This is a genomic window from Pseudomonas sp. efr-133-TYG-5 (assembly GCF_030209175.1).
Lineage (GTDB): Bacteria > Pseudomonadota > Gammaproteobacteria > Pseudomonadales > Pseudomonadaceae > Aquipseudomonas.
The window spans coordinates 1,657,558-1,712,545 of the sequence record NZ_JARVSM010000001.1 but is presented as its reverse complement, the minus strand read 5'-3'; the positions used below and the strand labels follow the sequence as shown (position 1 = coordinate 1,712,545).

Below are 54,988 nucleotides of genomic sequence, written 5' to 3'. Positions count from 1 at the left end.
CGGATCGATGCGAGCATCGAGACGCGCGTCAGCCAGGTCATGGCCAAGCTGTTCGACCAGCTCCACGAACAGGCGCTGCACCCGGCCGCGCCGGATCTGAGCCTGGACCTGCCAGAAACGCCGAAACCGGCCCCAGCCACCGACGAGCCGCTCGCGGACGCCCCCGATGCGCCTTGAACGCACCAGTTTCGCCAAGCGCCTGAGCACCTACGCCGAGGCCACTGAAATTGCCGGTGCGCCGATTCTCGAAGGACGCCTGCTGCGCATGGTCGGCCTGACGCTGGAGGCCGAAGGCCTGCGCGCCGCGATGGGCACCCGCTGCATGGTGATCAACGACGACACCTATCACCCCTCGCAGGTCGAAGCCGAAGTCATGGGCTTCTCCGGCAGCAAGGTGTTCCTGATGCCGGTCGGCAGTGTCGCCGGCATCGCTCCGGGCGCCCGCGTGGTGCCGCTGGCCGACACCGGTCGCCTGCCGATGGGCATGAGCATGCTCGGTCGGGTCCTGGACGGCGCCGGACGTGCACTGGACGGCAAGGGCGGGATGAAGGCCGAAGACTGGGTGCCGATGGACGGCCCGACCATCAACCCGCTCAACCGCGACCCGATCCACGCGCCGCTGGATGTCGGCATCCGCAGCATCAACGGTTTGTTGACGGTCGGTCGCGGTCAGCGTCTGGGCCTGTTCGCCGGTACCGGTGTCGGCAAGTCGGTGTTGCTCGGCATGATGACCCGCTTCACCGAAGCCGACATCATCGTCGTCGGCCTGATCGGCGAGCGGGGGCGGGAAGTTAAAGAATTCATCGAGCACATCCTCGGGGAAGAAGGCCTCAAGCGTTCGGTGGTCGTTGCCTCCCCGGCGGACGATGCACCGCTGATGCGTCTGCGTGCGGCCATGTACTGCACGCGGATTGCCGAATATTTTCGCGACAAGGGCAAGAACGTCCTGTTGCTGATGGACTCGCTGACCCGTTTCGCCCAGGCCCAGCGGGAAATCGCCCTGGCCATCGGCGAGCCGCCGGCGACCAAGGGTTACCCGCCATCGGTCTTCGCCAAGCTGCCGAAACTGGTGGAGCGTGCCGGTAATGCGGAGAAGGGCGGTGGTTCGATCACCGCGTTCTACACCGTGTTGTCCGAGGGCGACGACCAGCAGGACCCGATTGCCGACTCCGCGCGAGGTGTGCTCGACGGCCACATCGTGCTGTCGCGGCGGCTGGCCGAGGAAGGCCATTACCCGGCCATCGATATCGAAGCCTCGATCAGCCGGGTGATGCCGGCGGTGGTCTCGCCGGAACACATGACCCGCGCGCAGTACTTCAAGCAACTGTGGTCGCGCTACCAGCAGAGCCGTGATCTGATCAGCGTCGGTGCCTACGTCGCCGGTGGCGACCGTGAGACCGACCTGGCGATTTCCTTGCAGCCGCAGTTGGTCAGGTACTTGCGCCAGGGCCTCAACGACAGCATCAGCCTGGGCGAAAGCGAGGCTTTCCTGGAAACCATTTTCGCCCCTGCGGCCGGCGGGTAACCGCCCATGGCCCTGAGCCGAGCCGCGCGTCTGGCGCCGGTGGTGGAAATGGCCGAGAAGGCCGAGAAAACCGCCGTGCAGCGCCTGGGTTATTTCCAGGGGCAGGTGAAGGTTGCCGAAAGCAAGCTCGCCGACCTTCAGGCGTTTCGCCTGGATTATTCCGAACAATGGATCGTGCGCGGCAGCACCGGCGTTACCGGGCAGTGGCTGCTCGGTTTCCAGGGCTTCCTGGCGCAACTCGACACCGCCGTCGATCAGCAGCGGCAAAGCCTCAACTGGCACCAGAACAACCTGAACAAGGCGCGCGAAGCCTGGCAGCAGGCGTTTGCCCGCGTCGAAGGCTTGCGCAAACTGGTCCAACGCTACCGCGAAGAAGCGCAGCGGCTCGAGGACAAGCGCGAGCAGAAGCTGCTCGATGAGTTGTCCCAGCGCCTGCCACGTCACGATCCATTCTGACCAGGCCCCGCAACCGGTTCTGCATTGCACCTTGCCCCTGCGCCTACCAGGTGCTAAACCTTGTACACGTTCGTCAATGACAAGGAAGCCAGTCATGTCAGTCGTTACAGAAGTCTCTTCGGATGGTCAAAAACTGACGATTTCGGTCAAGGGGCGCTTCGATTTCGGGCGCCATCAGGAGTTTCGCGAAGCTTACGAGCGACTTGATCAGCGGCCCGATTCCATCGTGGTCGATCTGAAAGAAGCCACTTACCTGGATAGCTCGGCGCTGGGCATGCTGCTCCTGCTGCGCGATCACGCCGGGGGCGACGACTCGGACGTGCGCGTGGTCAACAGCAACTCCGACGTGCGCAAGATCCTCGCCATCTCCAATTTCGACAAACTGTTCGATATCAGTTGACGGCCATGCAGCCGCAAGAGCCCCTGACCATCCTGATCGCCGAAGACAGCGCCGCTGACCGGCTGCTGTTGTCGACCATCGTTCGCCGCCAGGGGCATGCCGTGCTGACGGCCGCCAATGGTGCCGAAGCAGTGGAGGTGTTTCGCCGCCAACAACCGCATCTGGTGCTGATGGACGCGATGATGCCGGTGATGGATGGCTTCGAGGCCGCGCGGCAGATCAAGGTGCTGGCGGGGGAGAGCCTGGTGCCGATCATCTTCCTCACCTCGCTGACCGAGAGCGAGGCCCTGGCCCGTTGCCTGGACGCCGGTGGCGACGACTTTCTGGCGAAGCCCTACAACCAGGTGATCCTCGCCGCCAAAATAAAGGCGATGGATCGTCTGCGGCGCCTGCAGGCCACGGTACTGCAGCAGCGCGACCTGATCGCCAAGCATCACGATTACCTGCTCAACGAACAGCGCGTGGCCAAGGCGGTGTTCGACAAAGTCGCGCATTCCGGCTGCCTCAGTGCGCCGAACATCCGCTATCTGCAATCGCCGTATGCGCTGTTCAACGGCGACCTGCTGCTGGCGGCCTACACCCCGGCGGGCGACATGCACGTGCTGCTCGGCGACTTCACCGGCCATGGCCTGCCAGCGGCGGTCGGCGCGATGCCACTGGCCGAAGTGTTCTACGGCATGACCGCCAAGGGCTACGGCCTGGCGGAAACCCTGCGGGAAATGAATGCCAAGCTCAAGCGCATCCTGCCGGTCGACATGTTCTGCTGCGCGACGCTGTTGAGCCTGAGTTTCCAGCGGCGCTCGGTGGAGGTATGGAACGGTGGCATGCCCGACGGCTATCTGCATCGCATCGCCACGGGCGAGCGAACGCCCCTGGCAGCGCGGCATTTGCCGCTGGGCGTGCTCAGTCCGCAAGCGTTCAATGACCGCACCGAAGTGCATTCGATGGCCGTCGGCGATCGGGTGTTTCTGCTGTCCGACGGGGTGATCGACACCTGCAATGCCGAGGAGCAGTTGTTCGGTGTCGAGCGTCTGCAGCGGCTGTTTGCTGCCAATCGTGAGCCGGATCGGCTGTTTACCGAGATCGAGCAGGCCCTGCACGATTTCGGTGGCGAGGCCCGCGACGACGTGAGCATGGTCGAGGTCAGCCTGCTCGAGGCGGCGCAGGTCAATCCGACGGCGCCGGTGTATTCCGACAGTGGCCAGTCCAGTCCGTTGGATTGGTCGGTGAGCTTTGAATTTCGCGGTGCCACGCTCAAGCGCTTCAACCCGTTGCCCTACCTGCTGCAACTGCTGCTGGAGGTGCACGGCCTGCGTTCACAGGGCGGTGCGCTGTACAGCGTGCTCGCCGAGCTGTATTCCAATGCCCTGGAGCATGGGGTGCTGGGGCTCGACTCCAGCCTCAAGCGCGATGCCGTAGGGTTCGCGCGCTATTATGAGCAACGCAATGCACGTCTCGAAGCCTTGCAGGACGGTTATGTGCGCGTGCATTTGCGGGTCACGCCGCAGGGCGAGGGCGGTTGCCTGGCCATTCGGGTCGAAGACAGTGGCAAGGGCTTCGACGTGGCGCGGGTGATGCAGCGACCGCTCGACGATGTCCGTCTGTCGGGGCGTGGTGTCAGCCTGGTCCGGCAATTGGGGCGAAATGCCGGTTGGTCAGACGATGGTCGCAGTGCCCACGTGGAGTTTATCTGGGACGCTCTGGCATAATCCGCGCATTCTTGATCAAGGAGTGAACAAGTGGCTGACATCCAAGTTGATCGCGACGTGCTGAGCGCGTTGCACGAAGTCATGGAGGACAATTATCCGGAATTGCTGGATACCTTCCTGACGGATTCGGAGACGCGCCTGCGCGAGTTGCAGAAGACCGCCGATGCCGAAGTGCTGGCGTACGTCGCCCACAGTTTCAAGGGCAGCAGCAGCAACATGGGCGCGACCCGGCTGGCCGAGCTGTGCCATGAGCTCGAGCTGCACGCCCGTGACAAGAGCCCTTCGGAAATCATCAAACTGGTCGCCGACATTCATGACGAGTTCGCCGATGTGCGCCCCGTCTATGAAGCCGAGCGGCAGCGTTCGCTGACCCACTGAGTCAACCGCCGGGCAGTTTCGTCAGGTCTTTGACGAAAGTGGCCCGGCACTTGCAGTCATCTCTCGCAACTGTACCTACGATCCCCGTGCAGCGGAGACCCTGTCATGCCTGCGACCCCCAACATTCTTCTTCAGAGCGCCGCCCAGGCCAAGGCGCAAGCCGCCTCCGCGAAAGCCTCGACAGCGCCCGCAGAGCCCATGGACAAGGCCTCAAGCTTCGCTCAGGTGTTCGCTGACCAGGGGCAGAAAAAGACTTCGCCGGTCGCCGACAGTCTGGTCAAACCGGTGCGGGACAAGGCCGCGGACAGCAGCGCGAAAAAGGAGGTCGGCAAGGATCAGTCTGCCGCCCCTGACAAGACCGTTGCCGATAGCGGCAATGCCTTGCCTGACGACAACACGGTCGCTTCCACCCGCGACACCGACAGCGCCGCCGACAACGACAGTGCCGACCCCGCGCAGCAAGCGCCAGTGGCCGATGCCGCGCCAGTCGACCCGGCGCTGGACCCGGCCATGCTTCAGGCGGCGCAGCCGGTCGTTGCCCCGGTAGTGCAGACGCCGGCCGTCGATCCGGCGGCGCAGGCCAAGACTGACGCGCCGGTGCTGGCCGTGCTGCCGGGGGCCGTCAAGGACCCCGCGGCCAGCACCGACAGCGATTTCGACCCCGAAGCCGATCCGCTCGATGCCCTGCCGGCCGTGCGCATGGCGATGGAGCAGAGCGGGCACATCTCCGCGTCCAGCCAGTCGCCGGCCAAGGCCACACCGGCTCAGGCCCAGGCCGACGGTGAATTGACCTCGGCGCAGAACTTTGCCGCCGGCATGGCCAGCATGCTCGATGTGCAGGCCGACAAGGACAGCACCCGCCAGGACGGGGAGAAGGCTTTCAGTGGCCTGATCGACGATGGCCTGAAGGACCTGAAAAGCGCCACCAGCGATACCCGCGTCGATGATTTCGCCAACCGCCTGGCCGCGCTGACCCAGGCTGCCACGCCGAAAACCGCCAATGCCTTGCCGGTGAACCAGCCGATCGCCATGCATCAGAGCGGCTGGACCGAGGAAGTGGTCAACCGGGTCATGTACCTGTCGAGCACCAACCTGAAAGCGGCCGACATTCAGTTGCAGCCTGCCGAACTCGGTCGCCTCGACATCCGCGTGAACATGGTGCCGGACCAGCAGACCCAGGTGACGTTCATGAGCGCGCATCCGAGCGTGCGTGAAGCCCTCGACAGCCAGATGCACCGACTGCGCGAGATGTTCACCCAGCAGGGCATGGGCCAGGTCGACGTCAATGTGTCCGACCAGAACCGTGGCTGGCAGGGGCAGGGCCAGGAACAGGCGCAACAGGGCCAGAGTGGGCGCACCAGCGCTGCCGGCGGTCGCCTCGATTCGGCGGAAGAAGAGTTGACGCCGGCCGCGGTGGCTGAAGCGGCGGCGCAAACCACCAGCGTGATCGGCAGCAGCGCGGTCGACTACTACGCCTGATTCAAAGTCTCCACAAAAACCTGTGGGAGCTGGCAAGCCAGTTCCCACAGGGCTTGCATCGATTCATCCATCCCGCGCCTCCAACGCTCCGATACTTCTGGCATAACACTTGCTCTTGCCTTGCCGTGCGACTGTGAAAACCCGATTAGTGACGGATTATTGGCATGGCGAAGAGCGAAGCTGCAGCAGTAAAAGACCCCGCAACCAAAGGCAAACTCAAGCTGATCATTGTGATCGTGCTGGCCCTGCTGCTGGCCATTGGCGCGTCCGTGGGGGCGACCTGGTACTTCATGCACAGCGCCCAGAGCAAGCCTGCCGTTGCTGCTGAGACCGCCCCGGTCGGCAAGCAGCCGGCGATCTTCGAGCCCATGGCCCCGGCGTTCGTTGCCAACTACAACCAGAACGGCCGTCAACGCTACATGCAGGTGAGCATCACCATGCTGGCGCGCAACCAGGCTGATCTGGAAGCGCTCAAGGTGCACATGCCGGTGATCCGCAACAACCTGGTGATGCTCTTTTCCGGTCAGGATTTCGCCACGCTGGCGACCCCGGTCGGTCAGGAGATGCTGCGCCAGAAAGCCACGGCCAGCGTCCAGGAAGTGGCGCAGAAAGAGCTGGGCAAAGTGGTGATCGAACAGTTGCTTTTCACTAATTTCGTATTGCAGTAGGAACACGACATGGCCGTGCAGGATCTGCTGTCCCAGGATGAAATCGACGCGCTGTTGCATGGCGTCGACGATGGTCTGGTACAGACCGATAACGCTGCCGAACCCGGCAGTGTCAAAAGCTATGACCTGACCAGTCAGGATCGCATCGTCCGTGGACGCATGCCGACCCTGGAGATGATCAACGAGCGTTTTGCCCGCTACACCCGCATCAGCATGTTCAACATGCTGCGCCGTTCGGCGGACGTTGCCGTCGGTGGCGTGCAGGTGATGAAGTTCGGCGAATACGTGCACTCGCTGTACGTACCGACCAGCCTCAACCTGGTCAAGATCAAGCCCCTGCGCGGCACCGCGCTGTTCATCCTCGACGCCAAGCTGGTGTTCAAGCTGGTGGACAACTTCTTCGGCGGCGACGGCCGTCACGCCAAGATCGAAGGGCGTGAATTCACCCCGACCGAGCTGCGCGTGGTGCGCATGGTGCTGGAACAGGCCTTCATCGATCTGAAGGAAGCCTGGCAGGCGATCATGGAAGTCAATTTCGAGTACATCAACTCGGAAGTGAACCCGGCCATGGCCAACATCGTCGGCCCGAGCGAAGCCATTGTGGTGTCGACGTTCCACATCGAGCTCGATGGCGGTGGCGGCGACCTGCACGTGACCATGCCGTACTCGATGATCGAGCCGGTGCGGGAAATGCTCGACGCCGGTTTCCAGTCCGACCTCGACGACCAGGACGAGCGCTGGGTCAATGCGCTGCGCCAGGACGTGCTCGATGTCGACGTACCGATCGGTGCCACCGTGGCCCGTCGTCAGTTGAAACTGCGCGACATCCTGCACATGCAGCCGGGCGACGTGATCCCGGTCGAGATGCCGGAAGACATGATCATGCGCGCCAACGGCGTGCCGGCCTTCAAGGTCAAGATGGGCTCGCACAAAGGCAACCTCGCGTTGCAAGTGATCGAGCCGATCGAGCGCCGCTGAAGCGGCGCCGCACAACTCCCCTGAATTTCTACCGGTTTTTTTGCCCGCCGAGGACAAATGATGAACGACGATATGAACACCCAGGACGATCAGGCTCTGGCCGATGAGTGGGCTGCGGCCCTGGAAGAAACCGGCGACGCCGGGCAGGCCGATATCGACGCGCTGCTGGCCGCCGATGCCGGTGCCGCCAGCGGCAACCGCCTGCCGATGGAAGAGTTCGGCAGCGTGCCGAAGAACAACGACCCGGTGACCCTCGACGGGCCGAACCTGGACGTGATTCTCGACATCCCGGTATCGATTTCGATGGAAGTCGGCAGCACCGACATCAACATCCGCAACCTGCTGCAACTCAACCAGGGTTCGGTGATCGAGCTCGATCGCCTGGCCGGCGAGCCGCTGGATGTGCTGGTCAACGGCACCCTGATTGCTCACGGTGAAGTGGTGGTGGTCAACGAAAAGTTCGGCATCCGCCTGACCGACGTGATCAGCCCAAGCGAACGCATCAAGAAGCTGCGCTGAGTGAAAAGGTTCCTCTGGGCTGTGCTGGCGCTGCCGTTCAGCGTCATGGCCGCCGAGCCGGCGGCGAATCCTGCGGCGGCGGTGGCGCCAGCGGTCGGCAGCGGCGTTGCCGGGCAACTGACGCAACTGGTCTTCGGCCTGCTGCTGGTGCTGGGCCTGATCTTCTTTCTCGCCTGGCTGTTGCGCCGGGTGCAGCAGGTCGGTCCGGCAGGCAAGGGTCAGGTGATCGAGCTGATCGGTTCCCGCGCGCTCGGTCCGCGTGACCGGCTGATGCTGGTGCAGGTCGGCAACGAGCAGATCCTGCTCGGTCTGAGCCCCGGCACGATCACCGCGCTGCACGTACTCAAGGAGCCGATCGAACTGCCGGCCTCCAGCGAAAAAGCGACCCCGGAGTTTGCCCAGCATCTGTTGAAGATGCTCGGCAAGGATCAGAAGGATAAGAAGTAATGGGTGCGTTGCGCATCGTCTTGACCCTGGCCCTGCTGCTGGCCGCGCCACTGGCGTTCGCCGCCGATCCGTTGTCGATTCCGGCGATCACGCTGGGCACCAACGCCGACGGCGCGCAGGAATATTCGGTCAGCCTGCAGATCCTGCTGATCATGACGGCGCTGAGCTTCATTCCGGCGTTCGTCATTCTGATGACCAGCTTCACCCGGATCATCATCGTCTTTTCGATCCTGCGTCAGGCCCTGGGCCTGCAACAGACGCCGTCGAACCAGATTCTCACCGGCATGGCGATGTTCCTCACCCTGTTCATCATGGCGCCGGTGTTCGACCGCGTGAACAACGACGCCCTGCAGCCGTACCTGGCGGAGAAGCTCACCGCCCAGCAGGCGGTGGAAAAGGCTCAGGTGCCGATCAAGGACTTCATGCTCGCGCAGACCCGCTCCAGCGATCTGGAGCTGTTCATGCGCCTGTCCAAGCGCACCGACATCGCCACTCCGGATCAGGCGCCGCTGACCATCCTGGTGCCGGCGTTCGTCACGTCTGAACTGAAGACCGCGTTCCAGATCGGCTTCATGATCTTCATTCCGTTCCTGATCATCGACCTGGTCGTGGCCAGTGTGCTGATGGCGATGGGTATGATGATGCTCTCGCCGCTGATTATCTCCCTGCCGTTCAAGATCATGCTGTTCGTGCTGGTGGATGGCTGGGCGCTGATTATCGGCACCCTGGCCAGCAGTTTCGGAGGTGTTTCGCCATGACGCCAGAAGTTGCGGTCGACATCTTTCGCGAGGCCCTGTGGCTGACCACCATGATGGTCGCCATTCTCGTGGTGCCGAGCCTGCTGGTGGGGCTGCTGGTGTCGATGTTCCAGGCGGCCACCCAGATCAACGAACAGACCCTGAGCTTCCTGCCGCGCCTGCTGGTGATGCTGGTGACCCTGATCGTTGCCGGCCCGTGGCTGGTACAGACGTTCATGGAATACATCATCGCGCTGTACAAAAACATCCCGCTGGTCATCGGCTGAGCCATGCAATCGCTGCTGCAGTTGACCGATACGCAGATCAGCACCTGGGTGGCGACGTTCATGCTGCCGCTGTTTCGCATCGGTTCGATGCTGATGGTGATGCCGGTCTTCGGTACCACGCTGGTGCCCAAGCGCGTGCGCTTGTACCTGGCGCTGGCGATCACGGTGGTCATCGCGCCGAACCTGCCACCGATGCCGGCGGTGCATGCGCTGGATCTGAGCGGCCTGTTGCTGATTGCCGAGCAGATCCTGGTCGGCGCGGTGCTCGGGTTCTCCCTGCAGCTGTTCTTCCAGGCCTTCGTGGTGGCCGGGCAGATCGTCGCGATTCAGATGGGCATGGGCTTCGCCTCGATGATCGACCCCACCAACGGCGTGTCGGTGGCGGTGATCGGGCAGTTTTTCACCATGCTGGTGACCCTGCTGTTCCTGGCCATGAACGGGCATCTGGTGGTTTTCGAAGTGCTCACCGAAAGCTTCACCACGTTGCCGGTCGGCGGCGGCCTGATGACGGCGCATTACTGGGAGCTGGCCGGCAAGCTCGGCTGGGTGCTCGGCGCGGCGCTGATGCTGGTGTTGCCGGCGATCACCGCGCTGCTGGTGGTCAACATCGCTTTCGGTGTGATGACGCGCGCGGCGCCGCAACTGAATATTTTCTCGATCGGCTTCCCGCTGACCCTGGTGCTCGGCCTGTTCATCGTCTGGGTCGGCCTGGCGGACATCCTCAATCAGTATCAACCGCTGGCCGCCCAGGCCCTGCAGTTTTTACGCGAACTGGCACAGGCGCGCTGAGTCATGGCCGAGAGCGAAAGCGGTCAGGATAAAACAGAAGACCCCACGGAGAAGCGCAAGAAGGACTCTCGGGAAAAGGGCGAGATTGCGCGCTCCAAGGAGCTCAACACGCTGGCGATCATGCTCGCCGGTTCCGGCGCGTTGCTGGTCTTTGGCGGCATGCTGGCGCAGGACCTGATGGAGCTGATGCGGGTGAACTTCACCCTGACCCGCGAAGTGATCATGGACGAACGCTCGATGGCGACGTTCCTGATGAATTCCGGGCTGACAGCGCTGCTGGCGATCCAGCCGATCATGATCACCTTGCTCCTGGCGGCGCTGGTGGGGCCCATCGCCCTCGGTGGCTGGTTGTTCGCCGCCGGTTCCATGGCGCCCAAGTTCAGCCGGATGAACCCCGGCGCCGGGCTCAAGCGCATGTTCTCGATGAAGTCGGTGGTCGAACTGCTCAAGGCGCTGGCCAAGTTTCTGATCATTCTGGCGGTGGCGCTGGTGGTGTTGTCCGGTGACGTCGACGACCTCCTGCGTATTGCCCATGAGCCGCTGGAACAGGCGATCATTCACAGCGTGGTGCTGGTTGGCTGGAGTTCGCTGTGGATGGCCTGCGGGCTGATCATCATCGCCGCCGTCGACGTGCCGGTGCAGCTCTGGGAAAGCCACAAGAAGCTGCTGATGACCAAGCAGGAAGTGCGCGACGAACACAAGGACCAGGAGGGGCGGCCGGAGGTCAAGCAGCGCATTCGCCAGACCCAGCGCGAGATGTCGCAGCGGCGCATGATGGCGGCGATTCCCGACGCCGACGTGGTCATCACCAACCCGACGCACTACGCCGTGGCGCTCAAGTACGACTCGGAGAAGGGCGGGGCGCCAGTGCTGCTGGCCAAGGGCAGCGATTTCCTCGCGCTGAAGATCCGCGAAATCGCCGTGGCCAACAACGTCATGCTCCTCGAATCGCCGGGGCTGGCGCGTTCGATCTATTACTCCACCGAACTCGAACAAGAAATTCCCGGTGGCTTGTACCTCGCGGTGGCGCAGGTATTGGCCTACGTCTACCAGATCCGCCAGTACCGCGCGGGCAAGGGCAAGCGTCCGGATCCGCTCAAGGACGACCTGCCGATCCCGCCGGATCTGCGCCGCGATTCCTGAGGTGGCGGCTGAGCCGTTTGTCCGGGCCCCCCTTTTACTGTCAACTCTGACAGGTGCAGGCGCCGTGATTTTGCAGTTTGATGCAAGGTGCGGCGCGTACTCGCGCGGTCAGGCAGGCGAGGCCAAGGGAGCGGGCAATGAAAGGTATTTTCAGCAGCTACGATGAAAAAACCGGAACAGGCACCATCACGCCGAAGCAGTCGGGACGATCCCTTTCCTTTGCCGAAGCCACGGGTTTTAGTCTGACCGCCAAAGAATACCCCTTCAGCATTCCATTGCCCGATGGCCCTCACGCGCATGTCAGAGTGGGCGGCGAGGTCGAGTTCGAATTGCCCAGGCACAAGAATGGCAAGGTGAAGATCCTCCGGTACTGAGCAACCGATCGCAAAGCCGTTGAAACGAAAAAAAACCGCCGCCCCGATTCAACGAGGCGGCAGGTTTGGCGTGTAAACACAGGTTTGTAATCGACACCATTGCCTGTGGGAGCGGGCTTGCCCGCGAAGACGTCAGCAGCCACAACGCCGCACAAGGCTTGTCACAGATCCGTGCTAGTGCGGCAACTGCAGATTATCCATCACCCGATTCACCGTCAGCTCGCCGAGCATGATCAGCTGCGCGATACCCAGCAGTGTCCTGCGCTGCGACGCCGGTATGAGATGGGCGAAGTCATTGCTGATGGCTCGGGCGGAAGCGAGCGTTTCGCAGGCATCGGCCAGCAGGTCCTCGTTTTTGAAGTCCGCGTTCACCGCGTACATCCTGCGGGTGGGACGGGACGGTGCAGTGGAGCCGGGTGCGCAGAGGTAGTGATCGAGGGCGCGGTCGGCGGCTTCGTGAAGCTTTCTGGAATCGAGGGATTCGTAGGGCGAGGCGGGGTCGGTTTCCGGTGGATTGGGTGTGGGTTTGATCATGGTGAAGCTCCTTTGGGGTGGAGCCGCCGAATCCTGTCGCTAAACAGTAAGGTGGCGGCTGTACGCGGGTTAGCGAACCGGTCAAAGGCACCCGGTAGACCGCAAGGGTCTCCCGCATACAGCCACCATAACGAAATTGCAGACATACAGATCCACAACCAAGCCTGGAACGCTGGTGCACCTTTAATCTGAGCGAGTCGCTAAACCCGATCGCTGATTCGTCAGCGACCGATCCACGATAGAACCCGACCCTAAAGCGCACAAGCCGGCGGATTCTGGCGTGGCTGTAGGCAATGACGCAAGGATTCGTAGCCTCGAAGGCGTGTCTGGAGGTGTCTTTTCGGTGCCGGCGTTCATAAGGGTTTTTTTGCTGACTGTTCGGTCCCCTTCGCGAGCAGGCTCGCTCCCACATTTGGAATGCATTTCCCTGTGGGAGCGAGCTTGCTCGCGAAAGCGGTATCCCGAACAGCAGAAAACCTTCGCTTGATCCGCTCTGTTTCGATCATTGGCAAAAGTTGGAAAGCTTCTTGCAGTAGCCGCCGTGCGCCCGCTCCGGGCGTCAAAAGTTTGCTTTAAAGGAACGGGGAAAACCGGTGGATCGCTCTCAGTTAATCAACAGCGCACGCTCGAACATTGCCGACCTCAGTCGAGGCAATCTGGGCGTGCCGTTGTTGCTGCTGGTCATGCTGGCGATGATGATGCTGCCGGTGCCGCCGTTCCTGCTCGACGTGTTCTTCACCTTCAACATCGCCCTGTCCATCGTCGTCCTGCTGGTCTGCGTGTACGCGCTGCGGCCGCTGGATTTCGCGGTATTCCCGACGATCCTGCTGGTGGCGACGCTGCTGCGGCTGGCGTTGAACGTGGCGTCGACGCGGGTGGTGATGCTCCACGGTCAGGACGGCCACGCCGCTGCGGGCAAGGTGATCCAGGCCTTCGGTGAAGTGGTGATCGGCGGCAACTACGTGGTTGGTATCGTGGTGTTCGCGATCCTGATGATCATCAACTTCGTCGTGGTGACCAAGGGTGCCGGACGGATTTCCGAGGTGAGCGCGCGCTTCACCCTCGACGCGATGCCCGGCAAGCAGATGGCAATCGACGCCGACCTCAACGCTGGCCTGATCGACCAGAGCCAGGCCAAGGCGCGCCGTCAGGAAGTCGCCCAGGAAGCCGAGTTCTACGGTTCGATGGACGGTGCCAGCAAGTTCGTCCGCGGTGACGCCATCGCCGGCCTGCTGATCCTGTTCATCAACCTGATCGGCGGCATGGCTGTCGGTATCTTCCAGCACAACATGAGTTTCGCCGATGCGGGCAAGGTATACGCCTTGCTGACCATCGGTGACGGTTTGGTGGCGCAATTGCCATCACTGCTGCTGTCCACCGCTGCCGCGATCATGGTGACCCGTGCCTCCGGTTCGGAAGACATGGGCAAGCAGATCAACCGGCAGATGTTCGCCTCGCCCAAGGCCCTGGCGGTGGCCGCCGGCCTGATGGCGGTCATGGGACTGGTGCCGGGCATGCCGCATTTCTCGTTCCTGAGCATGGCCGCGCTGGCCGCCGGCGGTGCGTACCTGTTCTGGAAAAAGCAGAACGCCGCCAAGGTGCAGGCGTTGCAGGAAGTCAAACGCCAGCAGGAACTGCTGCCATCGCCGGCACGCGCCATGGAAACCAAGGAGCTGGGCTGGGACGACGTGACCCCGATCGACATGATCGGCCTGGAAGTCGGCTATCGCCTGATTCCGCTGGTGGATCGCAACCAGGGCGGGCAATTGCTGGCGCGGATCAAGGGCGTGCGCAAGAAGCTGTCGCAGGACCTGGGCTTCCTAATGCCGACCGTGCACATCCGCGACAACCTCGATCTGGCGCCGAGCGCCTATCGCCTGACCCTGATGGGGGTGATCCTGGCCGAGGCCGAGATCTACCCCGATCGCGAACTGGCGATCAATCCGGGCCAGGTCTACGGCGCGCTCAACGGCATCAACGCCAAAGATCCGGCTTTCGGCCTGGAGGCGGTGTGGATCGAAATCAGTCAGCGCGCCCAGGCGCAATCGCTCGGCTACACCGTGGTCGACGCCAGTACCGTGGTCGCGACCCACTTGAACCAGATTCTGTACAAGCACTCCAGTGAGCTGATCGGCCACGAAGAAGTGCAGCAACTCATGCAATTGCTGGCCAAAAGCTCGCCGAAGCTGGCCGAAGAGCTGGTGCCGGGCGTGGTTTCGCTGTCGCAACTGCTCAAGGTTCTGCAGGCGCTGCTGGCCGAGCATGTGCCGGTGCGTGACATCCGCAGCATCGCCGAAGCCATCGCCAACAACGCCGCCAAGAGTCAAGATACCGCCGCCTTGGTGGCCGCGGTGCGCGTCGGCGTATCTCGCGCGATCGTGCAAAGCATTGTAGGGACTGAGTCCGAGCTGCCAGTTATCACTCTGGAGCCAAGGTTGGAACAAATATTGCTCAATAGTCTGCAGAAGGCAGGACAAGGCTCGGAAGAGGGCGTTCTGCTGGAGCCAAGCATGGCCGAGAAGCTGCAACGCTCGCTCATCGAAGCGGCGCAGCGTCAGGAGATGCAAGGTCAGCCGGTGATCCTGTTGGTAGCAGGCCCGGTGCGCGCGATGCTCTCGCGCTTTGGCCGCCTGGCAGTCCCCGGACTGCATGTGCTGGCCTACCAGGAAATTCCGGACAACAAGCAAGTGACCATCGTTGCGACAGTAGGGCCCAACGGCTGAGGTAGTGGTTTATGCAAGTTAAGCGTTTTTTCGCCGCCGATATGCGTCAGGCCATGAAGCTGGTTCGTGATGAGCTGGGCGCTGATGCCGCCATCATTGGCAACCGCCGCATTGCCGGCGGCGTCGAGCTGACGGCGGCGCTGGATTACAAACTGTCCGCGCTGGCCCCGCGGGTTCCGAACATGGAACTCGAGGACGAGCTGCGCAAGACCCAGTCGCGCATCGTCACTGCCCAGGCCGAACTGAGCCTGCGTGGCGAGGCCGACGGCAACACCAATCGCCAGTTGTTCTCCGGGCTGCCGCTGACGGCCGGCCTGCCGCTGACCGCTGCCGAACCACTGACCGAACCGACTTACGCTGCGCCGAATCGTCCGGCACCGGCGCCTGCACCGGCCGCGGCCGGCGTTGACCCACGGGCACTGGATTCGATGCGTTTCGAACTCAACAGCCTGCGCGAACTGATGGAAGTGCAACTCGGCACCCTGGCCTGGAATCAGCTGCAAGGCAGCCGCCCGGCCCAGGCCAATCTGTATCGTCGCCTGCAGCGCATCGGCCTGTCCGGGCCGTTGTCGCGCGATCTGCTGGCGCTGATCAGCGATATCGACGAGCCTCGCCAGGCCTGGCGCATGCTCCTGGCGCACCTGGCGCGGATGATCTCGGTGCCGGACGTCGAGCCACTGGAAGAGGGCGGTGTGATTGCCATGGTCGGCCCGGCCGGCATGGGCAAGACCACCACCCTGGCCAAACTGGCCGCACGCTACGTGCTCAAGTACGGCGCGCAGAACATCGCGCTGGTGAGCATGGACAGTTTCCGTATCGGCGCGCAGGAGCAGCTCAAGACCCTGGGCCGCATCCTCAATGTCTCGGTGACCCACGTCGACCCGGGCCAGTCCCTGGTGCAGGCGCTGGATCCACTGCTGCGCAAGCGCGTGGTGCTGATCGATACCGCCGGCCTGCAGGCCAGCGATCCGGCCCTGCGCATGCAGCTGGAAAGTCTGGCCGGGCGTGGCATCCGTTCAAAAAATTATCTGGTATTGGCAACCACCAGCCAGAAACAGGTTCTAACCGCCGCTTACCACAGTTACAAGCGTTGCGGGCTTGCCGGCTGCATCCTGACTAAACTGGATGAGACGGCCAGCCTTGGCGAAGTGCTGAGTCTGGCGATCAGTCATGAACTGCCGGTCGCCTACCTGACCGACGGCCCACGGATTCCGGATGATCTGCATCTGCCGCGCCGTCACCAGTTGGTCAGCCGCGCCGTCAGCGTGCAAATGCAGGAAGAACCCAGCGAAGAAGCCATGGCTGACATGTTCGCTGATATCTACCACAGCCCGACCAAGCAGGTTGGCTGAGGTAATGAACAGTTTTTGTACCTACATCGATGGTCTGCCATGCATTGTTCCGGTTGTGAACGCGCAGCCAGTAATGTGGCCTCCGTCTATGCAAGACAAGGTAAAGAAATAACATGGGCAGCATGCATCCCGTACAGGTGATCGCGGTGACCGGCGGCAAAGGTGGCGTCGGCAAGACTAACGTGTCAGTGAACTTGTCCCTGGCGCTGGCAGAACTTGGCCGTCGGGTCATGCTGCTGGACGCCGACCTGGGTCTGGCGAACGTCGACGTTCTGCTGGGACTCACGCCGAAACGCACCCTGGCCGACGTCATCGAAGGCCGCTGCGAGCTGCGCGACGTACTGTTGCAGGGGCCCGGCGGGATCCGCATCGTGCCGGCCGCTTCCGGTACCCAGAGCATGGTGCACCTGAGCCCGGCGCAGCATGCCGGTCTGATCCAGGCGTTCAGCGACATCGGCGACAATCTCGACGTCCTGGTGATCGACACCGCTGCGGGTATCGGTGACTCGGTAGTCAGTTTTGTCCGCGCCGCGCAGGAAGTGCTGCTGGTGGTCTGCGACGAGCCGACGTCGATCACGGACGCCTACGCACTGATCAAACTGCTCAACCGCGACTACGGCATGAACCGCTTCCGCGTCCTCGCCAACATGGCCCAGAGCCCGCAGGAAGGACGCAATCTGTTCGCCAAGTTGACCAAGGTCACGGATCGCTTCCTCGACGTCGCCCTACAATACGTCGGCGCGGTGCCGTACGACGAAAGCGTGCGCAAGGCGGTGCAGAAGCAGCGTGCGGTCTATGAAGCCTTCCCGCGTTCCAAGTGCGCGCTGGCGTTCAAGGCCATCGCCCAGAAGGTCGACACCTGGCCGTTGCCCGCCAACCCGCGTGGGCACCTCGAGTTCTTCGTCGAGCGTCTCGTGCAGCAAACGGCAGGGCCTGTGCTATGACCGCCAGCGGTATGAATTACTACAAGAAGTCGGCACGTGACGCGCAGTACGAGTTGATCGAGCGTTACGCGCCACTGGTCAAGCGCATCGCCTACCACTTGCTGGCGCGGTTGCCGGCCAGTGTGCAGGTCGAGGATCTGATCCAGGCCGGGATGATCGGCCTGCTCGAAGTCTCGACCAAATACGACGCCAGCAAGGGCGCCAGTTTCGAGACGTACGCGGGCATCCGGATCCGCGGCGCCATGCTCGATGAAGTGCGCAAGGGCGACTGGGCCCCGCGCTCGGTTCACCGCAACACCCGGATGGTCAGCGACGCGATTCGCGCAATTGAAGCTAAAACCGGCCGTGACGCTAAAGATCACGAAGTTGCGGCCGAACTCCAATTGAGTCTCGACGATTACTACGGGATTCTGAATGACACGCTGGGCAGCCGGCTGTTCAGTTTCGACGACCTGTTGCAGGACGGCGAACACGAAGGGCTGCACGAGGATGGCGCCAGTGCTCATCTTGAGCCGTCGCGCGATCTGGAAGACGAGCGCTTCCAGGCCGCGCTGGCGGACGCGATTGCCAATTTGCCGGAGCGTGAGCGACTGGTGTTGGCGCTGTACTACGACGAAGAGCTGAACCTCAAGGAGATCGGTGAAGTCCTTGGCGTCAGTGAATCGCGGGTCAGCCAGTTACACAGCCAGTGCGCGGCCCGCTTGCGGGGGCGTTTGGGGGAGTGGCGAGCGCGCTGAAGGCAGTGTGGGGACACTGCGAACGAGGCTGGTGCGGTGGTGAACGGCACCGGTCTCGATCTGTTGTGCTCCAGACAGTCATCGAGTGCTTTGCCGGATTGATTGAAATGGCGCGTCCAGGTGCTGGGCGCGTTTAAGACTGCTTGGAGGTCGAATTGAACAAAGACATGAAAATCCTCATCGTTGATGACTTCTCAACGATGCGGCGGATCATCAAGAACCTGCTGCGTGACCTTGGGTTCACCAACACTGTCGAGGCGGATGACGGCACCACAGCCATTCCGGTGCTCAACAGCGGAAGCATCGACTTTCTGGTGACTGACTGGAACATGCCCGGCATGACCGGCATCGACCTGTTGCGTCACGTGCGTGCCGACGAAAAGCTCAAGCACCTGCCGGTGCTGATGGTGACCGCCGAAGCCAAGCGCGAGCAGATCATCGAGGCGGCCCAGGCCGGCGTGAACGGCTACGTGGTCAAACCTTTCACAGCCCAGGCGCTGAAAGAAAAAATCGAGAAGATTTTCGAACGCATCGGCTGATGTACGCGCCCCGGGGGAGCTATGGAGCATAAAGAATCTTCACAGGGCGACTTCGAGTCGACTCTGAAAAAACACGCGGTCGAACTGGTCGAGAGCCTTGAAAAAGGCAGGTTCGGCGACGCCGTGCAACTGATCCATGAGCTCAATCAGACCCGTGACCGCGGCCTGTACCAGGAAGTGGGCAAGCTCACGCGCGAACTGCACAGTGCGATCGTCAATTTCCAGATCGACCCGCACATGCCGCAGGCCGAGGAAGTGTCGCAGATCACCGATGCGACCGAGCGTCTGGGTTACGTTGTCAAGCTGACCGAGGCCGCCGCCAACCGCACCATGGATCTGGTCGAGAGCGCCACACCGGTGGTCAATGGCCTGGCCGATGAAGCCCAGGCCCTGAGTGCCGACTGGGGCCGCTTCATGCGCCGCGAAGTCGGGGCTGAAGAGTTCCGCGAACTGGCACGCCGGGTCGACGGTTTTCTGGCACGCAGCAGCGCGGACAACCGCGCGGTGTCGAGCAATCTCAACGACATCCTGCTGGCCCAGGATTACCAGGACCTCACCGGTCAGGTGATCAAGCGCGTGACCCAGTTGGTCACCGAAGTCGAAAGCAACCTGCTCAAGCTCGTGCTCATGGCCAGCCAGGTGGACCGCTTTGCGGGCATCGAACACGACCGCGCGGCGATGCTTGCAGAAAAAGATCCACAAAAACATCTCTCGCAGGGTGAAGGTCCGCAGATTCATGCCGATAAACGAGAAGACGTTGTGTCCGGTCAGGACGATGTGGACGATTTGCTATCCAGCCTTGGATTTTAGGTTTTTTTGGGTTTTTAGACCTGTAGGAGCACCCCATTAATGAGCTTCGGCGCCGATGAAGAGATCCTTCAGGATTTCCTGGTTGAGGCCGGCGAGATTCTTGAGCAACTGTCCGAACAACTGGTCGAGCTGGAAAGCCGCCCGGATGATGCAGATCTGCTCAACGCAATTTTTCGCGGTTTTCACACTGTAAAAGGGGGCGCCGGCTTCCTTCAGCTCAACGAGCTGGTGGAGTGCTGTCACATCGCCGAAAACGTGTTCGACATCCTGCGCAAGGGTGAGCGACGCGTGGATGCAGAACTGATGGACGTGGTGCTCGAAGCGCTGGACGCGGTGAACAGCATGTTCAGCGAAGTCCGCGATCGCAGCCCGATCACCGCCGCCACCCCGGAACTGCTGGCCGCCCTGGCGCGCCTGGCCGAACCGCAATCGGCGGACGAGGCCGTGGCTTCGCCGGTGGCCGAGATGATCGAAGAACTGGTCGTCGAAGGCGATTCGGGCGACATCACCGATAACGAATTCGAACAGTTGCTGGACTCGCTGCAAGCGGTCAAGGCCGAGGCCGAAGCTCCGGCTGCGGTCGCTGCACCGGCGCAGACGGCCGCCGAGGCCGCCAGCGATGAAATCACCGATGCCGAGTTCGAGTCGTTGCTCGACCAGTTGCACGGCAAGGGTCAGTTCGCCGCCGACGCGGTGGCGCCTGCTGCGGCTGCCCCGGCAGCCCCGGCGGCCGGCGACAGCTCGGACATCACCGACGACGAATTCGAAGCACTGCTCGATCAACTGCACGGCAAGGGCAACTTTGCCGTCGAAGCGCTGGAATCGGCCATTGCGGCAGCGCCGACGCCTGCTGCGCCAGCCGCTGCCGCGGCAGGCAGTGACCTGATCAGCGACCACGAATTCGAATCGCTGCTCGACGAACTGCACGGCAAAGGCAAGTTCACCGACGTCGCCACCGGCGCCGTGGTAACCGCCGGTAGCGCTTCGACCGTTGCCACGTCTGCCGCCAAGGCGCCGGCCGCAGCGGCTGCCAAGCCTGCCGCCAAGCCCGAGCCGAAAGCCGAAGCGCCGAAACCGGCCGCCGCCGCTGCACCGGCTCCGGCCCGTGCCGCTGCCGCACCGCCTGCGGAAAAACCGGCCAGCGAAGCCGAGACCACTGTGCGGGTCGATACCGCGCGTCTCGACGAAATCATGAACATGGTCGGCGAGCTGGTGCTGGTGCGTAACCGCCTGGTGCGCCTGGGGCTCAACAGCGGCGACGAAGCCATGTCCAAGGCCGTGTCGAACCTCGACGTGGTCACGGCCGACTTGCAGACTGCGGTGATGAAGACCCGCATGCAGCCGATCAAGAAGGTCTTCGGGCGCTTCCCGCGCCTGGTTCGCGACCTGGCGCGTCAGCTCAAGAAAGAGATCAACCTGGAGCTGGTCGGCGAAGAAACCGACCTCGACAAGAACCTCGTCGAGGCCCTGGCCGACCCGCTGGTCCACTTGGTGCGCAACGCCGTCGACCACGGTATCGAGTCGCCGGAAGAGCGCGAAGCGTCGGGCAAGGCCCGTGGCGGTCGCGTGGTGCTGGCGGCCGAGCAGGAAGGCGACCACATCCTGCTGTCGATCTCCGATGACGGCAAGGGCATGGACCCGAACGTGCTGCGTTCGATCGCGGTGAAACGCGGGGTGATGGACAAGGATGCCGCCGATCGTCTGAGCGACACCGAGTGCTACAACCTGATTTTCGCCCCGGGTTTCTCGACCAAGACCGAGATCTCCGACGTGTCCGGCCGCGGTGTCGGCATGGACGTGGTGAAGACCAAGATTTCCCAGCTCAACGGTTCGATCAACATCTATTCGACCAAGGGCCAGGGTTCGAAGATCGTCATCAAGGTGCCGCTGACCCTGGCGATCATGCCGACGCTGATGGTCATGCTCGGCAATCAGGCGTTCGCGTTCCCGCTGGTCAACGTCAACGAAATCTTCCACCTCGACCTGTCGACCACCAACGTCGTCGACGGCCAGGAAGTGGTGATCGTGCGGGACAAGGCGCTGCCATTGTTCTACCTCAAGCGCTGGCTGGTCAGCTCCGCCGCTCACGAAGAGCAGCGCGAAGGCCATGTGGTGATCCTTTCGGTGGGCACCCAGCGGATCGGCTTCGTCGTCGATCAACTGGTCGGCCAGGAAGAAGTGGTCATCAAGCCGTTGGGCAAGATGCTCCAGGGAACTCCGGGCATGTCCGGCGCCACCATCACCGGTGACGGCCGCATTGCACTGATTCTCGATGTTCCAAGCATGCTCAAGCGTTACGCCGCACGGCGTATTTGAATCCGGGGCGGCGGGGCGCCAACGCCCCGCCGCACCTAATGGAGTGTTTATGGCAGTCAAAGTCCTGGTGGTGGACGATTCGGGTTTTTTCCGCCGCCGCGTCTCGGAAATTCTTTCGGCGGATCCGAGCATCCAGGTGGTCGGCACGGCCACCAACGGTAAAGAGGCGATCGATCAGGCCCTGGCGCTCAAGCCGGACGTGATCACCATGGACTACGAGATGCCGATGATGGACGGCATCACGGCAGTGCGGCACATCATGCAGCGCTGCCCGACCCCGGTGTTGATGTTCTCCTCGCTGACCCATGAAGGCGCCCGGGTGACCCTGGATGCGCTGGATGCCGGCGCGGTGGATTTCCTGCCGAAGAATTTCGAAGACATCTCGCGCAACCCCGAGAAGGTCAAGCAACTGCTGTGCGAGAAGGTCCACAGTATCTCGCGCAGTAATCGTCGGTTCAGTGCCTACAGTGCGCCGGCTCCGGCCGCAGCGCCGACGCCTGCGCCTGCTCCGGCGCCGTCGAGTTTCGGCAGCCACGGCAGCAGTCACAGCACCAGCGCGCCGGCACGTCCGGCGCCGGCTCCAGTACCTGCGCGCGCTCCGGCCGCCAGCGCTTCGTCGCCGGCACCGAAACGCAAGGCCTACAAACTGGTGGCCATCGGTACATCGACCGGCGGCCCGGTGGCGCTGCAACGGGTGCTGACTCAGTTGCCGGCCAACTTCCCGGCCCCGATCGTGCTGATCCAGCACATGCCGGCGGCGTTCACCAAGGCCTTCGCCGAGCGCCTGGACAAGCTGTGCCGCATCAGCGTCAAGGAAGCCGAGGATGGCGACATCCTGCGTCCGGGCCTGGCGCTGCTGGCCCCGGGTGGCAAGCAGATGATGATCGACGGCCGCGGCGCGGTGAAAATCCTCCCCGGCGACGAGCGTCTGAACTACAAGCCGTGCGTGGACATCACCTTCGGTTCGGCGGCGAAATCCTACGGCGACAAAGTTCTGGCGGTGGTACTCACCGGCATGGGCGCCGACGGCCGTGAAGGCGCGCGCCTGCTCAAGCAGGGCGGCAGTTCGGTCTGGGCCCAGGACGAAGCCAGTTGCGTGATCTACGGCATGCCTATGGCCATCGTCAAAGCCGATCTGGCTGACGCGGTCTATGGTCTGGACGACATCGGCAAGCACATCGTCGAGGCGTGTATCTGATGGATGTTCTAAGCCTTATCGGGATCATCATGGCGTTCGTCGCCATCATCGGCGGCAACTACCTCGAAGGCGGCCACCTCGGTGCGCTGGCCAACGGCCCGGCGGCGCTGATCGTGCTCGGTGGCACCATCGGTGCGGCGCTGCTGCAATCGCCGATGAGCGCCTTCAAGCGCGCCATGCAGATTCTTGCCTGGATCTTCTTTCCGCCACGCGTGGACCTGGCCGGCGGCATCGACCGCGTGGTCAACTGGAGCCTCACCGCCCGCAAGGAAGGCCTGCTGGGTCTGGAAGGGGTGGCCGATGCCGAACCCGACAGCTACTCGCGCAAGGGCCTGCAACTGCTGGTCGACGGCGCCGAGCCGGAAGCGATCCGCAGCATCCTCGAAGTGGATTTCTACACCCAGGAAGCGCGCGACGTCGAAGCTGCCAAAGTCTTCGAAAGCATGGGCGGCTACGCGCCGACCATCGGCATCATCGGTGCGGTGATGGGCCTGATCCACGTGATGGGCAACCTCGCCGATCCGTCGCAACTGGGCAACGGCATCGCCGTGGCATTCGTCGCCACCATCTACGGTGTGGCCAGCGCCAACCTGATCCTGCTGCCGGTGGCCGCCAAGCTCAAGTCAATCGCGTTGCGGCAGTCGCGTTATCGCGAAATGTTGTTGGAAGGCATTCTGTCGATCGCCGAAGGTGAAAACCCACGCTCCATCGAGTTGAAGCTGCAAGGCTTCATGGATTAAGGGACTGACCTCATGGCACGTCGTCGCCAGCATGAAGAGCACGTAAACCATGAACGTTGGCTGGTTTCCTACGCCGACTTCATCACTTTGCTCTTCGCCTTTTTCGTGGTGATGTATTCCATCTCGTCGATCAACGAAGGCAAGTACAAGATCATTTCCGAAGCGCTGATCGGCGTCTTCACCGACTCCGACCGCGCGCTCAAGCCGATCCCGATCGGTGAAGAGCGGCCGAAGACCGTGACCCCGGCCAAGCCGCTGGTCAAGGATGCCGAGCAGGTCGACGCCGGCATCGCCGGTGCCAGCGATCCGCTGAAAAGCATTGCCGACGACATCAGCGCCGCGTTCGGTGACCTGATCGCCTCCAACCAGATGACCGTGCGCGGCAACGAGTTGTGGGTCGAGATCGAACTCAATTCCAGCCTGCTGTTCGGCAGCGGCGACGCCATGCCGAGCGATATCGCCTTCAACATCATCGACAAGGTCGCGGCGATCCTCAAACCGTTCGATAACCCGATCCACGTCGAAGGCTTCACCGACGACCAGCCGATCCGAACTGCGCAGTACCCGACCAACTGGGAACTGTCCTCGGCGCGTTCGGCGAGCATCGTGCGCATGCTGGCGATGCAGGGCGTGAACCCCGGTCGCCTGGCTTCGGTGGGCTACGGTGAGTTCCAGCCGGTGGCCAACAACGCCACCGCCGAAGGCCGGGCGCGCAACCGGCGCGTGGTGCTGGTGGTGTCGCGTAACCTCGATGTACGCCGCAGCCTCACCGGTACCGGGACCGCCAATGCGCAACCGGATGCCGCGCTGAAGCGCGCTGGCACACAAACTGCACCGACCCCGGTCAAGACGCCGGGACGCGAGAGTGCCGTCAATTCTCCGTCGCCCGCATTAATACGCTGAGCTATGTCTCGGCCGAGCATCTCGGCCGGGAGGAATGATCCGAATGAGAGTCTGGGCAGTTGCCAATCAAAAGGGTGGTGTCGGTAAAACCACTTCCTCCATCGCTTTAGCCGGGTTGCTGGCCGAGGCGGGCAAGCGCGTGGTTGTGGTCGATCTCGACCCGCACGGCTCGATGACCAGTTATTTCGGTTACGACCCCGATAGCCTGGAACACAGCAACTACGACCTGTTCCTGCACAAGGGCGGCGTGCCGCAGGGCCTGCCCGGGCAATTGCTGCTGTCGACCAGCGACGAACGCATTTCCCTGTTGCCGTCAAGCACCGCGCTGGCCACCCTCGAGCGCCAGTCGCCGGGGCAGAGTGGTCTGGGCCTGGTGATCGCCAAGAGTCTGGCGCAGCTGTGGCAGGATTTCGATTACGCGATCATCGACAGCCCGCCATTGCTCGGCGTGCTGATGGTCAATGCCCTGGCCGCGAGCCAGCAACTGGTGATCCCGGTGCAGACCGAGCACCTGGCCGTCAAAGGCCTGGAGCGCATGGTCAACACCCTGGCGATGATCAACCGCTCGCGCAAACAGGCGCTGCCGTTCAGCATCGTGCCGACCCTGTTCGACCGCCGCACCCAGGCGTCGATGGGCACCCTGCGCGTGTTGCGCGACAAGTTTCCCGACGAGATCTGGCAGGGTTATATCCCGGTCGATACCCGTCTGCGCGACGCCAGCCGGGCCGGTGTCACGCCTTCGCAATTCGACGGCAAGAGCCGCGGCGTGCTGGCCTACCGCGCGTTGCTCAAGCATCTGCTGGCGCAGCAACTCGTTGCGCAGGTGGCCTGAAATGACCGTGACCCGATCGCGCCGGTTCGAGCTGCACACATCCTGTGGGAGCGAGCCTGCTCGCGAAACAGACGACGCTGTTTCCCTGCTTGGTGCTGTTGACCGATGAACCGTCCAGTCAAGCTCACCTCGCGTCCACAGTTGGCGCTGCAGTCTTATCTGGATGGTTTGCTGCAGGAAATTCCCGAGGAGCTGCCGCCGACAATCGAGGCGCAGCCTGACGTTGTGCAAAGTGCGGCAGCGCTGGACGAGTTCCAGGCGGCGGTGCTGGAAGAACAGGCGCGTGATGCGCACACAGCGCTGAAACCGGTCGTTGCACCTGCTGCTGCACCTGCTGCTGCACCTGCTGCTGCACCTGCTGCCGCACCTGCCGCCGCGCCGGTCGCCAAGGCGCCGGTTGCGTTGATCGAAGAGCCGCAGCCCGTTCGCGCGCCGGTCTCGACACTCGCACCGCTGCTGCAGACCCAATTGCTGAAAACCGCGCCGGAACCGGTCGTGGCCGAACCTGCGCCGGTTGCGCCGGCACCCGTCGAACAGACGCGGGTGCCGCCACTGGTGGAGGTGCACCTGCCGCCGAGCAACACGCCGCCACCGGTGGAAACCGATGGGCGTCCGGCGTGGGCCGCCGAAGCCTTCGAATGCCTGCTGTTCGATGTCGCCGGGCTGACCCTGGCGGTACCGCTGGTGTGCCTGGGCTCGATCTATTCACTGGCCGGCCACGAGCTGACTCCGCTGTTCGGTCAGCCGGAGTGGTTCCTCGGCATTCTGCCGAGCCAGGCCGGCAACCTGAAGGTGCTGGACACCGCTCGCTGGGTCATGCCGGATCGCTATCGCGACGATTTCCGCCAGGGCCTGCAGTACGTGATTTCGGTACAGGGTTACGAGTGGGGCCTGGCGGTGCATCAGGTCAGCCGCTCGTTGCGCCTGGATCCGAATGAAATCAAATGGAGAAGTCACCGGGGGCAGCGGCCATGGCTCGCCGGCACGGTGATTGAACACATGTGCGCCTTGCTCGATGTCGCCGCACTGGCCGAGTTGATCGCCAGCGGCGGGGCAAAGCACATGTCCGGCAGTAAGCCGAACCACAAACCGACATAAAAACACGCGCCGGCAGGCAACTGCCGGCGCACGGAATACACACCGCCAGGAGCGGTTTTTCGAGGGGCTAGGGTATGAACGACAAGGCGACGGCGGCAAAGGGTTCCGAAGATCCGATCCTGCAATGGGTAACCTTCAAGCTGGACAATGAAACCTACGGCATCAACGTGATGCGCGTTCAGGAAGTCCTGCGCTACACCGAGATCGCACCGGTTCCGGGGGCGCCAAGCTACGTGCTGGGCATCATCAACCTGCGTGGCAACGTGGTCACCGTGATCGACACCCGCCAGCGCTTCGGCCTGATGAGCGGCGAGATCAGCGACAACACCCGTATCGTCATCATCGAAGCCGACAAGCAAGTGGTCGGGATCATGGTCGACAGCGTGGCCGAAGTGGTTTATCTGCGTCAGTCGGAAATCGAGACCGCGCCAAACGTCGGTAACGAAGAGTCGGCCAAGTTCATCCAGGGCGTGTGCAACAAGAACAACGAGTTGCTGATCCTGGTCGAGCTGGACAAGATGATGAGCGAAGAAGAATGGTCGGAACTGGAGAACATCTGATTGATTCTCGAGGTCGCGGTGATTGTCCTGTTCCTCTTCTGGGCAGGCACGCTGGCAATGTTTCTGGCGTACATCAAGGCGCAGCGCGTAATCGCTGCGCAACAGGCTCAGGGCGATGCGTTGCGTGACCAGCGCATCAAGGACCTGGCCAAGCGTGTCGACGATTACCAGAACGGCAACGTGCGCATGGGCGAAGCCCTGCACGAGCTGCGGGCGGTGGTCAGTCCGATTCCTGACAAACTGGCCCAGCTCGAGCAGCGCGATCCGTCGAGCCTGTCCTTCGCCCAGGCGGCGAAACTGGTCGGCATGGGCGCCAGTGTCGACGAACTCACCCAGTCCTGCGGCCTGACCCAGGCCGAGGCGGAGTTGATGCGCAAGCTGCACAGGAACTAGTCGTCACCCCCGGAGCGTTGCCACGCCGAGTGTGGCACCCTCTGAACAGCCATTCGCGAGCAGGCTCGCTCCCACATCCGATCACGGTCTGATGGGGGAGCGAGCCTGCTCGCGAATGCGTCTTTGCAGTCTCAGTAATCGTCGCCGCGCTCGGTGACGTCCTTCTCGACCATCGGCGCATCCGGATCGTGTCCTGCCGGGAACTTGCCCTTCAGGTTCCAGGCAAACGCGATGATCTCGGCAATCGTCAGGTACAGCTCCGGCGGGATGCTGTCGCCCAGTTCCATCCGTGCCAGCAGGCGCACCAGTTCGGCGTTCTCATAGATCGGCACCTCGCAGTCGCGGGCGATGCGCAGGATTTCCTCGGCCAGTTCTTCGTCGCCCTTGGCGGTGAGGGTCGGGGCGTGGCTGCCGTCGTACTTGAGGGCAATGGCCTGGCGTGGAGCAGTGGAATCGTTCATGCGGTTTCGTCGACCCAGCGGTGTTCGAGGCGGGTTTGGTTGCCTTGCGGCGGGGTGCCGAGGTGGCAGTCGAGATCGCCGACGTTGAGCCCGGAATCCACCAGGCGCTGGCGCAGCGCGGCCAGGTTACTGTCGATCAGGCTCGCGGTGTACGGCCGTTCGGCCCACAACTGACTGGACAGGCTGCCGCTGATCAATTGCGCCTGGATCTGCAGCGGCCCCAGCGGTTCCATGTCGAACGCCAGATCGACCCGCCACAGTTGTTGTTTCGGTTCCCGCTCATCGCGGCGCTGCTCGTTCGCTTGCTGTTTCTCCGGCGCATCTTCGCGCTGGAACTTGACCTGCAGCGGCACGATGTCCTGCAGGTTGCGCATGGGGATTTCCAGCTGCCAGGTGCTGAGCAGGCGGCCGTCGTCGGTGACCCCGGTCTGTTCCAGGCTCGACAGCTGATGGCTTTGCAGGCGCGACACCGCGGCGGCGGCGAGGCGCAGCAGATGTTCCAGGTCACCTTCGTCATCGAGGCTTTGCAGCAGGCGGTCGGGCAGGGGAAAGCTGCTCGGCACGGGTTTGGCGCTGACCTGGCCGAGCGTGCCGAGCGCGTTGCGCACGAAGTTCGGCAAGGCCTGGGCCAGGGTGTTGGCAGCGATGATCGCGTTGAAACTGCTGCTGTTGGGCAGCCCCGGGGTGAGTTGCGCGATCAGTTTGAGCAGATCGGCTTTGATGTCCGGGGTCAGCGTCGGGTTTTGCCCGCCAAGCAATTTCGCTTCGAGGAACACGCCGCTGTTGGCCAGGGCCTGGGCCAGGCCGCGCGGCGTGCTCAGCTGTTGCGCGTCCGGCAGGCTGGCGAGCAGTTTGTCGACCACGGCGCGCAGATCCTGCGAGGTCTGATCGCTGGCCGGCGGCAGGTTTTGCAGGGCCTTGAGCAAGCCGTCGAGCGAGCCCTGGCGGCTTTGCTGGGCGAGCAGTTGCTGGCTCACCGCCAGTTGTTCCTGGCGGCTGCTCAAGGGCAGGAATTTCAGCGTCTGGGCATCCTCCACCAGCGCCGACAACAAGGTGCCGATGCGCAGTGGCTGCGGGCTGTCGATGCTCAGCGTCGTGCCGCTCAACGCCGTGTTGAGCAGGCTCACCAGCGAACGGAACACGGTCGGTTGTCCCGGCGCCTGCGGCAAGGCCTGGGCGGTCAGCACCTTGCCTTGCAGCAGGGTGCCCACCGGCAGCTGAGACGTATCGATGCGGGTGAGGGTGGCGACGCTGCTGGCAATCGCCTGCTGCACGGTCACCGCGAGGTTGCCCGCCGACGGTTGGGTGATCGCCAGGCTGGTGCCCTGCGGCAGCGGCTGGGAGCTGGTGGCTTGCACGGTGGTCTGGCGGCCGCTGTCCAGCGTCACTTTCAGCAACAATTCAAAGGTCTGATCCGCCTGCTTGAGCGACAACACCTCGGCCCGGGCGCTTTGCCCGGCGGCGATCAGCCCCTCGACCGGGGTCAGCAGCTTCAGCACGTCACCGCTGACCACCAGCGGACGCGCGGGCGCCGCGGTGGTTGGCGGGAGCGGGAGGATGTTCATTTCGCCTGTCATACACGGACACAACCTGAGGAAATTGCACTCTTGAGAGTAAGGCACGCCATGTATAATGCCGGCCGTCTTGCGCTTCGTTCAAAAAACATAGCAATTGTTTGACGCAGCTCTCTAGATCGAGCCGTCTTTGCATCTATGCTGCATCTCTTTAACGGCCGCACCAGAGCCGACTTGAACCGTATAAGGCCCGTGATCCCTTGACCAGTCCTGTCCTGCAAACCGTTGCCCTCGCGTGTGAGCGTGATCTGAGGCTGCTCTTCGAACATCTCGAGTTGCGCCTGGGCAGTGGCGACATGGTGCAGATCAGCGGCCCCAACGGCAGCGGCAAGACCAGCCTGTTGCGCCTGCTCGCCGGGTTGATGCAGCCGACCAGCGGCGAGGTCCTGCTCAACGGCCGGCCACTCGCCGAACAGCGCAGCGAACTGGCGCGCAACCTGTTGTGGATCGGGCATGCCGCCGGCATCAAGGATCTGCTCACCCCGGAAGAAAACCTCGCCTGGCTCTGCGCCCTGCATCATCCGGCTGGCCGCGACGCCATCTGGCAGGCGCTGGCGGCGGTCGGCCTGCGCGGTTTCGAAGATGTTCCCTGTCACAGCCTGTCCGCCGGCCAGCAGCGCCGCGTGGCGTTGGCGCGGCTGTATCTGGACAGCCCGCCGCTGTGGATCCTCGACGAACCGTTCACGGCGCTCGACAAACAGGGCGTGGCGCAACTCGAAGCCCACCTGGCCGGGCACTGTGAGCGCGGCGGCATGGTGGTGCTGACCACCCACCACACATTGAGCCGCCTGCCGGCCGGTTATCGTGACATCGATCTGGGGAATTGGGCGGTATGAGTGTGTTCGGCCTGCTGGTTGCCCGTGAATCCCGCCTGCTGTTCCGGCGTCCCGCCGAACTGGCCAATCCGCTGATTTTCTTTGCCATCGTCATCGCTTTGTTCCCGCTGGCCGTCGGCCCGGAAACTCAAGTGTTGCAAAACCTGTCCCCGGGGTTAGTCTGGGTGGCCGCGGTGTTATCGGTGCTGCTCTCGCTGGACGGGCTGTTCCGCAGTGATTTCGAAGATGGCTCCCTCGAACAGTGGGTCCTTTCGCCGCACCCGCTGCCACTTCTGGTGTTGGCCAAGGTGCTGGCACACTGGCTGTTCTCGGGGTTGGCACTGGTGTTGCTCTCGCCCTTGCTGGCATTGATGCTCGGTTTGCCGGCCGCTTGCCTGCCGGTGTTGCTGCTGTCGTTGCTGCTGGGCACACCGGTGCTGAGCCTGCTCGGCGCGGTGGGCGCGGCGCTGACGGTCGGTCTGAAGCGCGGCGGCCTGTTGCTGGCGCTGCTGATTCTGCCGTTGTACATCCCGGTGCTGATCCTCGGCAGTGGCGCCTTGCAGGCGGCCTTGCAGGGCATGCCGGCGACCGGTTATCTGCTGTGGCTTGGAAGCCTGACCGCCCTGGCGATAACCCTGACACCCTTTGCAATAGCGGCTGGCCTGAAGATCAGCGTCGGCGAATAATAATGAGGTCTGGTCAAAAATTGACCGCTTTTTCTGAAAAGGCCTGACCCACTGCCAGCTCACACCGATGAGCAGCACCCGTGATGGAAACAGTATGAACTGGACCTGGTTTCACAAGCTCGGCTCGCCCAAGTGGTTCTACGGCATCAGCAGCAAGTTGCTGCCGTGGTTGAGCATTGCAGCGTTGCTGCTGATCACCGTCGGCGTCATTTGGGGCCTGGCCTTCGCGCCGCCGGACTATCAGCAAGGCAACAGCTTCCGCATCATCTATATCCACGTGCCGGCAGCGATGCTCGCCCAGTCGATCTACGTGATGCTGGCGGTGTGCGGCGTGGTGGGCCTGGTGTGGAAGATGAAACTGGCCGATGTCGCCCTGCAATGCGCCGCGCCGATCGGTGCGTGGATGACCGCCGTGGCGCTGGCCACCGGAGCCATCTGGGGCAAGCCGACCTGGGGTTCGTGGTGGGTGTGGGATGCGCGCCTGACGTCGATGCTGATTCTGCTGTTCCTGTATTTCGGTGTGATCGTCCTGGGTAACGCCATCAGCAACCGCGACAGCGCCGCCAAGGCCTGCGCGGTGCTGGCCATCGTCGGTGTGATCAACATCCCGATCATCAAGTACTCGGTGGAGTGGTGGAACACCCTGCACCAGGGCGCGACGTTCACCCTCACGGAAAAACCGGCGATGCCGGCAGAAATGTGGCTGCCGCTGTTGCTGACGGCGCTGGGTTTCTACTGTTTCTTCGGCGCCGTGCTGTTGCTGCGCATGCGCCTGGAAGTGCTCAAGCGCGAGGCTCGCGCCAGTTGGGTCAAGCAAGAAGTGCAGCACAGCCTGGAGGCCGTTCGATGAGTTTCGCGTCATTCGGCGACTTCCTCGCCATGGGCCATCACGGCCTGTATGTCTGGTCGGCCTATGGCATCTGCCTGGCGGTACTGATCCTCAACGTGGCGGCGCCGATTGCGGCGCGCAAGCGTTATCTGCAACAAGAGGCGCGTCGTCTGCGCCGGGAGAACGGCAAGTGAATCCGCTGCGCAAAAAACGTCTGATCATCATTCTGGCGGTTCTGGTCGGGGTCGGCGCTGCCGTCGGCCTGGCCCTGAGCGCCCTGCAGCAGAACATCAACCTGTTCTACACCCCGACCCAGATCGCCAACGGCGAAGCGCCGCACGACACGCGCATCCGCGCCGGTGGCATGGTCGAGAAGGGTTCCCTGCAACGTTCGCCGGACTCGCTGGACGTCAAATTCGTTGTCACCGACTTCAACAAAGCCGTGACCATTACCTACCGCGGGATCCTCCCGGACCTGTTCCGCGAAGGGCAGGGCATTGTCGCCCTCGGCAAGCTCAACGCCGACGGCGTGGTGGTCGCCGACGAGGTGCTGGCCAAGCACGACGAAAAATACATGCCGCCGGAAGTGACCAAGGCGTTGAAGGACAGCGGCCAATCCGCTCCGACCCCGGCGAAGGAGGGTTGATCGATGACTTCGGCAATTTTTATCCCTGAGCTGGGCCACCTGGCGATGATTCTGGCGCTGTGTTTCGCCCTGGTGCAGGCCGTGGTGCCGTTGTTCGGCGCCTGGCGCGGCGACCGGCTGTGGATGGGCCTGGCGCAACCGGCGGCGTGGGGCCAGTTCGCGTTCCTGCTGTTTGCCTTCGGTTGCCTGACGTACGCGTTCATGACCGATGATTTTTCGGTCGGCTACGTGGCGATGAACTCCAACAGCGCACTGCCGTGGTACTACAAGTTCAGTGCGGTGTGGGGCGCCCACGAAGGGTCGCTGCTGCTCTGGGCGCTGATCCTCGGTGGCTGGACCTTCGCCGTGTCGGTGTTCTCCCGGCAGTTGCCGCAGGTCATGCTCGCTCGCGTCCTGGCGGTGATGGGCATGATCAGCAGCGGTTTCCTGCTGTTCCTGATCCTCACCTCCAACCCGTTCTCGCGGATCTTGCCGCAGATTCCGGCCGACGGTCGTGACCTCAATCCGCTGCTGCAGGATATCGGCCTGATTGTCCATCCGCCGATGCTGTACATGGGTTACGTCGGCTTCTCAGTGGCGTTCGCTTTCGCCATCGCCGCCTTGCTTGGCGGTCGTCTCGATGCCGCGTGGGCACGTTGGTCGCGGCCATGGACGATTGTCGCGTGGGCCTTCCTCGGCATCGGCATCACCCTCGGTTCGTGGTGGGCCTACTACGAACTCGGCTGGGGCGGCTGGTGGTTCTGGGACCCGGTGGAAAACGCCTCGTTCATGCCGTGGCTGGTGGGCACCGCGCTGATTCACTCGCTGGCGGTCACCGAGAAACGTGGCGTGTTCAAGAGCTGGACGGTGTTGCTGGCCATCGCCGCCTTCTCGTTGAGCCTGCTCGGGACGTTCCTGGTGCGTTCCGGCGTGCTGACGTCGGTGCACGCGTTTGCGTCGGACCCTGAGCGTGGCGTGTTCATCCTGATTTTCCTGCTGTTCGTGGTCGGTGGTTCGTTGACCCTGTTCGCCTTGCGCGCGCCGGTGGTCAAGAGTCAGGTCGGTTTCAACCTGTGGTCGCGGGAAACCCTGCTGCTGGGCAACAACCTGGTGCTGGTGGTGGCCGCGTCGATGATCCTGCTCGGCACCCTGTATCCGCTGATTCTCGATGCCCTCAGCGGCGCCAAGCTGTCGGTCGGCCCGCCGTACTTCAACGCGTTGTTCATTCCGTTGATGGCGTTGCTGATGGTGGTCATGGCGGTCGGCGTGATCGTGCGCTGGAAGGACACCCCGGTGAAATGGCTGGCCAGCATGCTCACGCCGGTGCTGCTCGGCAGCGTCGCGCTGGCGGTGGTGGCCGGTGTTGCCTACGGCGATTTCAACTGGGCGGTGATCGCCACGTTCCTGCTGGCCGCGTGGGTGCTGCTGGCCGGTGTGCGCGACATTTTCGACAAGACCCGCCACAAGGGCCTGGTCAAAGGCCTGCCGGCCCTGACCCGCAGCTACTGGGGCATGCAGCTTGCGCACCTGGGCATCGCGGTCTGCGCGCTGGGCGTGGTGTTGTCCAGCCAGAACAGTGCCGAGCGCGACCTGCGCCTGGCACCGGGCGAGTCGATGGACCTGGCCGGTTACCAGTTCGTGTTCGAGGGCGCCAGGCACTTCGAAGGGCCGAACTTCACCTCCGACAAGGGCACCATTCGCGTGATCCGCAACGGCCAGGAAGTCAGTGTGCTGCACCCGGAAAAACGTCTGTACACCGTACAGAACTCGGTGATGACCGAGGCCGGGATCGACGCCGGTTTCACCCGCGATCTGTATGTGGCCCTCGGCGAACCGCTGGGCGATGGCGCGTGGGCGGTGCGGGTGCACGTCAAGCCGTTCGTGCGCTGGATCTGGTTCGGCGGCCTGCTGACCGGCCTCGGCGGCCTGCTGGCAGCGCTGGATCGACGGTATCGGGTCAAGGTGAAAAGCCGCGTGCGTGAAGCACTGGGCATGACGGGAGCGGCTGCATGAGACGTTGGTTGATGTTGGTGCCACTGGCGATATTCCTGCTGGTGGCGGTATTCCTCTATCGCGGGCTGTACCTGGATCCGGCGGAGCTGCCGTCGGCGATGATCAACAAGCCGTTCCCGGAGTTTTCGTTGCCGGCGGTGCAGGGCGACAAAGTCCTGACCAAGGCTGACATTCTCGGCAAACCGGCGCTGGTTAACGTCTGGGGCACCTGGTGCATCTCCTGCCGGGTCGAGCACCCGGTGCTGAACAAACTGGCCGAGCGCGGCGTGGTGATCTACGGCATCAACTACAAGGACACCAACGCCGACGCACTGAAGTGGCTGGCCGAGTTCCACAACCCGTATCAGCTGGACATCCGTGACGACGAGGGCTCGCTGGGCCTCAACCTGGGTGTGTATGGCGCGCCGGAAACCTTCTTCATCGACGCCAAGGGCATCATCCGCGACAAGTACGTCGGGGTGATCGACGAGCAGGTCTGGCGCGAGAAACTGGCAGCCAAGTATCAGGCGCTGGTCGATGAGGCCAAGCCATGAAGCGTTTTCTTGCCGCCGTGCTGCTGGGCTTGAGCCTGGCCGGCGTGGCCCATGCGGCCATCGACACCTACGAGTTCGCCAAAGAAGGCGATCGCGAGCGTTTTCGCGAGCTGACCAAGGAACTGCGCTGCCCCAAATGCCAGAACCAGGACATCGCCGACTCCAACGCACCGATTGCCGCCGACCTGCGCAAGGAGATTTTCCGCATGCTCGGCGAGGGCAAGGACAATCAGCAGATCATCGACTTCATGGTCGACCGCTACGGTGATTTCGTCCGCTACAAACCGGCGCTCAACGCCAAGACCGCGCTGCTGTGGTTCGGCCCGGCCGGCCTGTTGCTCGGCGGTTTCGTGGTGATCGCGGTGATTGTCCGCCGCCGTCGCGCCCAGCGTACCGAGACCCCGCAAGCGCTGTCCGCCGACGAGCGTCAGCGCCTCGACCAACTGTTGGAAAAAAACCAAGAATGATTGATTTCTGGCTCGCCGCAGGGCTGTTGCTTCTGGTCGCCCTGAGTTTTCTGCTGATCCCGGTTCTGCGTGAACGTCGCGCCCAGCGCGAGGAGGATCGCACGGCCCTCAACGTTGCGCTGTATCAGGAACGTGTCGCCGAGCTGCAAGTGCAGCAGGCCGAGGGCGTTCTCGACGCGGCGCAGATGGACAGCGGCCGCGCCGAAGCGGCGCGCGAGCTGCTCGCCGATACCGAAGGCGCGACGCCGGCGCGGGTGTCCCGTCTGGGCAAGCCGTTGCCGCTGCTGGCGGCGCTGCTGGTACCGGTGCTGGGCCTTGGCTTGTATCTGCACTTCGGTGCCAGCGACAAAGTCGAACTGACCCGCGAATTCGCTCAGGCGCCGCAGTCGATGGAAGAGATGACCCGGCGCCTGGAGCGGGCGGTCGCGGCGCAACCGGATTCGGCCGAGGGCGTGTATTTCCTCGGACGCACCTACATGGCCCAGGATCGTCCGGCCGACGCGGCGAAGATGTTCGAGCGCACCGTCAACCTCGCCGGGCGCCAGCCGGAGCTGCTGGGCCAGTGGGCGCAGGCGCAGTATTTCGCCGATGGCAAGAAGTGGTCGGACAAGGTGCAGGCCCTGACCGACGAAGCGCTCAAGGCGGACCCGAAGGAAGTCACCAGCCTGGGTCTGCTGGGGATCGCCGCGTTCGAAGGCGCGCGTTATCAGGAGGCCATCGATTACTGGAATCGCCTGCTGGCGCAACTGCCCGCAGAAGACAAATCCCGCGAAGCGTTGCAGGGCGGCATCGCCCGCGCTACCGAGAAGCTGCAAGCTAGTGGCGGCAAGGTCGCCCAGGCGCCGGTGGCGAAAGCCGCTGTGCTCAAGGTCAGCGTGAACCTGGCCGATGAGTTGAAGGGCAAGGTGCAACCGGGCGACAGCGTCTTCATCTTCGCGCGCGCCACCTCCGGGCCTCCGGCGCCGTTGGCAGCCAAACGCCTGACCGTTGCCGATCTGCCGGTGACCGTCGAACTGGGCGATGCCGATGCAATGATGCCGCAGTTGAAACTGTCGAACTTCCCTGAAGTCCAACTGGTTGCGCGCGTGTCCCGGGCCGGGCAGCCGACTGCCGGTGAGTGGGTCGGCCGCAGCGGGCCGCTGGCCAGCAGCACCACCGCGCCGCAGACACTGACCATCGACAGCCCGGACCAATAGCCGGAACCAACAGGAAAGCACCGCCATGAACGCCATCGCTCGAATCACAGTCCTCACCCTGGCCCTGGGCTTGAGTGCCTGTGCGGTGCAGCGCCCGGAACCGACGACCAACCTGCCGCCGATCCCGCCCTCGCAACCGGCCCCGACCCCGTCCACCAGCCCGAGCCCTGGCAAACCGGGGATTCCGGCCAAACCGGCGAAACCGCAGCCACGCACCTCCGCCAGCTTCGCGCCGCCCCCGGGCGGCAACAGCCACTGGGATCAGAAACTGGGCGTGTACGTCCTCGACGACCAGCCCAACACCTTCTACCGCCAGCGCACCTACTACCGCTGGAACAACGGCTGGAGCCGCGCGATCAGCCCCAACGGCCCGTGGGAAGACACCAACATCCACGGCGTTCCGGCGGGCCTGGGCAAGCAGTTCGGGCAGTAACGAAAAACGGCGATCTTCGGATCGCCGTTTTGCTGTCTGGGGTAGTGAGCTTTCAAACCATCGCGTGATAGCTGCCGAGTGCCTGGATCGACTTGACCAGGCCTAGGCGGCGGACGCATGCATCGTATGCCGCGATGAAAGAGCAATGCCTCACTCGCGTCCTGTTCTTGACGCCTGAGCCGGACCGATATGGGCTGGGGGATGCGTGAGCTGGATATTTCGCCGTACATGGGCAAAACCGAGAAGGTCAATGTGACGTTGCCCGGCTATGTCATCCAGCGGATCGACCGCTACGTGCGTGAGCACAACGTCAAAAGCCGCTCCTCTTTCTTGGCCGATGCCGCCATGGAAAAACTGGTCCGGCATTGAGCATCGCGCACTGGCGGATCAGTGATCCGACAGTGCCTTTGCGATTCTAGGCCGTGGCCAGAGCAGGCTTCTGCGCAGCACTCAAAAACCGCAGTAGCGCCAGCAACGGAAACGCGCTGCCGACGATCACGATCCACAACCAGCCGCCGTGTTCATACACCACGCTGGCCACCGAGGAGCCGAAGGCGCCGCCGAGGAAGATGCTGGTCATGTACAGCGCGTTGAGGCGGCCGCGGCTCTTGGCGTCGAGGGAGTACACCGCCCGCTGGCCCAGCACCATGTTCATCTGCACGCAGAAGTCGAGCACCACGCCGGTGACGGCCAGGCCGATCACGCTGTAGGCCGGGTGAATGAAGGCCGGCAGGAAGCTCAGGCTGGCGAACAGCATGGCCAGCAGCGAGGCGATACGGGTGTGGCCGGCATCGGCCAGGCGGCCGCTGATCGGCGCGGCGATGGCACCGATGGCGCCGACCAGGGCGAAGATCGCGATCTGGCTCTGCGACAGGCCATGGTTGCGCGCCAGCTCCAGCGGCACGGCGGTCCAGAACAGGCTGAACGTGGCAAACATGCAGGCCTGGTAAAACGCCCGCTGACGCAACACCGGTTGCTTGCGCAGCAGCGTCCACAACGAACCCAGCAACTGGCCGTAGGAAGCGCTGTGATCCGGCTGGCGCTTGGGCACGGTCAACGCCAGCACCACGCTGATCGCTGCCATCAAGGCTGCTGCGATCATGAACATCGCCCGCCAGCCGAGATGGTCCGCCACCACGCTCGACACCGGACGCGCCAACAGAATCCCCAGCAGCAAACCGCCCATGATCCCGCCGACCACGCGGCCACGGGATTCTTCCGGCGCCAAGTGCGCCGCCAGTGGAATCAGCACCTGCACCGACACCGAGCTGAAACCCACCAGCAACGAAATCAGCAGGAACACGTTCGGCTGATCGGTGAACGCGGCGCCGAGCAGGCTGGCGATCGCCACCACGGTGGTGATGATCATCAGGCGCCGGTTTTCCACAAGGTCAGCCAGCGGCACCAGGAAGAACAGGCCCAGCGCGTAGCCGATCTGGGTCAGCGAGACGATGAAACTGGCCATGGTGTCGGTCAGGCCGATGTCCGGTGCGATCAGGCCGATGATGGGCTGCGCGTAGTAGATGTTGGCAACGATGGCGCCGCAGCAAAAAGCGAACAGCAGCACCATGCCTCGGGTCATTGCGTGAGTTGTGGCGGTCATAGGAGTTTCTCGATCCAGCGAAAAGGAATGCGGTGAGGCTAAGGGGCGAACCCGGCGCGCGGTAGAAGCCAGCGCTCGATAGTGGCTATTGCATTGCGCAATACCTGGCTTGCAGTCGGGTGTCCGCCAGCGGCGAACCTTGCGTCCGGCCGTTGCGCACTGATGATACATTCACTTACATCTTCTTCGATAGCGTGCTTATGTTGTCGACCCATACCCGCGTTCGTCACCGGAGGATTGCGATGTTTGCTCAGTTACTGCGGCACACCACCACGATTGCCCTGATCGCCCTGCTTGGCGTGACCGCTGTGCAGGCGGGCGAAGCGCCGGGCATGCGCATCGGCGTTCGCGGCGAGATTACCGGCGTCAGTGCCGACACGCTCAAGGTCCACGTCAACAGCGGCGAAAACGTGGTGATCCAGTTGACCAAGGACACCAAGGTCCGCGCCGTGACCCTGGCCAATATCGAAGACATCAAGCCCGGCAGTTACATCGGCTCGGCGGCCATTCCCCAGGAGGATGGCACGCTCAAGGCACTGGAAGTCCACGTGTTTGCCCCGGAACTGGCCGGCAGCGGCGACGGCCATCGGCCGTTCGACCTGGCCAAGGGCAGCAGCATGACCAATGGCAGTGTCGGCGATCTGCTGGTCAGCAACGGGCGGGTGCTGACGGTGAACTACAAGGACGGCCAACAGAAGATCCTGGTGCCTGAAGACGTGCCGATCGTCAATCTGGTGCCGGCGGATCGGAGTTTGCTCAAGGCCGGGGTGAAGATCGTCACCTTCGTCACCCAGAGCGCGGACGGCACATTGACCGCGCAATCGATTTCCGCTGGCAAGGATGGCGTCACGCCGCCGATGTAAAAGCCCCTCGCCCTAACCCTCTCCCGGAGGGCGAGGGGACTGATTGGGGGACGCTGAAACAATACGCCAAGCTGAAACTGCGTTGCCGAGTCCATGATCCATAAGGTCTTTCAGGTCGATTTCACTCGCCAGACACCTCGGTCGGCCGGCTTTCCCTCCGGGAGAGGACTGCGGTGAGGGTAAACCTGCCACAAAAAAGGCGACCACTGAGGGTCGCCTTTTTCATGTCCGCCAAATCTTACTGGCTGTAGATCTGATCGAAGATCCCGCCATCGTTGAAGTGGGTCTTCTGCACGGTGCGCCAGTCACCGAAGGTCTTCTCCACGGAGAGGAAGTCGACTTTCGGGAAACGGTCGGTGTACTTGGCCAGTACCGCCGGATCACGCGGACGCAGGTAGTTGGCGGCGGCAATTTCCTGGCCTTCCGGCGACCACAGGTACTTCAGGTAGTCCTCGGCAGCCGCGCGCGAGCCTTTCTTCTCGACCACTTTGTCGACCACCGACACGGGTGGCTCGGCTTCGGCGGACACGCTCGGGTAGATCACTTCGAACTGGTCGCGACCGAACTCGCGGGCGATCATTTCCGCTTCGTTTTCGAAGGTCACCAGCACGTCGCCGATCTGGTTGGTCATGAACGTGGTGGTGGCGGCACGGCCACCGGTGTCGAGCACCGGGGCCTGTTTGAACAGCTTGCCGACGAAGTCCTTGGCCTTGTTCTCGTCACCGCCGTTCTTCAGCACGTAGCCCCAGGCCGAAAGGTAGGTGTAGCGGCCGTTGCCCGAGGTTTTCGGGTTCGGCACGATCACTTGCACGCCGTCCTTGAGCAGGTCCGGCCAGTCTTTCAGTGCTTTCGGGTTGCCCTTGCGGACGATGAACACGGTGGCCGAAGTGAACGGTGCGCTGTTGTTCGGCAGGCGGGTGACCCAGTCCTTCGGCACCAGTTGACCGTTGTCCGCGAGGGCATTGATGTCGGTCGCCATGTTCATGGTGATGACGTCAGCCGGCAGGCCATCGATCACCGAGCGCGCCTGCTTGCTCGAACCGCCGAAAGACATCTGCACGGTAATCGTTTCGTTGTGTTCGGCCTGCCAGTGTTTCTGGAACGCAGTGTTGTAGTCCTTGTAGAAATCGCGCATCACGTCGTAGGAAACGTTGAGCAGAGTCGGGGCGGCGTGAGCCACGCTGCCGAAGGCAAGACCGGCGGCGAGAAGTGAGGCGCCAAAGAGTTTTTTCACTGCGCATTCCTTGTTGTTTGGATACAGGGGGTGGCGGTAGGGGTGATGCTGTTTTGCCAGCGACTATAGCCGGGGCCGCATAGTCGCTTAAAGATTTAAAAGCTCTTTGCTTATTCCACTTTCCTGAACAGTGCGTTGCCACAACGAGAACAGAACGCGGCATTCGGTTCATGGCTCTGTTTGCGGCAGACCGGGCAGTCGTGCTGCAGCTGTTCGCCGCGCATGGCACTGGCCAGTTCGGCGGTGAAAATCCCGGTCGGGACGGCGATGATCGAGTAACCGGTGATCATCACCAGCGAGGAAATCACCTGGCCCAGCGGGGTCTTCGGTACGATGTCGCCGAAGCCGACGGTGGTCAGGGTGACGATAGCCCAGTAAATGCCCTTGGGAATGCTGGTGAAGCCGTGCTCCGGGCCTTCGATCACGTACATCAGCGTGCCGAACACCGTGACCAGCGTGCAGACGCTGACGAGGAACACCACGATCTTCTGCTTGCTGCCGCGCAGCGCCGACATCAGATAGTTGGCCTGCTTGAGGTACGGGCTGAGCTTGAGCACGCGGAAGATGCGCAGCATGCGAATGATGCGGATGATCAGCAGGTACTGCGCGTCGCTGTAATACAAGGCGAGGATGCCGGGCACGATGGCCAGCAGGTCCACCAGGCCGTAGAAGCTGAACGCATAGCGCAGCGGCTTGGGCGAGCAGTACAGGCGCAACAGGTATTCACCGGCGAAGATCACCGTGAAGCCCCATTCGATGTAGGCCAGCACATCGGCATAGTTGCGGTGGATGCTGTCGATGCTGTCGAGCATCACGATCACCAGGCTGGCGAGGATGATCAACAGCAGAATGCCGTCGAAGCGCCGCCCGGCGCGGGTGTCACTCTGGAAAATCATGACGTAAAGCTGTTCACGCCAGGGCTTGCTGCTGTCCATGGATAACGCCTGAATCGAAGATCAGCGCAGCCTAGGTTGATTCTCCCCGCGAGCGCAAGACGTGCCGCTCACCGGCGCCCGGCGCAGTACCTGGACAGCGCTGCGCAGCAACCAGCAGGCGAGGATGAACGGTGCGGTCAGGGTGGGCAGGCCGGCGGCGGCAAACATCGGCGTCAGCAGCAGCGCCAGCACGATGCCAAGCAACGGCAGCCACGGTTGCCGGCGCTGCGCACTGAAGGCGAGGGCGGCGAGCACGGCGTTATAACCCCCCAGGCCGAGCAGGGCGGTGTAGAAATCGGCATTGAGCAGGCTCCAGCCCATGCCGGCCACAGACGCCAGCAACGCCCAGCAGAACGCGCGGCGATCGGCGATCCACAACCCGGCAGCGATCATCGCACCGGCCAGCGGATGGCCGAGGAACATCACCTGGCCCAGGCCCTTGAGGGGAGCGGCCAGCATGTTCAGTGCGCTGACTTCAATCAGCTGTGCCTGGGTCGAAGGCGTGGCGAAGCACAGCAGCACCCAGCTCAACAAAACGAAAGGCGCGGTGCAGGCGGGCAGGTAGTGGCTCAGCCGCACGCGTTTGAGCCATTGCTGAGTGAGCATCGCACTCAAGCCGCCGGCGGCCAGGATCAGCAGCGGCATCATTGCCGACCAGGGGAAATACAGGCTCAGCAACAGCCCGAGCAACACGCCGTTGTAGCTGAACAGGCCGGCCTGGCGATCGGCCTTGGCATAACCGCGACGCTGCGCGGTGAGCAGCCCGGCGACGCCGCCGAGCAAGGCACCGCCGAGCAGGGCCGGTGCGGTGAACAGAATCGCCAGCAGGCACAGCAGGCCGCACAGCGGATGGCGCTGGAGGAATATCTGACTGAAGCCGTTGAGCAAAGCCTCGGCCCAGTCGGGGCAGTGGGTGTTGAAATGATTGGCAGGCATGGCAGGTCATTCGGTACTGATCGCTCCCACGTCGAACCGTCTGCGTGGGAATGCCTCAAAGGACGCTCTGCGTCTGCTCTGGGGACGCAGAGCGCCCCGGGCCGCATTCCCACGCGAGCGGTGCGCCGTCTCGACGTGGGAACGATCTGGGTCAGTGGTCAGATCAATGTTTCGATCCGCAGCGAATTAGTCGACCCCGGCTGCCCAAACGGCACACCCGCGGTGATCAGCAACGTGTCGCCGCGTTCGGCCATGCCTTGCGCCTGGGCGATTTCCAGCGCTGTCGAACACACTTCATCGACCTGGCGCAGACGATCGTTGACCACCGAATGAATGCCCCACGCCACGCTCAGGCGCCGTGCGGTCTGCAGGTTCGGGGTCAGGTTGAGGATCGGCGCCTTCGGCCGCTCGCGCGCGGCGCGCAGGCTCGAGGTGCCGGATTCGCTGTAGTTGACCAGCACCGCCACTGGCAGCACGTTGCTGATGCGGCGGATCGCGCAGCTGATGGCATCGGAAACCGTGGCTTCGGCTTTCGGTCGGCTGACGTCGAGCTGGGTCTGATAGTCCGGACCGTTTTCCACCTGGCGGATGATCTTGCTCATCATCTGCACGGCTTCCAGCGGGTACTCGCCGGACGCGGTTTCCGCCGAGAGCATCACCGCATCCGCACCTTCGGCCACGGCGTTGGCCACGTCGGTGACTTCGGCGCGGGTCGGCGCCGGGGAGAAGCGCATCGACTCGAGCATCTGCGTCGCCACCACCACCGGTTTGCCGAGCTCGCGGCAGGTGCCGATGATGTTTTTCTGGATCTGCGGCACGCTTTCCGCCGGTACTTCGACACCGAGGTCACCGCGGGCGACCATGATCGCGTCGCTCAGTTCGGCGATGGCGCGCAGTTGTTCGACGGCCGACGGCTTCTCGATTTTCGCCATCAGGAACGCTTTGTCGCCGATCAGGGCGCGGGCCTCGATGATGTCTTGCGGACGCTGCACGAACGACAGCGCGACCCAGTCCACGCCCAGCTCCAGACCGAAGCTGAGGTCGCGACGGTCCTTGGCGGTCAGCGGGCTGAGGTCGAGCACCGCTTGCGGCACGTTCACGCCTTTGCGGTCCGACAACTCGCCACCGTTGAGCACCGTGGTGTCGATGGCGTCGCTGTACTTGCTGACCACCCGCAGACGCAGCTTGCCGTCGTCGAGCAGCAGGTCCATGCCCGGCTCCAGTGCGGCGATGATCTCCGGATGCGGCAGGTTGACCCGGCGCTGGTCGCCCGGCGTGGTGTCCAGGTCGAGGCGCAGGGCCTGACCGCGATGCAACTGAACCTTGCCCTCGGCAAACTTGCCGACGCGCAGTTTCGGTCCTTGCAGGTCCATGAGGATGCCCAGCGGGTAATTGAGCTGGCGCTCGACTTCGCGGATCCACTGGTAGCGCTTGGCGTGGTCGGCGTGATCGCCGTGGCTGAAGTTGAGGCGGAAGATGTTCACCCCGGCCTCGACCAGCTCGCGGATGTCTTCGATGCCATCGACGGCAGGCCCGAGGGTGGCGAGGATTTTGACCTTTTTGTCAGGCGTCATGTTTAGGGCTCTCGAGGATCAGGATGGCGCGGAAGTCGTTGACGTTGGTGCGGGTCGGCTCGGTGACGATCAGCGCATCGAGCGCGGCGAAGTAGCCGTAGCCATTGTTGTTGTCCAGCTCGTCGCTGGCGCTCAGGCCGAGGGCGGCAGCGCGGGCGTAGCTGTCCGGGGTCATGATTGCGCCGGCGTTGTCTTCCGAGCCGTCGATGCCGTCGGTGTCACCGGCCAGTGCGTAGACGCCCGGCTGGCCCTTGAGGCTGTCGGTGAGGCTGAGGAGAAATTCGGCGTTGCGTCCGCCGCGACCGTTGCCGCGCACGGTGACCGTGGTTTCACCGCCGGAGAGAATCACGCACGGCGCCGCCAGCGGCTGGCCATGCTGGAGGATCTGGCGGGCGATGCCGGCGTGGACTTTCGCCACTTCGCGGGATTCGCCTTCCAGGTCGCCGAGGATCAGTGGGCTGAAACCGGCCTGGCGGCATTTCACTGCTGCCGCTTCGAGGGATTGCTGCGGGCGGGCGATCAGCTGGAAGTGGCTGCGCGCCAGGCTCGGGTCGCCGGGCTTGACGGTTTCCGACTCCGGGCTTTGCAGCCAGTTGCGCACCGAGGCGGGCACGTCAATGGCGTAGCGCTTGAGGATCGCCAGGGCTTCGGCGCTGGTGCTCGGGTCGGCCACGGTCGGGCCGGAAGCGATGACCGTGGCGAGGTCGCCCGGTACATCGGAAATCGCATAGGTGTAGACGGTGGCAGGCCAGCAGGCCTTGCCCAGGCGGCCGCCCTTGATCGCCGAGAGGTGCTTGCGCACGCAGTTCATCTCGCCGATGGTCGCGCCGGATTTGAGCAGGGCCTTGTTGATCGTCTGCTTGTCGGCCAGGGTGATGCCTTCGGCCGGCAAGGCGAGCAGGGCCGAGCCACCGCCGGACAGCAGGAAGATCACCCGGTCGTCTTCGCTCAGGTTGCTGACCAGTTCCAGCACGCGCTTGGCCACGGCGAGGCCGGCGGCGTCCGGCACCGGATGCGCGGCTTCGACCACTTCGATTTTTTCGCAGGGGGCGCCATGGCCGTAGCGGGTCACGACCAGGCCGGAGACTTCACCCTGCCAGCAGCGCTCGACCACCTGGGCCATGGCCGCGGCGGCTTTGCCGGCGCCGATGACGATCACCCGGCCGGTGCGGTCGGCGGGCAGATGGGCTTCGAGGACTTGCTGCGGATGAGCCGCGTCGATGGCTGTGGCAAACAGCTCGCGCAGCAGTTGTTGCGGATCGACCGACATGGCGGGCTCCCGGAATTCTTGTTATTCGAAAGGGCGGTAGAGATCCCTGTGGGAGCGAGCCTGCTCGCGAAAGCGGTGGATCAGTCAACATCCATGTCGACTGACACGCCCTCTTCGCGAGCAAGCTCGCTCCCACAGGTTTTAAGCAGTGGGGCAGGGCTTTATTTTTTGTCGCGAATCGAGAAGTTGGCCATGTGTTCCAGGCCCTTGATCAGCGCCGAGTGATCCCAGTTGCTGCCACCGATGGCCGCGCAGGTGCTGAACACTTGCTGGGCGTTGGCGGTGTTCGGCAGGTTGATGTTCAGCTCCTTGGCGCCTTGCAGGGCCAGGTTCAGGTCCTTCTGGTGCAGGCTGATGCGGAAGCCCGGATCGAAGGTGCCCTTGATCATGCGCTCGCCGTGCACTTCGAGGATCTTCGAGGAGGCGAACCCGCCCATCAGTGCTTCACGTACCTTGGCCGGATCGGCGCCGTTCTTCGAGGCGAACAGCAGGGCTTCAGCGACAGCCTGGATGTTCAGCGCGACGATGATCTGGTTGGCCACCTTGGCGGTCTGACCGTCGCCATTGCCGCCGACCAGGGTGATGTTCTTGCCCATGGCCTGGAACAGCGGCAGGGCGCGTTCGAAGGCATCGGCGTCGCCACCGACCATGATGCTCAGGGTCGCAGCCTTGGCGCCCACTTCACCGCCGGATACCGGCGCGTCGAGGTATTGCGCGCCTTTCTCGTTGATCTTCGTGGCGAACGCCTTGGTCGCGGTTGGCGAGATCGAGCTCATGTCGATCACCACTTTGCCCTTGCCGATGCCGGCCGCAACGCCATCGGCGCGGAACAGTACGTCGTCGACCTGCGGGGTATCCGGCACCATGACGATGATGAATTCGGCTTCCTGGGCGACTTCTTTCGGGTTGGCCAGGGCGACGGCGCCAGCGGCGACCAGGTCGGCCGGGGCGGCGTCGTGGTGCGCGGACAGGAACAGGCTGTGACCGGCTTTCTGCAGGTTTGCCGCCATTGGGTGGCCCATGATGCCGGTGCCGATGAATCCGATTTTAGCCATGAGAAAATCCTCTTGTTTTTGTCTTGCTCAAGCGAAATAGGGGGTGTTGCTTTGGGTGGGAGCGGGCTTGCTCGCGAATGCGGTGGAACATTCAATATCCGTGTTGACTGAACCACCGCATTCGCGAGCAAGCCCGCTCCCACAGGTTGTTTGCCGTGTTCTTAGATTGCGTTGTGGGTTTTCAACCAGCCAAGACCCGCTTCAGTGGTGGTCAGCGGCTTGTACTCGCAACCGACCCAGCCCTGATAACCGATGCGGTCCAGGTGCTCGAACAGGAAGCGATAGTTGATCTCGCCAGTACCCGGCTCGTTGCGCCCCGGGTTGTCCGCCAGCTGCACATGGTTGATCTCGCCCAGGTGCGATTGCAGGGTGCGGGCCAGATCGCCTTCCATGATTTGCATGTGGTAGATGTCGTATTGCAGGAACAGGTTGGCGCTGCCGACCTGCTCGCGAATCGACAGGGCCTGCGCCGTGTTGTTCAGATAGAAACCCGGGATGTCGCGGGTGTTGATCGCTTCCATCACCAGTTTGATGCCGGCTGCCTGCAGCTTGTCGGCGGCGTACTTGAGGTTGGCGACGAAGGTCTTCTCCACGGTGGCATCGTCCACACCCTGTGGGCGGATGCCGGCCAGGCAGTTGACCTGGGTGTTGCCCAGCACTTGCGCGTAGGCAATCGCCAGATCGACCCCGGCGCGGAATTCCTCGACGCGGTCCGGCAGGCAGGCGATACCGCGCTCGCCCTTGGCCCAGTCACCGGCTGGCAGGTTGAACAGCACTTGGGTCAGACCATTGGCATCGAGCCTGGCCTTGATTTCGGCCGAGCTGAAGTCGTAAGGGAACAGGTATTCGACACCGCTGAAGCCAGCCTTGGCGGCGGCGTCGAAACGGGCAAGAAAATCCTGTTCGGTGAACAGCATGGACAGGTTGGCTGCGAAACGCGGCATGGTGGTCTCCCGTGTAAATAGCAGGTCATTCGATCCCTGGGGGAGCGAGCTTGCTCGCGAAAGCGGTGGATCAGTCAACAACTGTGTTGAATGTGAAGCCGCCTTCGCGGGCGAGCCCGCTCCCACAGTGGGAGCGGTCAGCAGTTAATCGAGCAGCGAAATCGCCGTTGGCGCGTCGTTGCCGACCAGCGCCAGGTCTTCGAATTCGTTGACGGCGTTGATCTCGGTCCCCATGGAGATGTTGGTCACACGCTCCAGGATGATCTCGACGATCACCGGTACCTTGAACTCTTCGATCAGCTCTTCGGCCTTGCGCAGGGCAGGGGCGATGTCAGCCGGTTCGAACACACGCAGGGCCTTGCAGCCGAGGCCTTCGGCGACTGCGACGTGATCGACGCCATAACCGTTGAGTTCCGGCGCGTTGAGGTTATCGAAGGACAGCTGCACGCAGTAGTCCATATCGAACCCGCGCTGGGCCTGACGGATCAGCCCCAGGTACGAGTTGTTCACCACGACGTGGATGTAAGGCAGTTTGAACTGAGCGCCGACCGCCAGCTCCTCGATCATGAACTGGAAATCATAGTCCCCCGACAGGGCCACGACTTTACGGTTCGGATCGGCCTTGACCACGCCCAGCGCCGCCGGAATGGTCCAGCCCAACGGGCCGGCCTGGCCGCAGTTGATCCAGTGCCGCGGCTTGTAGACGTGCAGGAACTGCGCGCCGGCAATCTGCGACAGACCAATGGTGCTGACGTAGCAGGTGTCCTTGCCGAACACCTGGTTCATTTCTTCGTAGACGCGCTGCGGCTTGACCGGCACGTTGTCGAAGTGGGTCTTGCGTTGCAGGCTGGCCTTGCGCTGCTGGCAATCCTGCAGCCAGGCACTGCGGTTCTTCAGTTTGCCGGCAGCTTGCCATTCACGGGCGACTTCGATGAACACGGTCAGCGCGGCGGCGGCGTCGGAGACGATGCCCAGGTCCGGGGTGAACACGCGGCCGATCTGGGTCGGCTCGATGTCGACGTGAATGAACTTGCGGCCCTCGGTGTAGACATCCACCGAACCGGTGTGACGGTTGGCCCAGCGGTTGCCGACGCCCAGGACCACGTCGGATTTGAGCAGGGTGGCGTTGCCATAACGGTGCGACGTCTGCAGGCCGACCATGCCGACCATCAGCGGGTGATCGTCAGGGATGGTGCCCCAGCCCATCAGGGTCGGGATCACTGGAATGCCAGTCAGCTCGGCAAACTCCACCAGCAGCTCGCTGGCGTCGGCGTTGATGATGCCGCCGCCGGCTACCAGCAATGGACGTTCGGCCTGGTCGAGCATCGCCAGGGCTTTTTCAACCTGGACGCGAGTGGCGCTCGGCTTGGCCAGTGGCAGCGGCTGGTAGGCGTCGATGTCGAATTCGATTTCGGCCATCTGCACGTCGAACGGCAGGTCGATCAGCACCGGGCCCGGACGGCCGGAGCGCATTTCGTAGAAGGCCTTCTGGAACGCGTAGGGCACCTGGCCCGGCTCCAGAACAGTGGTCGCCCACTTGGTCACCGGTTTGACGATGCTGGTGATGTCGACGGCCTGGAAGTCTTCCTTGTGCAGACGGGCACGTGGTGCCTGGCCGGTGATGCAGAGGATCGGGATCGAGTCCGCCGAGGCGCTGTACAGGCCGGTGACCATGTCGGTACCGGCCGGGCCGGAAGTGCCGATGCACACGCCGATGTTGCCGGCCTTGGTGCGGGTGTAGCCCTCGGCCATGTGCGAGGCGCCTTCAACGTGGCGAGCGAGGACGTGATCGATGCCACCGACTTTTTGCAAGGCGGAGTACAGCGGGTTGATGGCGGCGCCGGGAATGCCAAAGGCGGTATCAACCCCTTCACGGCGCATCACCAGAACGGCGGCTTCGATTGCTCTCATTTTGCTCATGGTTTTGTGCCTCTTTACGTTTTGTAATTGTATACAAGTGGCTTTGCGCAGAGTGTATTCACGGCGGACGGCGCAGGTCAATCCATTTTCTCAAGCGCCTGTTTCATTCGTCGGAAGCCGGATCTGCTGTGGCTTTTCGTCGCATGTAGCGCTTTTCGAGAATTATTGTATACAAAAAAATAATTCATTGTGTTCTATTTGTTGCATCCAGCTGCGGCACAAACGCGCAGCTTCACGACTTTCCCAATAACAAAATGAGGACGGCACCATGAGCGCTTTAACCTTGAAAGTCGCAGTCAACCTGGTCAACGAAGCTATCCGTGCGGGGCGGGCCATCGCTGCCGCGCCGTTGACCATTGCAATCCTGGATACCGGCGGCCACCTGGTCACCCTGCAACGCGAAGATGGCGCCAGCCTGTTGCGCCCGAATATCGCCATCGGCAAGGCCTGGGGTGCCATAGCCCTGGGCAAAGGCTCGCGCCTGCTGGCGCTGGATGCGCAACAACGTCCGGCCTTCATCGCCGCGCTCAACAGCATGGGCCAGGGCAGCGTCGTGCCGGCGCCGGGCGGAGTGTTGATCCGCGATCAGGCGGGCAATGTGCTGGGAGCGATCGGCATCAGCGGCGATCTGTCGGACATTGACGAGCAGGTGGCGATCAAAGCGGTGGAGGCGCTGGAATTGAAGGCGGATGCGGGGGTGGCGGCCTGACAGTTTGATGATGACGAAGCGGGGCGGGGTCTATAGACTGCCGCCCCTCTCGTTTTTTGAATCAAGGAAGATTTGCGTGAAGACGCTATTCGCCATCGCTCTGGCTTCGGCCATGACCCTCTGCACTCCCTTTCTGCACGCCGCCGAGCCGCTGGATGCCGACGACATCGCGTTCCAGGCGCTGAGCCCGGTGGTCACCGCACTGCTCAATGCCGACGATGTGCCCGAACTGATCGAGCGGGCGGAAAAGCTCGAAGACAGCGACTCCCTGCAGGCCATCGCGGTATACCTGGCGGCCTCCCGCGAAGATCCGCAGCAGTTGGTGGCGCCTTATCAGATCGCCGCGTTATTTGCCCGGCGTGGCGACGACAAGCTGGCCGAGCGCTTCCTGCGCGAGGCCGATGATCGCGGCCTGTGGTTCGGCCCTCTGCTGGCCGACGATCAGGATTTTGCCGAGCTGCGCCAGACCGCGACGTATAAAAAGGTGCTGGCCAACGCGCAGGAGCGCTACAAGAAAATCGCCCCGGGCAAGGTCGGCGCGATTTCGGTGCTCAACCCCTCTGCCGGCATTCCCGTGCCGCCAGCCTGCCGGCCCGTCGTGGTCTGGCTGCACGGCTATGGCGTCAACGGTGAGCTGGATGATAGCTACCAGCCGCTGGCCGATACCGGCGCCATCATTCTCGGCATCAACGGCACGGAAATGCTCAATGCCGTCGACAGTTTTCGCTGGAGCGGTCCGGGCTTCGAGAGCACCCATCAAGCGGTGCAGAACGGCCTGAAACAGTTGGCCGCGCAGCAATGCATCGACCGCAAGCAGGTGTACCTGATGGGCTTCTCCCAGGGCTCGCAACATGCCGGCGCGCTGTTGGCGCAACATCCCGAGGATTACGCCGGTGCACTGCTGCTGTCGCCTGGCGGCCGGCAACCGACACCGACCGAAAGCAAGGCCCGCGGCAAGCGCGTGTTTGTCATCAACGGCAACCGCGAAGGGCCGGGCAATCTGCAGATGAGCGCCGATTTCCGCGAGCTGTTCGGAGAGGGTAACCAGGTCAAGTCGCGTACCCATGCCGGCGGCCATACCTTCCCGGATGACTGGCGCACCTCGTTGCCAGAGGCGCTGCGCTGGCTGATGGGCAACGAGGCTTAACAGCGCTTTGCCGTGTCCCTTCAGCTCTCGGAAGTGGAGGGACGGTTTGACCGGGGTGCCTGAATAGCAGCGTGCGCGAGCAGGCTCGCAGCCACAGGTCTGGCAGGCAGACACAAAATGTCTGAAGGTCCCAGGCCCCTGTGGGAGCGAGCCTGCTCGCGAATACGGCCGTGACTACACATTTTGCTAAACGCCGTCTCACCTTCCGCCCTTCGCATGACTAGCCTTTCCATGAACTGAACATGCGAAGGGCCAGGGAATGGCGGAATTATCAGCTTCACGTCGTCTGCGTATCGGTCGTTGCTCTGAGGGTGACCGTATCTACCTATTGACCACCAACACACTTGATCGCGAACCGCTATTTGCTGACTTCGCTCTGGGCAGATTGGTGGTTCATCAATTTCGCCGTGCGCAAGAGCTTGGGCTCGCGAATTCACTGGCGTGGGTGGTGATGCCGGATCATTTTCACTGGTTGATCGAGCTCAAAAACTGTTCCTTGCGCAGACTGATGGGTGAGACCAAGTCCTTGGCTGCTCGAGAGGTTAACCGTTGCACCGGAACGAGCGGTCCGATATGGCAGCAGGGCTATCACGACCGGGCGCTCAGAATGGAGGATGATTTGGTAAAGATGGCCCGGTATGTGGTGGCCAACCCTTTGCGTGCTGGATTGGTGGCCAAGATTGGCGACTATCCGCAGTGGGATGCAGTTTGGCTTTAGTACTGTCGAGTCGAGTTGCCCCTTTCGCTGGCGAGCCAGCTCCCACAGGTTCTCGTGTCGAACACAAATTTTGCGAAAGACGCCAATCCCTGTGGGAGCTGGCTTGCCAGCGATGGCCGCGACTCGGTTTCAGTCCGGTTCACAGCCTTTCAATACCAGCCGAATGATCGTCTGGGCGGCTGACTCGTAATCGGCTTCGTCGAGCTTCTCCTTGCCGGTGATCGCAGAGATCTGCCAGTCGAAGTCGGCGTAGGTCTGGGTCGCGGCCCAGATGCTGAACATCAGGTGGTTGGGGTCGATTGGCGCGATCTGGCCGCGGTCGATCCAGGTCTGGATGCAATCGATGTTGTGCTTGGCCTGGCTGTTGAGCTGCTCGACCAGGTCGGCACTCAAGTGCGGTGCGCCGTGCATGATTTCGCTGGCAAAGACCTTGGAAGCGAAGGGCAGGTCGCGGGAGATGCGGATCTTCGAACGGATGTAGCCGCTGAGCACTTCGCTCGGCGCGCCGTCCGGGTTGAACGGGGTCGAGGCCTGCAGGATCGGCACGATGATGCTCTCGAGCACCTCGCGGTAGAGGTTTTCCTTGGACTTGAAATAGTAGTAGACGTTGGGCTTGGGCAGTCCCGCCTTGGCGGCGATGTCGCTGGTTTTGGTCGCAGCGAAGCCCTTGTCGGCAAACTCCTCACTGGCGGCACGCAGGATCAGTTCTTTGTTGCGCTCGCGGATTGTGCTCATAAACCCGGTGGTTCCTTGCCTGTTCTGGCGGTTGCGCATGGTAGCACCGGCCTCGCGCGGGGCTCAACAATGCCCCGTGTGGCCTGCAGTCGCGGTATGCTGCGCGGCATTATTCACATAAGGAAACACGATTCATGGCAGGAAGCAGTTTGCTGGTGCTGATCGACGACATCGCCACCGTGCTGGACGACGTAGCGTTGATGACCAAGATGGCCGCCAAGAAGACCGCCGGGGTGCTCGGCGATGACTTGGCGCTCAATGCCCAGCAGGTCTCCGGCGTGCGCGCGGAGCGGGAAATTCCGGTGGTCTGGGCGGTGGCCAAGGGGTCGTTCGTCAACAAACTGATCCTGGTGCCGTCGGCGCTGGCGATCAGTGCGTTCGTACCGTGGCTGGTGACGCCGCTGCTGATGGTCGGCGGCGCGTACCTGTGCTTCGAAGGCTTCGAAAAACTCGCCCACTCGTTTCTGCACAGCAAGGCGGAAGATGACGCCGGGCACGCGAAACTCAGCGAAGCGGTGGCTGATCCGGCGACCGATCTGGTGGCGTACGAAAAGGACAAGATCAAGGGCGCGATCCGCACCGACTTCATCCTTTCGGCGGAAATCATCGCCATCACCCTCGGCACCGTCGCCGATGCCTCGCTGACTCAGCAAGTGATTGTCATGTCGGGCATCGCCGTTGTCATGACCGTGGGTGTGTATGGCCTGGTGGCGGGCATCGTCAAGCTCGACGACCTCGGCCTGTGGCTGACACAGAAGCCCGGGCAAGCGGCCAGGAGCATCGGCAACGGTATCCTGCGCGCTGCTCCGTACATGATGAAGGGCCTGTCGGTGATCGGCACGGCGGCGATGTTCCTGGTCGGCGGTGGCATCCTCACCCACGGTGTGCCGGCGGCGCATCACTGGATCGAGGGCGTGGCTGCAGCGGCCGGCGGCGCCGGGTTCGTGGTGCCGATGCTGCTCAACGCCGTGGCGGGGATTGTCGCCGGTGCGGTGGTGCTGGCGGGGGTTTCGCTGATCGGCAAAATCTGGCGCGCAATCAAAGGCTGAACACAACCAGCCTGTGGCAGCGTGCCTGTTCGCGAAGGCAGCCCTTGCTGGGCTGATGCAGCGCATTCGCGGGTAGGCGCGCTGCCCCACCGGATTGCAGTGCTGCCATGAAAAAGGGCCATTCGACTCGCGTCGAATGGCCCTTTTTGCTTGCCGCCGAGGTTACTCGGCGATCTGCAACTTGCGCGACTCGGTGTAGACGTAGCGCACCTTCTCGTACTCGAACGGCGAGTTCAGCTGACCGTAGCGGAAGCCGGTCTGGTAGCGCTTGTCGACGGCCCGCAGCGCCCAGATTTCCGGGTGATTGGAGCTGACTTCCGAGACGTTGAGGTAGTTGATCGCCGATTCGGCGGTGTAGTCCACGGCCAGGCCGGCGGTGTCACGCAGGTTCGACGGACCGAGGATCGGCAGCACGAAGTAGGCGCCGCCCGGCACGCCGTAGAAGCCCAGGGTCTGGCCGAAGTCTTCGCTTTGGCGCGGCAGGCCCATGGCGGTGGCCGGGTCCCACAAGCCGGCGATGCCGATGGTGGTGTTGAGCAGCAGGCGCGCGGTGGTTTCCATCGAGCGCTTGCCCTTGAACTGCAGCAGGCTGTTGACCAGGTTCGGCACGTCGCCGAGGTTGTTGAAGAAGTTGCTCACCCCGGTGCGAAGGAAGCTTGGCGTGACGTAGCGATAACCGTCGACCACCGGCAGGAACACCCATTGGTCGAAGCGGTAGTTGAAGTGATAAACGCGGCGGTTCCACTCTTCCAGCGGGTCGTAGACGTTCAGCGCGTTGAGCGTCGAACGCTCGAACTCACGCTGGTCCAGCCCCGGGTTGAACTTGAGCTTGGACAACGGCTCCTTGAAGCCGTCGCTGTCGACCACCACCGGTGCGTTGGCTTTGCTGTTGTCGGCCTGGGCCACGCCTGCACTGAGTAACGCTGCAATCAGCAGGAGATATTTAGCCACGGAAAAACTCCAGCATGGCGTCGCTGTTGACGCGGTAGTTAAGGTTGCCGCAATGGCCACCCAGTGGATAAACGGTCAGGCGATCGCCGAACGTCTTGCGCAGGAAACCGAGGTCGCCCGGGCCGAGAATGACGTCGTCGGCGTT

Annotated in this window: 60 protein-coding genes and 1 pseudogene (2 of these 61 running past the window's edge); 46 read left to right on the top strand and 15 right to left on the bottom strand. The window is 63.0% G+C overall.

From position 1 onward, the window contains the following. The 16 genes from fliH to QRN70_RS07680 form a co-directional block, all read left to right on the top strand. Positions 1-177 carry the final stretch of a flagellar assembly protein FliH gene (gene fliH, locus QRN70_RS07755; RefSeq protein ID WP_285416772.1) on the top strand. 630 nt of this gene lie to the left of the window's left edge, so the window shows 177 of its 807 coding nt (coding positions 631-807); its start codon lies beyond the left edge, outside the window; it ends in the stop codon at positions 175-177. Then, positions 167-1,525 carry a flagellar protein export ATPase FliI gene (gene fliI, locus QRN70_RS07750; protein ID WP_285416771.1) on the top strand — a complete coding sequence of 453 codons (1,359 nt, stop codon included), beginning with the start codon at positions 167-169 and terminating at the stop codon, positions 1,523-1,525. The genes fliH and fliI overlap by 11 nt, the downstream gene beginning before the upstream one ends. Before the next feature lie 6 nt (positions 1,526-1,531). Continuing rightward, positions 1,532-1,981, top strand: coding sequence for a flagellar export protein FliJ (fliJ, locus tag QRN70_RS07745; protein WP_285416769.1), 450 nt, complete (start codon positions 1,532-1,534; stop codon positions 1,979-1,981). A gap of 94 nt (positions 1,982-2,075) precedes the next feature. Further along, positions 2,076-2,381 carry an STAS domain-containing protein gene (locus QRN70_RS07740; protein ID WP_285416767.1) on the top strand — a complete coding sequence of 102 codons (306 nt, stop codon included), beginning with the start codon at positions 2,076-2,078 and terminating at the stop codon, positions 2,379-2,381. 5 nt (positions 2,382-2,386) lie between these two features. Then, entirely contained in the window at positions 2,387-4,090 is a 1,704-nt protein-coding gene (locus QRN70_RS07735) for an ATP-binding SpoIIE family protein phosphatase (protein WP_285416766.1), read from the top strand. A gap of 30 nt (positions 4,091-4,120) precedes the next feature. Continuing rightward, the gene (locus QRN70_RS07730; protein ID WP_285416765.1) at positions 4,121-4,468 is read left to right on the top strand and encodes an Hpt domain-containing protein; all 348 of its coding nucleotides are present in this window, start codon (positions 4,121-4,123) and stop codon (positions 4,466-4,468) included. Between the two features lie 105 nt (positions 4,469-4,573). Next, the gene (locus QRN70_RS07725; RefSeq protein WP_285416764.1) at positions 4,574-5,947 is read left to right on the top strand and encodes a flagellar hook-length control protein FliK; all 1,374 of its coding nucleotides are present in this window, start codon (positions 4,574-4,576) and stop codon (positions 5,945-5,947) included. Positions 5,948-6,111: 164 nt separating this feature from the next. Then, positions 6,112-6,615, top strand: coding sequence for a flagellar basal body-associated protein FliL (gene fliL, locus QRN70_RS07720; RefSeq protein ID WP_285416762.1), 504 nt, complete (start codon positions 6,112-6,114; stop codon positions 6,613-6,615). Positions 6,616-6,624: 9 nt separating this feature from the next. Then, positions 6,625-7,593, top strand: a complete 969-nt coding sequence (gene fliM / locus QRN70_RS07715) for a flagellar motor switch protein FliM (protein ID WP_008077655.1) — start codon at positions 6,625-6,627, stop codon at positions 7,591-7,593. Between the two features lie 60 nt (positions 7,594-7,653). After that, positions 7,654-8,112 carry a flagellar motor switch protein FliN gene (fliN, locus tag QRN70_RS07710; RefSeq protein ID WP_502941538.1) on the top strand — a complete coding sequence of 153 codons (459 nt, stop codon included), beginning with the start codon at positions 7,654-7,656 and terminating at the stop codon, positions 8,110-8,112. Next, entirely contained in the window at positions 8,113-8,559 is a 447-nt protein-coding gene (gene fliO, locus QRN70_RS07705) for a flagellar biosynthetic protein FliO (protein WP_285416757.1), read from the top strand. Continuing rightward, positions 8,559-9,317, top strand: a complete 759-nt coding sequence (gene fliP / locus QRN70_RS07700; RefSeq protein ID WP_285416755.1) for a flagellar type III secretion system pore protein FliP — start codon at positions 8,559-8,561, stop codon at positions 9,315-9,317. Before fliO ends, fliP begins: the two co-directional genes overlap by 1 nt. Then, positions 9,314-9,583, top strand: coding sequence for a flagellar biosynthesis protein FliQ (gene fliQ, locus QRN70_RS07695; RefSeq protein ID WP_285416753.1), 270 nt, complete (start codon positions 9,314-9,316; stop codon positions 9,581-9,583). Before fliP ends, fliQ begins: the two co-directional genes overlap by 4 nt. 3 nt (positions 9,584-9,586) lie before the next feature. Next, complete coding sequence (gene fliR, locus QRN70_RS07690) at positions 9,587-10,372, top strand: flagellar biosynthetic protein FliR (protein ID WP_285416751.1); 786 nt, start codon at positions 9,587-9,589, stop codon at positions 10,370-10,372. A 3-nt stretch (positions 10,373-10,375) separates the two neighbouring features. Further along, positions 10,376-11,515: a flagellar biosynthesis protein FlhB gene (gene flhB, locus QRN70_RS07685; protein WP_285416750.1), complete on the top strand. Its 1,140-nt coding sequence runs from the start codon at positions 10,376-10,378 to the stop codon at positions 11,513-11,515. Positions 11,516-11,652: 137 nt separating this feature from the next. Next, complete coding sequence (locus tag QRN70_RS07680) at positions 11,653-11,889, top strand: hypothetical protein (protein WP_285416749.1); 237 nt, start codon at positions 11,653-11,655, stop codon at positions 11,887-11,889. Between the two features lie 174 nt (positions 11,890-12,063). On the opposite strand, the gene QRN70_RS07675 is transcribed toward QRN70_RS07680, so the two are convergent. Continuing rightward, positions 12,064-12,423 (bottom strand): DUF6124 family protein, encoded by a 360-nt coding sequence (locus tag QRN70_RS07675; RefSeq protein ID WP_285416748.1) that lies wholly within the window; start codon positions 12,421-12,423, stop codon positions 12,064-12,066. Between the two features lie 593 nt (positions 12,424-13,016). Here QRN70_RS07675 and flhA point away from each other — a divergent pair. The 14 genes from flhA to QRN70_RS07605 all read left to right on the top strand — a co-directional run bounded on the left by flhA (position 13,017) and on the right by QRN70_RS07605 (position 27,568). Beyond that, positions 13,017-15,146, top strand: coding sequence for a flagellar biosynthesis protein FlhA (gene flhA / locus QRN70_RS07670; protein ID WP_285416747.1), 2,130 nt, complete (start codon positions 13,017-13,019; stop codon positions 15,144-15,146). A gap of 11 nt (positions 15,147-15,157) precedes the next feature. Next, on the top strand, positions 15,158-16,498 hold the full coding sequence (flhF, locus tag QRN70_RS07665) for a flagellar biosynthesis GTPase FlhF (RefSeq protein ID WP_285416746.1): 1,341 nt from the start codon (positions 15,158-15,160) through the stop codon (positions 16,496-16,498). A gap of 113 nt (positions 16,499-16,611) precedes the next feature. Continuing rightward, complete coding sequence (gene fleN, locus QRN70_RS07660; RefSeq protein WP_003222917.1) at positions 16,612-17,442, top strand: flagellar synthesis regulator FleN; 831 nt, start codon at positions 16,612-16,614, stop codon at positions 17,440-17,442. Next, positions 17,439-18,179: an RNA polymerase sigma factor FliA gene (fliA, locus tag QRN70_RS07655; RefSeq protein ID WP_003222919.1), complete on the top strand. Its 741-nt coding sequence runs from the start codon at positions 17,439-17,441 to the stop codon at positions 18,177-18,179. Before fleN ends, fliA begins: the two co-directional genes overlap by 4 nt. A gap of 167 nt (positions 18,180-18,346) precedes the next feature. Then, positions 18,347-18,718, top strand: coding sequence for a chemotaxis response regulator CheY (locus QRN70_RS07650; RefSeq protein ID WP_003183998.1), 372 nt, complete (start codon positions 18,347-18,349; stop codon positions 18,716-18,718). 21 nt (positions 18,719-18,739) lie between these two features. Next, the gene (locus QRN70_RS07645) at positions 18,740-19,528 is read left to right on the top strand and encodes a protein phosphatase CheZ (RefSeq protein ID WP_007951961.1); all 789 of its coding nucleotides are present in this window, start codon (positions 18,740-18,742) and stop codon (positions 19,526-19,528) included. Positions 19,529-19,567: 39 nt separating this feature from the next. Next, positions 19,568-21,844, top strand: a complete 2,277-nt coding sequence (locus QRN70_RS07640) for a chemotaxis protein CheA (RefSeq protein WP_285416744.1) — start codon at positions 19,568-19,570, stop codon at positions 21,842-21,844. 49 nt (positions 21,845-21,893) lie between these two features. Further along, positions 21,894-23,042 (top strand): protein-glutamate methylesterase/protein-glutamine glutaminase, encoded by a 1,149-nt coding sequence (locus QRN70_RS07635; RefSeq protein WP_285416743.1) that lies wholly within the window; start codon positions 21,894-21,896, stop codon positions 23,040-23,042. Then, a complete protein-coding gene (locus tag QRN70_RS07630; protein ID WP_285416742.1) occupies positions 23,042-23,782 on the top strand; it encodes a flagellar motor protein in 741 nt (246 codons plus the stop codon). Before QRN70_RS07635 ends, QRN70_RS07630 begins: the two co-directional genes overlap by 1 nt. Before the next feature lie 12 nt (positions 23,783-23,794). Beyond that, entirely contained in the window at positions 23,795-24,685 is an 891-nt protein-coding gene (gene motD, locus QRN70_RS07625) for a flagellar motor protein MotD (RefSeq protein WP_285416740.1), read from the top strand. A gap of 43 nt (positions 24,686-24,728) precedes the next feature. Next, positions 24,729-25,517 (top strand): ParA family protein, encoded by a 789-nt coding sequence (locus QRN70_RS07620; RefSeq protein ID WP_227234849.1) that lies wholly within the window; start codon positions 24,729-24,731, stop codon positions 25,515-25,517. 105 nt (positions 25,518-25,622) lie between these two features. Next, positions 25,623-26,615: a CheW domain-containing protein gene (locus QRN70_RS07615; RefSeq protein WP_285416738.1), complete on the top strand. Its 993-nt coding sequence runs from the start codon at positions 25,623-25,625 to the stop codon at positions 26,613-26,615. Between the two features lie 74 nt (positions 26,616-26,689). Then, entirely contained in the window at positions 26,690-27,175 is a 486-nt protein-coding gene (locus QRN70_RS07610; RefSeq protein WP_007959223.1) for a chemotaxis protein CheW, read from the top strand. Then, positions 27,176-27,568 (top strand): DUF2802 domain-containing protein, encoded by a 393-nt coding sequence (locus QRN70_RS07605; protein WP_285416736.1) that lies wholly within the window; start codon positions 27,176-27,178, stop codon positions 27,566-27,568. A 131-nt stretch (positions 27,569-27,699) separates the two neighbouring features. Here the strand turns inward: QRN70_RS07605 and QRN70_RS07600 are convergent, their stop codons facing one another. Both QRN70_RS07600 and fliK read right to left on the bottom strand, forming a co-directional pair. Then, positions 27,700-28,029, bottom strand: a complete 330-nt coding sequence (locus QRN70_RS07600) for an EscU/YscU/HrcU family type III secretion system export apparatus switch protein (RefSeq protein ID WP_285416734.1) — start codon at positions 28,027-28,029, stop codon at positions 27,700-27,702. After that, entirely contained in the window at positions 28,026-29,606 is a 1,581-nt protein-coding gene (fliK, locus tag QRN70_RS07595; protein WP_285416732.1) for a flagellar hook-length control protein FliK, read from the bottom strand. Before fliK ends, QRN70_RS07600 begins: the two co-directional genes overlap by 4 nt. Positions 29,607-29,803: 197 nt before the next feature. Here fliK and ccmA point away from each other — a divergent pair, with 197 nt between their 5' ends. The 11 genes and pseudogenes from ccmA to QRN70_RS07540 form a co-directional block, all read left to right on the top strand. Beyond that, complete coding sequence (ccmA, locus tag QRN70_RS07590) at positions 29,804-30,439, top strand: cytochrome c biogenesis heme-transporting ATPase CcmA (RefSeq protein WP_285416729.1); 636 nt, start codon at positions 29,804-29,806, stop codon at positions 30,437-30,439. Continuing rightward, positions 30,436-31,104 carry a heme exporter protein CcmB gene (gene ccmB, locus QRN70_RS07585; RefSeq protein ID WP_285416727.1) on the top strand — a complete coding sequence of 223 codons (669 nt, stop codon included), beginning with the start codon at positions 30,436-30,438 and terminating at the stop codon, positions 31,102-31,104. Before ccmA ends, ccmB begins: the two co-directional genes overlap by 4 nt. A 94-nt stretch (positions 31,105-31,198) precedes the next feature. Continuing rightward, positions 31,199-31,954, top strand: a complete 756-nt coding sequence (locus QRN70_RS07580) for a heme ABC transporter permease (protein WP_285416725.1) — start codon at positions 31,199-31,201, stop codon at positions 31,952-31,954. After that, positions 31,951-32,127, top strand: coding sequence for a heme exporter protein CcmD (gene ccmD, locus QRN70_RS07575; RefSeq protein WP_011333085.1), 177 nt, complete (start codon positions 31,951-31,953; stop codon positions 32,125-32,127). Before QRN70_RS07580 ends, ccmD begins: the two co-directional genes overlap by 4 nt. After that, positions 32,124-32,579, top strand: coding sequence for a cytochrome c maturation protein CcmE (gene ccmE, locus QRN70_RS07570; RefSeq protein ID WP_285416724.1), 456 nt, complete (start codon positions 32,124-32,126; stop codon positions 32,577-32,579). Before ccmD ends, ccmE begins: the two co-directional genes overlap by 4 nt. A gap of 3 nt (positions 32,580-32,582) precedes the next feature. After that, entirely contained in the window at positions 32,583-34,571 is a 1,989-nt protein-coding gene (locus QRN70_RS07565; protein ID WP_285416722.1) for a heme lyase CcmF/NrfE family subunit, read from the top strand. Then, positions 34,568-35,104 (top strand): DsbE family thiol:disulfide interchange protein, encoded by a 537-nt coding sequence (locus tag QRN70_RS07560; protein WP_285416721.1) that lies wholly within the window; start codon positions 34,568-34,570, stop codon positions 35,102-35,104. Before QRN70_RS07565 ends, QRN70_RS07560 begins: the two co-directional genes overlap by 4 nt. Then, complete coding sequence (locus QRN70_RS07555; RefSeq protein ID WP_285416720.1) at positions 35,101-35,571, top strand: cytochrome c-type biogenesis protein; 471 nt, start codon at positions 35,101-35,103, stop codon at positions 35,569-35,571. The genes QRN70_RS07560 and QRN70_RS07555 overlap by 4 nt, the downstream gene beginning before the upstream one ends. Continuing rightward, positions 35,568-36,767, top strand: coding sequence for a c-type cytochrome biogenesis protein CcmI (gene ccmI / locus QRN70_RS07550; RefSeq protein ID WP_285416718.1), 1,200 nt, complete (start codon positions 35,568-35,570; stop codon positions 36,765-36,767). Before QRN70_RS07555 ends, ccmI begins: the two co-directional genes overlap by 4 nt. 25 nt (positions 36,768-36,792) lie before the next feature. Then, positions 36,793-37,200 carry a hypothetical protein gene (locus tag QRN70_RS07545; RefSeq protein ID WP_285416717.1) on the top strand — a complete coding sequence of 136 codons (408 nt, stop codon included), beginning with the start codon at positions 36,793-36,795 and terminating at the stop codon, positions 37,198-37,200. A gap of 186 nt (positions 37,201-37,386) precedes the next feature. Continuing rightward, a pseudogene (locus QRN70_RS07540) lies at positions 37,387-37,569 on the top strand (type II toxin-antitoxin system HicB family antitoxin); the annotation flags it as partial. A 46-nt stretch (positions 37,570-37,615) separates the two neighbouring features. Here the strand turns inward: QRN70_RS07540 and QRN70_RS07535 are convergent. Beyond that, positions 37,616-38,803, bottom strand: a complete 1,188-nt coding sequence (locus QRN70_RS07535) for an MFS transporter (RefSeq protein WP_285416716.1) — start codon at positions 38,801-38,803, stop codon at positions 37,616-37,618. A 242-nt stretch (positions 38,804-39,045) separates the two neighbouring features. Here QRN70_RS07535 and QRN70_RS07530 point away from each other — a divergent pair, with 242 nt between their 5' ends. Continuing rightward, positions 39,046-39,666: a DUF5666 domain-containing protein gene (locus tag QRN70_RS07530; protein WP_285416714.1), complete on the top strand. Its 621-nt coding sequence runs from the start codon at positions 39,046-39,048 to the stop codon at positions 39,664-39,666. Between the two features lie 238 nt (positions 39,667-39,904). On the opposite strand, the gene QRN70_RS07525 is transcribed toward QRN70_RS07530, so the two are convergent. From QRN70_RS07525 to gcl, 8 genes are all read right to left on the bottom strand, one after another. Next, positions 39,905-40,900 carry a sulfate ABC transporter substrate-binding protein gene (locus tag QRN70_RS07525; RefSeq protein WP_285416712.1) on the bottom strand — a complete coding sequence of 332 codons (996 nt, stop codon included), beginning with the start codon at positions 40,898-40,900 and terminating at the stop codon, positions 39,905-39,907. Positions 40,901-41,010: 110 nt separating this feature from the next. Next, positions 41,011-41,835, bottom strand: coding sequence for an ion transporter (locus QRN70_RS07520; protein ID WP_285416711.1), 825 nt, complete (start codon positions 41,833-41,835; stop codon positions 41,011-41,013). A 21-nt stretch (positions 41,836-41,856) separates the two neighbouring features. Continuing rightward, positions 41,857-42,771, bottom strand: a complete 915-nt coding sequence (locus QRN70_RS07515; RefSeq protein ID WP_285416710.1) for an urea transporter — start codon at positions 42,769-42,771, stop codon at positions 41,857-41,859. A 158-nt stretch (positions 42,772-42,929) separates the two neighbouring features. Beyond that, positions 42,930-44,345 (bottom strand): pyruvate kinase, encoded by a 1,416-nt coding sequence (gene pyk, locus QRN70_RS07510; RefSeq protein WP_285416708.1) that lies wholly within the window; start codon positions 44,343-44,345, stop codon positions 42,930-42,932. Continuing rightward, complete coding sequence (locus tag QRN70_RS07505) at positions 44,335-45,615, bottom strand: glycerate kinase type-2 family protein (protein WP_285416706.1); 1,281 nt, start codon at positions 45,613-45,615, stop codon at positions 44,335-44,337. Before QRN70_RS07505 ends, pyk begins: the two co-directional genes overlap by 11 nt. 161 nt (positions 45,616-45,776) lie before the next feature. Beyond that, positions 45,777-46,670, bottom strand: a complete 894-nt coding sequence (locus QRN70_RS07495; RefSeq protein WP_285416704.1) for a 2-hydroxy-3-oxopropionate reductase — start codon at positions 46,668-46,670, stop codon at positions 45,777-45,779. Between the two features lie 161 nt (positions 46,671-46,831). Beyond that, positions 46,832-47,614 (bottom strand): hydroxypyruvate isomerase, encoded by a 783-nt coding sequence (hyi, locus tag QRN70_RS07490; RefSeq protein WP_095050211.1) that lies wholly within the window; start codon positions 47,612-47,614, stop codon positions 46,832-46,834. A 144-nt stretch (positions 47,615-47,758) separates the two neighbouring features. Then, positions 47,759-49,534 (bottom strand): glyoxylate carboligase, encoded by a 1,776-nt coding sequence (gene gcl, locus QRN70_RS07485; protein WP_285416703.1) that lies wholly within the window; start codon positions 49,532-49,534, stop codon positions 47,759-47,761. Positions 49,535-49,802: 268 nt separating this feature from the next. Between gcl and QRN70_RS07480 the strand changes: the two genes are divergently transcribed. From QRN70_RS07480 to QRN70_RS07470, 3 genes are all read left to right on the top strand, one after another. Next, on the top strand, positions 49,803-50,243 hold the full coding sequence (locus tag QRN70_RS07480) for a GlcG/HbpS family heme-binding protein (protein ID WP_285416702.1): 441 nt from the start codon (positions 49,803-49,805) through the stop codon (positions 50,241-50,243). Positions 50,244-50,319: 76 nt separating this feature from the next. Continuing rightward, entirely contained in the window at positions 50,320-51,390 is a 1,071-nt protein-coding gene (locus QRN70_RS07475; RefSeq protein ID WP_285416700.1) for an alpha/beta hydrolase, read from the top strand. Between the two features lie 259 nt (positions 51,391-51,649). After that, the gene (locus QRN70_RS07470; protein WP_285416698.1) at positions 51,650-52,108 is read left to right on the top strand and encodes an REP-associated tyrosine transposase; all 459 of its coding nucleotides are present in this window, start codon (positions 51,650-51,652) and stop codon (positions 52,106-52,108) included. A 129-nt stretch (positions 52,109-52,237) separates the two neighbouring features. On the opposite strand, the gene QRN70_RS07465 is transcribed toward QRN70_RS07470, so the two are convergent. Next, a complete protein-coding gene (locus tag QRN70_RS07465; RefSeq protein WP_285416697.1) occupies positions 52,238-52,843 on the bottom strand; it encodes a TetR/AcrR family transcriptional regulator in 606 nt (201 codons plus the stop codon). A 134-nt stretch (positions 52,844-52,977) separates the two neighbouring features. Here QRN70_RS07465 and QRN70_RS07460 point away from each other — a divergent pair, with 134 nt between their 5' ends. Beyond that, the gene (locus QRN70_RS07460; protein ID WP_285416695.1) at positions 52,978-53,892 is read left to right on the top strand and encodes a DUF808 domain-containing protein; all 915 of its coding nucleotides are present in this window, start codon (positions 52,978-52,980) and stop codon (positions 53,890-53,892) included. A 162-nt stretch (positions 53,893-54,054) separates the two neighbouring features. On the opposite strand, the gene QRN70_RS07455 is transcribed toward QRN70_RS07460, so the two are convergent. After that, positions 54,055-54,843: an MlaA family lipoprotein gene (locus QRN70_RS07455; RefSeq protein ID WP_285416693.1), complete on the bottom strand. Its 789-nt coding sequence runs from the start codon at positions 54,841-54,843 to the stop codon at positions 54,055-54,057. Continuing rightward, positions 54,836-54,988, bottom strand: the end of a protein-coding gene (gene mlaY, locus QRN70_RS07450) for a lipid asymmetry maintenance lipase MlaY (RefSeq protein ID WP_285416692.1). It continues 1,146 nt past the right edge of the window; only the last 153 of its 1,299 coding nucleotides appear in the window; its start codon lies off the right edge, out of view; the stop codon is at positions 54,836-54,838. Before mlaY ends, QRN70_RS07455 begins: the two co-directional genes overlap by 8 nt.

What these genes read in the sequence shown, in the direction of transcription:
- fliI (WP_285416771.1), top strand. Translation starts at nt 167, where the DNA reads ATGCGCCTTGAACGCACCAGTTTCGCCAAGCGCCTGAGCACCTACGCC.
- fliJ (WP_285416769.1), top strand. Translation starts at nt 1,532, where the DNA reads ATGGCCCTGAGCCGAGCCGCGCGTCTGGCGCCGGTGGTGGAAATGGCC.
- QRN70_RS07740 (WP_285416767.1), top strand. Translation starts at nt 2,076, where the DNA reads ATGTCAGTCGTTACAGAAGTCTCTTCGGATGGTCAAAAACTGACGATT.
- QRN70_RS07735 (WP_285416766.1), top strand. Translation starts at nt 2,387, where the DNA reads ATGCAGCCGCAAGAGCCCCTGACCATCCTGATCGCCGAAGACAGCGCC.
- QRN70_RS07725 (WP_285416764.1), top strand. Translation starts at nt 4,574, where the DNA reads ATGCCTGCGACCCCCAACATTCTTCTTCAGAGCGCCGCCCAGGCCAAG.
- fliL (WP_285416762.1), top strand. Translation starts at nt 6,112, where the DNA reads ATGGCGAAGAGCGAAGCTGCAGCAGTAAAAGACCCCGCAACCAAAGGC.
- fliM (WP_008077655.1), top strand. Translation starts at nt 6,625, where the DNA reads ATGGCCGTGCAGGATCTGCTGTCCCAGGATGAAATCGACGCGCTGTTG.
- fliN (WP_502941538.1), top strand. Translation starts at nt 7,654, where the DNA reads ATGAACGACGATATGAACACCCAGGACGATCAGGCTCTGGCCGATGAG.
- fliP (WP_285416755.1), top strand. Translation starts at nt 8,559, where the DNA reads ATGGGTGCGTTGCGCATCGTCTTGACCCTGGCCCTGCTGCTGGCCGCG.
- fliQ (WP_285416753.1), top strand. Translation starts at nt 9,314, where the DNA reads ATGACGCCAGAAGTTGCGGTCGACATCTTTCGCGAGGCCCTGTGGCTG.
- fliR (WP_285416751.1), top strand. Translation starts at nt 9,587, where the DNA reads ATGCAATCGCTGCTGCAGTTGACCGATACGCAGATCAGCACCTGGGTG.
- flhB (WP_285416750.1), top strand. Translation starts at nt 10,376, where the DNA reads ATGGCCGAGAGCGAAAGCGGTCAGGATAAAACAGAAGACCCCACGGAG.
- QRN70_RS07680 (WP_285416749.1), top strand. Translation starts at nt 11,653, where the DNA reads ATGAAAGGTATTTTCAGCAGCTACGATGAAAAAACCGGAACAGGCACC.
- QRN70_RS07675 (WP_285416748.1), bottom strand. Translation starts at nt 12,423, where the DNA reads ATGATCAAACCCACACCCAATCCACCGGAAACCGACCCCGCCTCGCCC.
- flhF (WP_285416746.1), top strand. Translation starts at nt 15,158, where the DNA reads ATGCAAGTTAAGCGTTTTTTCGCCGCCGATATGCGTCAGGCCATGAAG.
- fleN (WP_003222917.1), top strand. Translation starts at nt 16,612, where the DNA reads ATGGGCAGCATGCATCCCGTACAGGTGATCGCGGTGACCGGCGGCAAA.
- fliA (WP_003222919.1), top strand. Translation starts at nt 17,439, where the DNA reads ATGACCGCCAGCGGTATGAATTACTACAAGAAGTCGGCACGTGACGCG.
- QRN70_RS07650 (WP_003183998.1), top strand. Translation starts at nt 18,347, where the DNA reads ATGAAAATCCTCATCGTTGATGACTTCTCAACGATGCGGCGGATCATC.
- QRN70_RS07645 (WP_007951961.1), top strand. Translation starts at nt 18,740, where the DNA reads ATGGAGCATAAAGAATCTTCACAGGGCGACTTCGAGTCGACTCTGAAA.
- QRN70_RS07640 (WP_285416744.1), top strand. Translation starts at nt 19,568, where the DNA reads ATGAGCTTCGGCGCCGATGAAGAGATCCTTCAGGATTTCCTGGTTGAG.
- QRN70_RS07635 (WP_285416743.1), top strand. Translation starts at nt 21,894, where the DNA reads ATGGCAGTCAAAGTCCTGGTGGTGGACGATTCGGGTTTTTTCCGCCGC.
- QRN70_RS07630 (WP_285416742.1), top strand. Translation starts at nt 23,042, where the DNA reads ATGGATGTTCTAAGCCTTATCGGGATCATCATGGCGTTCGTCGCCATC.
- motD (WP_285416740.1), top strand. Translation starts at nt 23,795, where the DNA reads ATGGCACGTCGTCGCCAGCATGAAGAGCACGTAAACCATGAACGTTGG.
- QRN70_RS07620 (WP_227234849.1), top strand. Translation starts at nt 24,729, where the DNA reads ATGAGAGTCTGGGCAGTTGCCAATCAAAAGGGTGGTGTCGGTAAAACC.
- QRN70_RS07615 (WP_285416738.1), top strand. Translation starts at nt 25,623, where the DNA reads ATGAACCGTCCAGTCAAGCTCACCTCGCGTCCACAGTTGGCGCTGCAG.
- QRN70_RS07610 (WP_007959223.1), top strand. Translation starts at nt 26,690, where the DNA reads ATGAACGACAAGGCGACGGCGGCAAAGGGTTCCGAAGATCCGATCCTG.
- QRN70_RS07600 (WP_285416734.1), bottom strand. Translation starts at nt 28,029, where the DNA reads ATGAACGATTCCACTGCTCCACGCCAGGCCATTGCCCTCAAGTACGAC.
- fliK (WP_285416732.1), bottom strand. Translation starts at nt 29,606, where the DNA reads ATGACAGGCGAAATGAACATCCTCCCGCTCCCGCCAACCACCGCGGCG.
- ccmB (WP_285416727.1), top strand. Translation starts at nt 30,436, where the DNA reads ATGAGTGTGTTCGGCCTGCTGGTTGCCCGTGAATCCCGCCTGCTGTTC.
- QRN70_RS07580 (WP_285416725.1), top strand. Translation starts at nt 31,199, where the DNA reads ATGAACTGGACCTGGTTTCACAAGCTCGGCTCGCCCAAGTGGTTCTAC.
- ccmD (WP_011333085.1), top strand. Translation starts at nt 31,951, where the DNA reads ATGAGTTTCGCGTCATTCGGCGACTTCCTCGCCATGGGCCATCACGGC.
- QRN70_RS07565 (WP_285416722.1), top strand. Translation starts at nt 32,583, where the DNA reads ATGACTTCGGCAATTTTTATCCCTGAGCTGGGCCACCTGGCGATGATT.
- QRN70_RS07560 (WP_285416721.1), top strand. Translation starts at nt 34,568, where the DNA reads ATGAGACGTTGGTTGATGTTGGTGCCACTGGCGATATTCCTGCTGGTG.
- QRN70_RS07555 (WP_285416720.1), top strand. Translation starts at nt 35,101, where the DNA reads ATGAAGCGTTTTCTTGCCGCCGTGCTGCTGGGCTTGAGCCTGGCCGGC.
- ccmI (WP_285416718.1), top strand. Translation starts at nt 35,568, where the DNA reads ATGATTGATTTCTGGCTCGCCGCAGGGCTGTTGCTTCTGGTCGCCCTG.
- QRN70_RS07545 (WP_285416717.1), top strand. Translation starts at nt 36,793, where the DNA reads ATGAACGCCATCGCTCGAATCACAGTCCTCACCCTGGCCCTGGGCTTG.
- QRN70_RS07535 (WP_285416716.1), bottom strand. Translation starts at nt 38,803, where the DNA reads ATGACCGCCACAACTCACGCAATGACCCGAGGCATGGTGCTGCTGTTC.
- QRN70_RS07530 (WP_285416714.1), top strand. Translation starts at nt 39,046, where the DNA reads ATGTTTGCTCAGTTACTGCGGCACACCACCACGATTGCCCTGATCGCC.
- QRN70_RS07520 (WP_285416711.1), bottom strand. Translation starts at nt 41,835, where the DNA reads ATGGACAGCAGCAAGCCCTGGCGTGAACAGCTTTACGTCATGATTTTC.
- QRN70_RS07515 (WP_285416710.1), bottom strand. Translation starts at nt 42,771, where the DNA reads ATGCCTGCCAATCATTTCAACACCCACTGCCCCGACTGGGCCGAGGCT.
- pyk (WP_285416708.1), bottom strand. Translation starts at nt 44,345, where the DNA reads ATGACGCCTGACAAAAAGGTCAAAATCCTCGCCACCCTCGGGCCTGCC.
- QRN70_RS07505 (WP_285416706.1), bottom strand. Translation starts at nt 45,615, where the DNA reads ATGTCGGTCGATCCGCAACAACTGCTGCGCGAGCTGTTTGCCACAGCC.
- QRN70_RS07495 (WP_285416704.1), bottom strand. Translation starts at nt 46,670, where the DNA reads ATGGCTAAAATCGGATTCATCGGCACCGGCATCATGGGCCACCCAATG.
- hyi (WP_095050211.1), bottom strand. Translation starts at nt 47,614, where the DNA reads ATGCCGCGTTTCGCAGCCAACCTGTCCATGCTGTTCACCGAACAGGAT.
- gcl (WP_285416703.1), bottom strand. Translation starts at nt 49,534, where the DNA reads ATGAGCAAAATGAGAGCAATCGAAGCCGCCGTTCTGGTGATGCGCCGT.
- QRN70_RS07480 (WP_285416702.1), top strand. Translation starts at nt 49,803, where the DNA reads ATGAGCGCTTTAACCTTGAAAGTCGCAGTCAACCTGGTCAACGAAGCT.
- QRN70_RS07470 (WP_285416698.1), top strand. Translation starts at nt 51,650, where the DNA reads ATGGCGGAATTATCAGCTTCACGTCGTCTGCGTATCGGTCGTTGCTCT.
- QRN70_RS07465 (WP_285416697.1), bottom strand. Translation starts at nt 52,843, where the DNA reads ATGAGCACAATCCGCGAGCGCAACAAAGAACTGATCCTGCGTGCCGCC.
- QRN70_RS07460 (WP_285416695.1), top strand. Translation starts at nt 52,978, where the DNA reads ATGGCAGGAAGCAGTTTGCTGGTGCTGATCGACGACATCGCCACCGTG.